We start from the raw sequence: 56,419 nt of genomic DNA, 5'->3' as shown, positions 1-56,419 counted from the left end.
CACAACTCCGCATGTTGGAACCCGGCGGTTTTCAGGCGCGCTTTGTGCGCTTCAACGCTATCGGTCAGCATCACGTTCTCCAGCATGCTGCGTTTCTGGCTGATCTCCAGCTCGCTGTAACCGTTAGCGCGTTTGAAATCGTGATGCATGTTAAACAGCAACTCGCCGACATCAGCATCTTCAAAACTGAACTTCTCCGACAACACCAGCGCGCCGCCCGGATTTAATCCGTCAACAATCTTCTTCAGCAGCTCGAGGCGTGCCGGTGGCTCAAGGAATTGCAGGGTAAAGTTCAGCACCACCAATGAGGCGTTCTCAATATGGATGTCCTGAATATCTGCTTCGATCACCTGCACCGGCGTATCCGCGCGGAAGGCGTCGATATGGCGACGGCAGCGCTCCACCATCGCCGGTGAATTATCCACGGCAATAATCTGGCAGCCCGGCACATGAATATTGCGGCGCACCGAAAGCGTGGCGGCACCCAGTGAACAGCCGAGATCGTAAACCTGGCTATTCGGCTGAACGAAGCGTTCCGCCAGCATGCCAATCATCGAAATGATGTTGGAATAACCCGGCACCGAGCGCTGAATCATATCGGGAAAAACTTCAGCTACGCGCTCGTCAAAGGTCCAGTCGCCCAGCTTATCGATGGGCGCGGAAAATAGCGTATCGCGATCAGACATAATGAAAAGGTCCGGAGAGAAAACGGAAAGGGCGCTATTTTGGCAGAAACGCGGGCAGGCTGCACCCTTTGCGTTGCGTCTAGAACAGGCTCGATTGCTGCGGCCAGTCGGGCAGATCGCGTAAGGTTGGTTCCAGCTGCTGTAACTGTGGCCACAACGCCTGAAGCAGCGGAAACACCTCGCCCATATCCGGCGTATGGATAAATAGCAGCGGATCGCTATCCCGCTGCCACGCTTGCAGCTTGCTGTGCCATGGCTGAAACAGCGGCACGCTCTCCGCCACGCTATCACTGCCAATGAAACGCACCATCGGTTGCGCACCGGTACGCACCACATGCAGCGGCACACGCGGCTTTTGCGATCGGGCGTGCACCGCTGCGGCCGACTGTGAGGTGGAGGCATGCACCGGACGACTATCCAGCATCACCCGATTAATTTGACGCTCCAGCAAACCGCGATTCAGCGCGCGTTCAGCATCACCTTTGGCGAAAAATGCCTGATGCCGCACCTCGACGCCATAGTGGAAATTGCGCGGCAAACTATCGAGAAAAGACCACAAATCGCCGAGCTGAGCCGGTGAAAACGCCGCCGGCAGCTGCAGCCAGTATTGACCAATGCGCGTGCTGAGCGGATCGAGCAGGCGGAAAAACTCATTCAGCAACTCATCACAGCCGCGCAGCGCCGCTTTATGGCTGATGCTCTCGGGAAACTTGAAGCAGAAACGGAAATCGTCGTGCGTCATGTCGCGCCAGCGCAGCACCACTTCCGGCTTTGGCAGCGCATACAATGTGGTATTGCCTTCCACACAACCAAACAGCTGCGCGTAGTCGGCTAAGGTCTCAATACCGAACTGTTTCCATTGCGGGTGCTGCCATTGCGGTAATCCAAGACGAAGTGTCAACGCGAACTCCTGAATCCTTTAGGGCGGGAAAGGGCGGCTTAATGTAACCTGTTTTGATGTCGGCAGGAAAAACAGCGCGATAAAGCATAATGTTTTGTCCGCTTTGATCGGGCTCCACTTATCCTGCCTGGGTTTTTCCATTATAATAGCCGCCTTTTTTGCGACAGCATCTCAGAAGGTTACGCGGCCTGATGCTGTCTGGCAGCAGCGGCGAAGTTAAAAGGATACGTTATGCGTACAGAATATTGCGGACAGCTCAATCTGTCTCACGTGGGTCAGCAAGTCACTCTCTGCGGCTGGGTAAATCGCCGTCGCGATCTGGGTAGCCTGATTTTTATCGATATGCGTGACCGTGAAGGTATCGCGCAGGTGTTCTTTGATGCCGATCGTCAGGACGCTTTCCAGCTGGCATCTGAGCTGCGTAACGAATTCTGTATCCAGATCACCGGCACCGTGCGTGCACGTGACGAAAAGAACAAAAACAGCGATATGGCGACCGGCGAAGTGGAAGTGTTTGCCCACGAGCTGAATATCATCAACCGCGCTGAACCGCTGCCGCTGGACTCTAACCAAGTCAACAGCGAAGAAGCGCGCCTGACCTATCGTTACCTGGACCTGCGTCGTCCGGAAATGGCGCAGCGTTTGAAAACCCGCGCTAAAATTACCAGCTTCGTGCGTCGCTTTATGGACGACCAGGGTTTCCTCGATATCGAAACGCCGATGCTGACCAAAGCCACGCCTGAAGGCGCGCGTGACTATCTGGTGCCAAGCCGCGTGCATAAAGGCAAGTTCTACGCGCTGCCGCAGTCGCCTCAGCTGTTCAAACAGCTACTGATGATGTCGGGTTTTGACCGCTACTATCAGATCGTTAAGTGTTTCCGTGACGAAGATCTGCGTGCCGATCGTCAGCCAGAATTCACCCAGATCGACGTGGAGACCTCTTTCATGACCGCAGAGCAGGTGCGTGAAAAGATGGAACGTCTGATTCGTGAATTGTGGATCGATATCAAAGGCGTGGATCTCGGTGACTTCCCGCAGATGACTTTTGCGGAAGCGATGAACCGTTACGGCTCAGATAAGCCAGACCTGCGTAACCCAATGGAGCTGGTCGACGTTGCCGATCTGCTGAAAAACGTAGAATTCCAGGTGTTTGCTGGCCCAGCCAATGATGCCAAAGGCCGCGTGGCTGCCCTGCGCGTACCGGGCGGTGCAGCGCTGACGCGTAAGCAAATCGATGAGTACGGTGAATTTGTCAAAATCTATGGCGCCAAAGGTTTGGCGTGGATGAAAATCAACGAACGTGCGAAAGGCTTCGAAGGTGTACAAAGCCCGGTTGCCAAGTTCCTCAGCGCAGAAATCGTTGAAGACATTCTCAACCGTACTGGCGCCCAAGATGGCGACCTGATCTTCTTCGGTGCGGACCGCGCCAAAGTGGTGGCGGATGCGCTGGGTGCGCTGCGTCTGAAAGTGGGTCGCGATCTGCAGATTACTGATGACAAAGCCTGGGCGCCGCTGTGGGTGATCGACTTCCCAATGTTTGAGGAAGATGAAGAGGGCGGCCTGGCAGCGATGCACCATCCGTTCACGTCGCCGAAAGACTTGAGCGCGGAACAGCTGGCAACCGATCCGGTACTAGCGGTAGCGAGTGCCTACGATATGGTGATTAACGGCTACGAAGTGGGTGGCGGTTCCGTACGTATTCATAATGGTAAAATGCAGCAGACGGTATTCAGCATCCTCGGCATTACCGAAGAAGAGCAGCGTGAGAAGTTTGGCTTTCTGCTCGACGCACTGAAATACGGTACGCCGCCACACGCGGGCCTGGCGTTCGGCCTGGATCGTCTGACCATGCTGTTGACCGGCACCGATAACATCCGTGATGTGATCGCGTTCCCGAAAACGACCGCCGCCGCGTGCATGATGACCGAAGCCCCAAGCGAAGCGAATCCCGCTGCGTTGCTGGACCTCGGCATTCTGGTGGCGCCGAAAAAAGAAAAAACAGAGAACAAATAATGGGCTTTAAACATCCGGTTTCGGTGCTGGTGGTGATTTTTGCCCGCGATACCGGCCGGGTGTTAATGCTGCAGCGACGTGATGACGACAGCTTCTGGCAATCGGTCACTGGCAGCCTGGAAGCGGGCGAAACCCCGCGCCAGGCAGCTCAGCGCGAAGTGTTAGAAGAACTCGCCATCGATATTGCGCACGAAAAGCTAGTGCTGGACGATTGCCACAAGCAAATCGAATTTGAGATCTTCCCGCACTATCGTCATCGTTACGCACCGGGCACCACGCACAATCGCGAACACTGGTTCAGGTTGGCCATACCCGCAGAACGCGACCTGCTGCTCACCGAGCATCTTGCCGCGCGCTGGCTCGAACCCGCCGCTGCCGCAGCCCTCACCAAGTCCTGGAGTAACCGCCAGGCGATTGAAGAATTTATCTGAATGCTCGCCGCCGCGCGTTTTTCCGGTGGCGAATGCATTAAGTTTAATTAATCTGGTGAGTTTTCAATGAACGCACCGAACAATATCGAACAGTCAGGCGTAATCGGCGCCGCGAGGTTGTTCACCGCCAGCGCACAGCAACCGGAGCGTACTTATGTACGTGAGGATTGCGAGCACTGCCGGGGGACAAGATCGCAAGTAAGATAGCCTGCACCCAGTAAAAGATCGGAGAATATGTAAGATGGCTGGACACAGTAAATGGGCGAATACTAAGCATCGTAAAGCTGCTCAGGACGCTAAGCGCGGTAAAATCTTCACCAAAATCATTCGTGAGCTGGTCACCGCCGCGAAACTGGGCGGTGGCGATGCGGGTTCCAACCCACGTCTGCGCGCAGCGATGGACAAAGCGCTGTCTAACAACATGACGCGCGACACCATGAACCGTGCCATCGCACGCGGCGTGGGCGGTGAAGATGATTCCAACATGGAAACCATCATTTATGAAGGTTACGGTCCGGGCGGCTCAGCAGTGATGATTGAGTGCCTGAGCGACAACCGCAACCGTACCGTGGGCGAAGTGCGTCATGCCTTCACCAAAACCGGCGGCAACCTCGGTACCGACGGTTCGGTTTCTTACCTGTTCAGCAAGAAGGGCGTAATCTCCTTCGCGCCAGGTCAGGACGAAGATGCGGTGATGGAAGCGGCGCTGGAAGCAGGTGCAGAAGACGTTGTGGCCTATGACGACGGCGCGATTGATGTCTTTACCGCGTGGGAAGAGATGGGTGCGGTGCGTGATGCGCTGGAAGCGGGCGGTCTGAAAGCCGACTCGGCTGAAGTCTCGATGATCCCTTCCACTAAAGCCGAAATGGATGCCGAAACCGCGCCGAAACTGCTGCGCCTGATCGACATGCTGGAAGACTGTGACGACGTGCAGGAAGTTTACCATAACGGTGAAATCTCTGATGAGATCGCAGAAACGCTGTAATGGCGTTGCTTAAAACCCCACTCACCGGAGACGCGCCGTGGCGATAATTCTCGGGATCGATCCCGGCTCGCGCGTCACCGGTTACGGTGTTATTCGCCAAACCGGCCGCCAGCTTACCTATTTGGGCAGCGGCTGTATCCGCACCAGCGTCACCGATCTGCCGACGCGCCTCAAACTGATCTACGCGGGCGTCAGCGAAATTATCACCCAGTTCTCACCCGACTATTTCGCTATCGAGCAGGTATTTATGGCCAAGAATGCGGACTCAGCGCTGAAGCTGGGCCAGGCGCGCGGTGCGGCGATTGTCGCGGCGGTAAATCATGATTTGCCGGTGTTTGAATACGCGGCGCGCCAGGTGAAGCAAACCGTTACCGGCACCGGCGGCGCTGAGAAAAGTCAGGTGCAGCATATGGTACGAACCTTGCTAAAACTGCCAGCCAATCCGCAGGCGGATGCCGCCGATGCGCTGGCCATCGCCATTACGCATTGCCATATGAGCCAAAACGCGGCGCGTATCAGCGATACGAAACTGGTGATGACGCGCGGGCGTATGCGATCCGGTTAGCGGAAACGAAACGCGGTATGAGGCTGGATATTCATCCAGCCTTTTTTATGGTATATAAACAGGCTTACTTATCAGATTAAGGAATTGCTCAGGTGATTGGTCGTTTACGAGGCAACATTCTGGAAAAACAGCCGCCGCTGGTGTTGATTGAGGCGCACGGTGTCGGTTATGAAGTGCACATGCCAATGACCTGCTTTTACGAGCTGCCGGAGATCAATCAGGAAGCGATTATCTTTACGCAGTTTGTGGTACGCGAAGATGCGCAACTGCTGTTCGGTTTCAATAACAAGCAGGAACGCACGCTGTTCCGCGAGCTGGTGAAGGTGAATGGCGTTGGGCCAAAACTGGCGCTGGCAATTCTGTCTGGCATGTCGGCCCAGCAGTTCGTGACCGCCGTTGAGCGACAAGAGATTGCCTCACTGATCAAACTGCCGGGCGTGGGTAAAAAAACCGCCGAGCGTTTGATTGTGGAGATGAAAGACCGCTTTATCGGCATGCACGGCGATCTGTTTGGTGGTGATTCAACCTTTACGTTGACCACGCCATCTGCTGCACAAGACAATAACGATGCTGAAGCCGAAGCGGTTTCAGCGCTGGTGGCTCTGGGCTATAAACCGCAGGAAGCCAGCCGTATGATCAGTAAAGTCGGGAAACCGGATGCGGATTGCGAAACCCTGATTCGTGAAGCCCTGCGCGCAGCTATTTGAGGTAAAGCATGATTGAAGCCGATCGTCTGGTCTCGGGCAGTTCCTTTAATGAAGAAGAAACGCTCGACCGTGCCATTCGTCCTAAGCTGCTCACGGAATATGTTGGCCAGCCGCAGGTGCGCGAGCAAATGGAGATTTTCATCCAGGCTGCGAAACTGCGTGGCGATGCACTCGATCATCTGCTGATTTTCGGCCCGCCGGGATTGGGTAAAACCACGCTGGCTAACATCGTCGCTAACGAAATGGGCGTCAACCTGCGCACCACGTCCGGCCCGGTGCTGGAAAAAGCCGGCGATCTGGCGGCGATGCTCACTAACCTCGAACCGCATGACGTGCTGTTTATTGATGAGATCCATCGACTGTCGCCGGTGGTGGAAGAAGTGCTGTATCCAGCGATGGAAGATTATCAGCTGGATATCATGATTGGTGAAGGTCCGGCAGCGCGTTCGATTAAGCTCGATCTGCCGCCGTTTACCCTGATTGGTGCCACGACGCGCGCCGGTTCTTTAACTTCGCCGCTGCGCGACCGTTTCGGCATCGTGCAGCGCCTTGAGTTCTATAACGTGCCCGATCTGCAGCATATCGTGGGTCGTAGCGCGGCCTGTCTTGGCCTGGCGCTGAGCGAAGAGGGCGCGCTGGAGATAGCGCGTCGTGCACGCGGAACGCCGCGTATCGCTAACCGCCTGCTGCGCCGCGTGCGTGACTTTGCGGAAGTGCGCGCCAACGGCAATCTGAGCGGCGAAGTATCAGCCAGCGCGCTGGATATGCTTAACGTCGACAGTCAGGGTTTTGATTATATGGACCGCAAACTGCTGCTGGCGATTATCGATAAGTTCTCGGGTGGTCCGGTAGGCTTAGATAACCTGGCAGCGGCGATTGGCGAAGAGCGGGAAACTATTGAGGATGTGATTGAACCCTTCCTGATCCAGCAAGGATTCATTCAGCGCACGCCGCGTGGCCGGATGGCCACGCAGCATGCTTACAAACACTTTGGTATCAGTCGCGAAGAGTAAACCGGCATTATGCCGCCGGTTTTTTTGCCATGCTAATGATGAACAATACTGCCGCGCATAACACCACTGAAGGGCCGGCTGGCGTATCGTAGCTGGCGGAAAAGGTCAGTCCACCGGTCACTGCGATAATACCGGCAATTACCGCAAAACCGGCCATCTGTTCCGGCGAGCGCGAGAAGCGACGTGCCGTCGCTGCCGGGATAATCAGCAACGACGTAATAATCAAAGCACCGACAAACTTCATCGCTACGCCGATGGTTAATGCGGTGACCAGCATCAACATCAAACGCGTGCGCTGAATGTTAACGCCATCCACCTGCGCCAGCTCCGGGCTGATGGTCATCGACAACAGCGAATTCCACTGCCACGCCATCACCGCCAGTACAATCGCCACGCCGCCGCCCATCATCCACAAATCATCGGGCGTCACCGCCAGCAGATCGCCAAACAGGTAAGCCATCAGATCGACACGCACGCCTTGCATCAGACTGACGACCACTAAACCCAGCGACAACGCACTGTGCGCCATAATGCCGAGCAGCGTATCAATAGCCAGATGCGGGCGTCGCTCCAGCCACACCAATCCCAGCGCCAGACACACGGTCACCAAAATCACCGCATAGTAAGGATTCACGTTGAGCAGCAAACCAAACGCCACGCCCAGTAAGGACGCATGCGCAAGCGTATCGCCGAAGTAAGACATGCGGCGCCAAACCACAAACGAGCCAAGTGGACCGGCCGCCAGCGCCAGCAACACGCCGCCCAGCCAGCCAGGTAATAACAGTTCAATCATGACGGGCCATTTCCTTTGCGCAGAACAATGCGTCCCTGTAAATCGTGACGGTGATTATGATGATGACGATAAATCGCCAGCTGCTGCGCGCCGCGTGGGCCAAACATCGCAATAAACTCGGGATGTTGTGACACCGCTTCCGGCGTGCCGGAACAGCAGATGTGATGGTTGAGACACAGCACTTCGTCGGTTTTCGCCATCACCAGATGCAGGTCGTGTGAAACCATCAGCACACCGCAGTTCAGTTCGCGGCGCAGCTGATCGATCAAATCGTACAGCGCGACCTGGCCATTGACATCAACGCCTTGTGTCGGCTCATCCAATACCAAAAGCTGCGGTTCATTGAGTAATGCACGCGCCAGCAAAACACGTTGTGTCTCACCGCCGGAAAGTTTTTGCAGCGTTGCATGCAGCAGATGCCCGGCCTGTACGCGCTTGAGCGCCGGCAAAATGGCATCGCGTTTGGTGCCGCGCGACAGGCGCATAAAGCGTTCCACAGTGATCGGCAACGTTGGGTCGATGTGCAGTTTTTGCGGCACGTAGCCGATACGCAAATCAGCGGCGCGCTTGACGCTGCCGCTGGTGGGTTTCAGTAGCCCCAACACCGCGCGAACCAGCGTGGATTTACCGGCGCCGTTCGGGCCGAGCAGGGTGAGAATTTTCCCCGGCTCAAGTGCGAGGCTTATACCTGCAAGCACCGGACGCTGGGAGAACTTAACAGAAATGTTTTCAAGGGTAACAAGTGGCGACATGTTATTTACGGGTTGCATTGAATTTCGAATGTTATAATATCACATTCCATCAACGGGTCACGATGGAATGACGTATTATGTTACACAATAAAAAGCGCCTGATTTTCACCCTTACTGCTGCGGCAATTGGCGCGGCAAGCGCATTACCCGCGCACTCCGCAGTTGTCGCTTCAATCAAACCTATCGGATTTATCGCAGCGGCTATCGCAGAGGGTATTACGCCGGTTGAAGTATTGCTGCCCGATGGCGCCTCAGAGCATGATTATGCCTTGCGTCCCTCTGATGTAAAACGTATTAAAAACGCAGACTTAGTTGTGTGGACAGGCCCAGAGATGGAAGCCTTTCTTACTAAGTCAGCGGCCGAATTACCCGCCAATAAAAACCTCGAAATTGCCGCATTGCCGGGCATAAAACCGCTATTGATTAGCGGCGATGATGAAGATGAGGAACATGAGCATGGTCACGATCACGATCACGACTCAGAAAATTCCGAAGACCAGGACGGGTCTCATGCGCACCACCACCACGGACAGTTTAATATGCACCTGTGGATGTCCCCTGACATGGCCTTACAATCTGCGGTTGCAATCCATGGAAAATTATTGGAACTTATGCCGCAAAGCAAAGCCAAACTTGACGCTAATCTGCAGGAATTCAAGGCAGAATTAGCCGATGCAGACAAACACATCGGCGCGCAACTCGCGCCTGTGCGGAACAAGGGTTATTTCGTTTTTCACGATGCTTACAGCTACTTTGAAAAACATTACGGTTTGTCACCTTTAGGTCATTTTACCGTCAATCCTGAAATCCAGCCGGGCGCCCAGCGTTTACATCAAATACGAACACAGTTGGTTGAGCAGAAAGCCGTTTGCGTTTTCGCTGAACCACAATTCAGACCGGCCGTCATCGATGCCGTGTCCCGTGGAACTTCCGTACGTAAAGGCACGTTAGATCCGTTGGGTATGGACATCAGCTTATCCAAAGACAGCTACGTGAAATTTCTTTCACAGCTGTCGAGCCAGTATGCGAGCTGCCTGAATGGAGCATGAGGAATAGGTAAAAGTGCAGCAGATAGCCCGCTCTGTCGCCCTCGCATTTAACAATTTGCCGCGCCCCCACCGCGTTATGCTGGGTTCATTAACCGTTGTCACGTTGGCCGTCGCAGTATGGCGGCCTTACGTTTACCATCCGCGTGATGTTGCCCCCATCGTGAAAACCATTACGTTGGATAAAGACGAACTGCGCACGCTGTTGCCCGAAGCCAGCGAGCCGATTGACCAGACAACGGAAGAACCGTCCGACGATATTCCTGCTGACGACATTGATAATGACGTTCCGGACAATCCCAACGTACATGAGTACACCGTCTCTTCAGGTGATACGCTGAGCAGCGCGTTAAATCAGTACGGTATTGAGATGGGCGATATCAACGCATTAGTCAGTAGCGATAAAGATCTGCGCAACATGCGCGTTGGTCAGCAACTGAGCTGGACGCTGGATGCTGATGGACAACTGCAAACCTTCAGCTGGGAAATTGATCGTCGTGAAACCCGTACTTATCAGCGCGCCGACAACGGCAGCTTTAAGATGCAGCAGGAGCTGCAAAAGGGTGAGTGGCAAAACAACGTACTGAAAGGTGAAGTGCGCGGCAGTTTTGCTGCCAGTGCCCAGCGTGCGGGTTTAACCAGCGCAGAAACCAGCAACGTCATCAAAGCGATGCAGTGGCAGATGGATTTCCGCAAACTACGCGCCGGTGATGACTTCAGTGTGCTGATGTCTCGTGAAATGCTCGATGGCAAAAGTGCCCAAAGCCAATTGCTTGGCGTGCGTTTACGCACCGGCGGTAAAGACTATTACGCGTTCCGTGCGGAAGACGGCAAGTTCTACGATCGCAACGCGTCTGGTTTAGCGCGTGGCTTTATGCGTTTCCCTACGGTTAAGCAGTATCGTGTCTCTTCCAACTTCAATCCGCGTCGCCTTAATCCGGTAACCGGCCGCATTGCACCGCATAAAGGTGTCGATTTCGCGCTGCCTATTGGTACGCCTGTGTTAGCCGTGGGCGATGGTGAAGTGGTGATGGCGAAAAACGGCGGTGCTGCCGGGAATTACGTAGCAATTCGTCACGGTCGTCAGTACATGACGCGTTATATGCACCTGAGTAAAGCGTTGGTGAAACCGGGGCAAAAAGTGAAACGCGGCGATCGTATTGCGTTATCGGGTAACACCGGACGTTCGACCGGTCCGCATCTGCATTATGAAGTATGGATCAACAATCAGGCGGTGAATCCATTGACGGCAAAACTGCCGCGCATGGAGGGTCTGACGGGTAAAGATCGCAGCACTTACATGGCGCAAGTCAAAACCTGGTTGCCGCAGTTGACGCTGAAATAGCGCATAATTGCGCTTAACACTTTAAAACCGACGGATTCTTCGTCGGTTTTTTGCTATCTGGCGCATGAAGATTGCAAAATTAACCACCGTCACTATTATTGACCGGTCATTGTCAGAGGCGAGTGCATGGAAACCCGAAAGAAAAATAACAGCGAGTTTATTCCCGTTTTTCAACGTTCTTTTTTAAAGCCGAAATACTGGGGAAGTTGGTTGGCGGTTGGCGCGCTGGCCGGCATGGCATTGCTTCCCGCTAAAGTGCGCGATCCGATTCTGGGCGGATTGGGCAAGTTCGCCGGTAAGCTGGCGAAAAGTGCGCGCCGCCGTGCGCTGATCAATCTCTATTATTGCCTGCCGGAATTGAGTGAAGCGCAGCGCGAAGAGATTGCTGATCGTATGTTTGCCACCGCACCGCAGGCGATGGCGATGATGGCCGAATTAGGCATGCGTAATCCTGAGCATGTGCGCAAGCGTGTTGACTGGCACGGCCGGGAAATCATTGAGCAACTGCAGGCCAATAAAGAAAACGTCATTTTCCTGGTGCCGCATGGCTGGGGCGTGGATATTCCAGCGATGCTGCTGGCGTCTGAAGGCCAGATGATGGCGGCGATGTTCCACAATCAAAGCGATCCGTTAATGGATTATCTGTGGAATACCGTGCGACGCCGTTTTGGTGGCCGTATGCATGCGCGAAATGACGGCATTAAGCCGTTTATCGCGTCGGTGCGTCAGGGTTATTACGGCTATTATCTGCCGGACCAGGATCACGGCCCGGAACACAGCGAATTTGTGGATTTCTTTGCTACTTACAAAGCCACATTGCCCGCAGTGGGCCGCCTGATGAAAGTATGCCGCGCACGCGTTGTGCCGCTGTTCCCGGTGTACAACAGTGAAACCCATCGTCTGGAAATCTATGTGCGTCCGCCAATGGATGACCTGCTGGATGCCGATGACAATACGCTTGCGCGTCGCATGAATGAAGAAGTTGAAGTGTTCGTGCGCCCGCATCCAGAACAGTACACCTGGATTCTGAAGCTGCTGAAAACGCGTAAGGAAGGGGATATCGAACCTTATGCGCGCAAAGATCTTTATCCTCGTAGGAAATAAACATGGGGCCGTCTGGCCCCTTTATCATTCTATTGCCGCCACATGACTGCGACGTTTACGTTCGCGCAGGAACAGTGTCACCAGACCAAACCACAGCACGCCAGCGGCGAAGTTAATTCCGCTAAACCACGGTGTGCCGCCGCTGAAGTAGCCACCTTTCGCCAGCTCAATGCCTACCGCTAAGGTCAGAATACTGATCATACCGAGCATCGCCGCCACGCTGCCTTTTCCTTCGTTGCTGGAGTAAAGCGTCAAACGGTACAGACCGGCATTCACCATGCCTGCGCCGAAAGCGTACAAGCTTAACCCGGCGGTCAGCAGCAGATAGGTGTGACTATCGAGCAAATTAGCCAGCAGCGAAATACTCAAACCAATCAGAATCGGCCAGGCGGCAAATTTCACCGGCTGCTCAATCGGCACGCGTCCAGCCAGTTTGCCGAGCGTGATGTTGCCGGCAATCATCGCCAGAAACACCGGCAACTGCAGCAGCGCATACTGCATGCGTGACAATCCTTCATCGTGCATCAGAATCACTGGCGACAGCGCTACCCACGTCAGGATCGGAATAAACACCAAACCAATGGCAAAAGATCCGTACATCACCTGACGATCGCGCGCCAAACGCGCATAGCCGCGCGCCAGCGTTGGCAGGGCGATAGAGTGACTGCGATCGCCAGCGGTTTCCGGCATGACGCGCCACAGCAGGGCAAACGCAATCACGCTGCAGATGGCAAACAGCCAGAACATGCTGCGCCACTCGCCAACGGTGAGCCACGCGGCTCCGGCCAGCGGACCAGCGAGCGGTGCCAGCAGCGCGACGTTGGCCATCAGCGCCATCATGCGTACTGCCAGCGCTTCGTCAAAGGCTTCCTGCACCGCTGCGTAGCTGACGGCGCCAATAAAGCACAGGCTAATACCTTGCACAAAGCGCAGCGCGACAAACTCCTCAATGCTGCTCACCCACGTGGTCAGAATACAGGCGGCGGCAAAGAACAGGATGCCAAACAGCAGCACCGGCCGGCGGCCATATTTGTCAGAGAGCGGACCGAGCAGCCATTGCAGCACTACGCCGCCCATCAGATACGCGGTCAGCGAGGTCGAAACCCATTCCGGGCCGACGCTGAATTCAGACGTCACCAGCAGCATGCCGGGCTGAATCATGTCATGCGCGATATAGGTGGCGAACTCAAACAGTACCAGCGCGAGCGGGAACAGCAGCACGCGCCCGGTGAGTTGAGTAATAGGTTGATAGCGGGCCATCTGGCCTCCTTGTCAAAAAAATAAAAACGCGACTGCCAGGCAGTCGCGTTTGTCCATGTTGTTACAGCCGCTGTCGGTGGTGCGTATTAATCTACGCGCAGTACACGGCTGGTATTGGTGGTGCCGGTGGTCGACATCACGTCGCCCTGGGTGACAATCACCAGGTCGCCTGAAACCAGGAAACCTTTTTCGCGCAGCAAATTCACTGCATCGTGCGCGGCAGCAACACCATCGTTGTTGCTGTCGAAGAACACTGGCGTAACACCACGGTACAGCGCCGTCAGGTTCAGCGTACGTTCGTGACGTGACATGGCGAAGATCGGCAAACCGGACGTGATACGTGAGGTCATCAGCGCGGTACGGCCCGATTCGGTCATGGTGATGATCGCTGAAACCCCTTGCAGATGGTTGGCAGCATACATCGCCGACATGGCAATCGCTTCTTCGACGTTATCGAACTGTACTTCCAGGCGGTGCTTAGAAACGTTAACGCTCGGGATTTTCTCTGCGCCGAGGCACACTTTCGCCATCGCTGAGACGGTTTCAGCCGGATACTGGCCAGCAGCGGTTTCCGCCGACAGCATCACCGCATCGGTACCATCCAGCACGGCGTTCGCCACGTCCATGACTTCGGCACGCGTTGGCATTGGATTGGTAATCATCGACTCCATCATCTGCGTGGCGGTGATGATGGTACGGTTCAGCTGGCGAGCGCGACGGATCAACGCTTTCTGAATACCCACCAGTTCAGGATCGCCAATCTCCACACCCAAATCGCCACGCGCAACCATCACCACGTCAGAGGCGAGGATAATGTCATCCATCGCTTCCTGTGAGGCAACGGCTTCAGCACGTTCTACTTTCGCCACCAGTTTGGCGTCGCAGCCGGCGTCGCGCGCCAGACGGCGGGCATAATTCATATCTTCGCCGTTACGCGGGAAGGAGACCGCCAGATAATCCACCCCGATTTTCGCGGCGGTAACGATATCAACTTTGTCTTTTTCGGTCAGCGCATCGGCAGAGAGACCGCCGCCGAGTTTGTTGATGCCTTTATTGTTAGAGAGCGGGCCGCCGACGGTGACTTCGGTGAACACTTTTACCCCCTGAACTTCCAACACTTTCAGCTGCACGCGACCGTCGTCCAGCAGCAGGATATCGCCGGGCACTACATCTTCTGGCAGGCCTTTATAGTCGATACCGACTTTTTCTTTATCGCCTTCGCCTTTGGTTAAATCAGCATCCAGCAGGAAACGATCGCCGACGTTGAGGAACACTTTGCCTTCTTTGAAGGTCGATACGCGAATTTTTGGGCCTTGCAGGTCGCCCAGGATCGCTACGTGACGACCCAGTTTCGCCGCGATTTCACGGACTTTATTGGCGCGCTGCTGATGATCTTCCGGTGTGCCGTGGGAGAAGTTGAGTCGTACAACGTTAGCACCCGCCGCGATGATTTTTTCGAGGTTGTTGTCGCGATCGGTGGCTGGACCGAGGGTTGTAACGATCTTGGTTCTTCTGAGACGTCTGGACATGAAGGACTCCGTTAGCAAAGTATCGTGTCGCTCTCAAGTGACACGTAGTGTTCATCTATTCTATATGATCGATGGGCTGTGATTCGACTCACATTGTGAATGTGATGTTAATTATTTTCCTGCGCCTGTTTCTCCAGGCGTGAATCTTTCAGCGCTTCTTTCACCCGTTTCAAATTTTCACGGAAAGCAGCGCCGCGCTCAAGGGTAAACCCTGTCGCCAGAACATCAATCACGGTTAATTGTGCAAGGCGGGAAACCATTGGCAGGTAGATATCGGTATCTTCGGGTACGTCGAGCGTCAAAGCCAGCGTGGCTTCCGCCGCCAGCGGGGAACCCGGAGAAGTGATAGCCAGCACAGTGGAAGCGTTTACACGCGCCAGGCGAGCCAGTTCTACCATATTTTTGGTGCGACCAGTATGTGAGATGAGAACAAACACATCGTTTGGACCACTATTTATGCAACTCATGCGCTGGATCACAATATCCTCTGACCAGATGACCGGCAGATTAAATCGCAAAAATTTATTGGTGGCGTCATGTGCCACCACGGCGGAGGCACCAAGGCCAAAAAAGGCAATTTTATGCGCCTTTGACAGCGCCTGAACCGCCTGACGAATCACCTGAGAATCGAGCTGCTGGCGGACGCGGCTGAGGCCGGCTAACGCGGAATCAAAGATTTTGTGGCTGTAGCTTTCCACACTGTCATTTTCTTCCACATCGCGACTCACCCAGTTCGGGCTTTTGACCAGGCTCTGCGCGAGCTGCAATTTGAAGTCAGGGAAGCCGCGCGTGCCCATACGATGGCAGAAGCGATTCACCGTCGGTTCGCTGACGTCAGCGGCGCGTGCCAGCGTGGCGATGCTGGAGTGCATCGCCTGTTGCGGCGCGGCAAGAATCTGCTCTGCGACTTTACGTTCTGATTTGCTTAACGCTTCGAGTTGCGCCTGAATCTGTTCCAGCATGGTTTAACCTAATGAGCGTCAATCACTTTTTCGCGTTCATCAATCAATGAAATCGCTGCCAATTCACAAGAATATACCGTGTAATAGCCTCTCGCACGCAGCGGAGGACAAATGTAAACGCGATTTTTTTGCGATACTTTGATCGCTGACGTGTTTTGCCACGACAAATATCGAAACAGAAAATGTGCTCAAATGGCACGCTACAACACACTTAACACCTTTATTACGTTCACAGTTAACGCCAGCAAAACACTGCGTTCGGGTTGTCCTAAACCCGCTAAAAACGTACATTGTGCTGTAAGAAAATTACAATAAGGACCTGGCGTGATGAGAACGCTCAAGCCGGGTATATCCTGCAACGAGGAGAGGAAAATGGCGGTTACACAAACAGCCCAGGCATGCGATCTGGTGATTTTCGGTGCCAAAGGCGATCTCGCGCGCCGTAAACTGTTGCCATCACTGTATCAGCTGGAAAAAGCCGGTCAGATTCATGAAACCACTCGCATAATTGGCGTGGGTCGCGCGGATTGGGATAAAGCCGCGTATACCAAAGTGGTACGTGAAGCGCTGGAAACCTTCATGAAAGAGAAGATCGATGAAGCGCTGTGGGATACCCTCAGCAGCCGTCTCGACTTCTGTAACCTCGACGTAAATGACACCTCGCATTTCACCAAACTGGGCAAAATGCTTGACCAGAAAAACCGCGTCACCATTAACTACTTCGCCATGCCGCCAAGCACCTTTGGCGCGATTTGCGACGGTCTGGGCGCCGCCAAGCTGAACGCCAAACCGGCACGCGTAGTAATGGAAAAGCCGCTCGGCACCTCATTGGAAACCTCACAAGAGATCAATGACAGCGTCGGCAAATACTTCGAAGAAGGCCAGGTTTTCCGTATTGACCACTATCTCGGTAAAGAGACGGTGCTCAACCTGCTGGCGCTGCGTTTTGCCAACTCCATCTTCGTCAACAACTGGGACAATCGCACCATCGATCACGTGCAGATCACCGTGGCAGAAGAGGTGGGCATCGAAGGCCGTTGGGGTTACTTCGACAAAGCCGGCCAGATGCGTGACATGATTCAGAACCACCTGTTGCAGATCCTCACCATGATTGCCATGTCGCCGCCATCCGATCTGAGCGCGGATGCGATTCGTGATGAAAAAGTGAAAGTGCTGCGCTCACTGCGTCGTATCGATCAAACCAACGTGCGCGAGAAAACCGTACGCGGTCAGTACACCGCCGGCTTTGTGCAGGGCAAGAAAGTGCCTGGTTATCTGGAAGAAGAGGGCGCTAACAAGCAGAGCGCCACGGAAAGCTTTGTTGCTATTCGCGTGGATATCGATAACTGGCGTTGGGCTGGTGTGCCGTTCTATCTGCGTACCGGCAAGCGCTTGCCAACCAAATGCTCTGAAGTGGTGGTGTACTTCAAGAATCCTGAGATGAACCTGTTTAAGGATTCGTACGCTGAACTGCCGCAGAACAAGCTGACCATTCGTCTGCAGCCGGACGAAGGCGTGGATATCGAAATCCTGAACAAAGTGCCCGGACTCGACCACAAGCATAAACTGCAGACCACCAAGCTGGATCTGAGCTATTCCGAAACCTTCAACCAGTCGCATCTGGCCGATGCTTACGAGCGTCTGCTGCTGGAAACCATGCGCGGTATTCAGGCGCTGTTTGTGCGTCGTGATGAAGTTGAAGCAGCGTGGGGCTGGGTGGATTCGATCATTGATGCCTGGAGCGCCGATGCCGAAGCGCCGAAGCCGTATCAGGCGGGAACATGGGGACCGGTTGCCTCTGTCGCGATGATAACTCGCGATGGCCGTTCCTGGAACGAGTTCGAATAGAAACCTCGTGTTGAGCCCGCCAAATGTGCGGGCTTTTTTACGTCCAGAATTCATTTTTCTGAAAAGTGAACCAGAGTTTCAAAAAATTCTGATATCCGATGGACGCCGCTCCAGACGATCTTGTATGGTAGAGCCCAATTATTGACAGCGTGGCTAAACGCCGGGCTGATGCAACTAAGGAAACGTGATGAAGAACTGGAAAACAAGTGCTGAACAGATCCTGAAAACTGGCCCGGTCGTGCCGGTCATTGTGGTGAACAAGCTGGAACACGCGGTGCCGATGGCGAAAGCGCTGGTGGCTGGCGGTGTGCGAGTGCTGGAAGTGACGCTGCGTACCCCGGTGGCGATGGACGCGCTGCGTGCAATGATTAAAGAAGTACCGGAAGCGATTGTCGGTGCGGGCACGGTGATCAACACCCAGCAACTGAAAGAAGTCACTGACGCCGGTGCGCAGTTTGTCATCAGCCCAGGATTGACGGAATCGCTGCTGAAAGCCGCGGTTGAAGGTCCGGTGCCATTGATTCCAGGTATCAGCACGGTTTCAGAACTGATGACCGGCATGGATTACGGCTTGCGGGAGTTCAAATTCTTCCCGGCGGAAGCCAATGGTGGCGTGAAAGCATTATCCGCGATTTGCGGTCCGTTCCCGCAGGTGCGTTTCTGCCCAACCGGCGGCATCTCGCCAGCCAACTATCGGGATTATCTGGCGCTGAAAAGCGTGCTGTGCATTGGCGGTTCGTGGCTGGTACCGAATGATGCGTTGGAAAGCGGTGACTGGGATCGTATTACGCGTCTGGCGCGTGAAGCGGTTGAAGGCGCTCGCGCATAAGTTCATGAATCGGTCGCCATTGATGGCGACCACTTAGTCTTACTTAACCTACCACTTTTACCGCTGCCGCACTCGCCACGGCGCGCGCGATAGCGTCATCGGTGTTTTCACCGGTTGCCAAAGCCACGCCTAATCGGCGCTGACCGGCGATTTCCGGCTTACCAAACAGGCGCAGCTGCAATCCGGCACCCAGCGCGGCTTCGATATTTCCGAACACGACGTTCTGGCTGTTCAGCTCAGGCAAAATCACTGCCGACGCAGCGGGACCGTATTGACGAATGCCGCCAATCGGCAGGCCGAGGAAAGCGCGCACATGCAGCGCAAACTCGGACAGATCCTGCGAAATCAGCGTGACCATGCCGGTATCATGCGGACGCGGTGACACTTCGCTGAACACCACTTCATCACCGCACACGAACAGCTCCACGCCAAACAGGCCGTATCCACCGAGCGCTTTTACCACGTTAGCGGCGATATCCTGCGCGCGTTGCAACGCCAGTTCACTCATCTGCTGCGGCTGCCATGATTCACGATAATCGCCATCTTCCTGACGATGACCAATCGGCGCGCAGAAGTGAATGCCATCTACTGCGCTGATGGTCAGCAGGGTGATTTCGAAATCAAACTTCACCACGCCTTCAACGATCACGCGGCCCGCACCGGCACGTCCGCCTTGCTGCGCATAATCCCAGGCTTTATCCAGCTGGCTGGCTTCGCGAATAAAGCTCTGGCCTTTACCGGATGAGCTCATCACCGGCTTAACGATGCACGGGAATCCAATCGCCTCAGCCGCGGCCACAAAATTCTCTTTGCTGTCAGCAAACTGGTAAGTCGAAGTCGGTAAGGACAACTCTTCCGCCGCCAGACGGCGAATGCCTTCGCGGTTCATGGTCAGACGTGCGGCGCGTGCGGTCGGCACCACTTTCTGACCTTGCGCTTCCAGCTTCAGCAGTTTTTCGGTGGCGATGGCTTCAATTTCTGGTACCACGAAGTGCGGCTTTTCCTCGGCAATCAGCGCGGCCAGCGCGTCGCCGTCCAGCATGTTGATCACATAGCTGCGATGCGCCACGTGCATCGCCGGAGCATCGGCGTAACGATCCACCGCGATCACTTCCACACCCAGACGCTGGCACTCAAGTGCCACTTCTTTGCCTAATTCGCCTGAACCTAACAGCATGACACGCGTAGCGGCAGGGCGCAGCGCGGTTCCGAGAGTCGTCATAATTTCACCTTAGCAGTCAAAATGCGCGCGCAGTATAAACGAAAACGTTTGCGTACTCACGCTTTCGCCGCGATCAGGTTTGCCATACTTTTCCCGCTCTGACGTTAACTGACACAGCCTGCGGCAGCATGGAGAACGGAAAAGTAAACAGGAGTTAAACGATGAGCAATTGGCTGCAGCAAATTCAATCGGTGCTAGCGAAAAAGGGTGGAGACGGAAAATCGGGCGGTTTAAGTGACATGCTGGCCCCCGGCGCATTGGGCGGGCTGGCGGGATTGCTGGTAGGCAGCAAATCCACGCGTAAGCTGCTGACCAAATATGGCGGCAAAGCCTTGCTGTTGGGCGGTGGCGCGGCGGCGGGCGCGCTGTTATGGAACAAATACAAACAGCGCATACGTGAAACCCATCAGGACGATGCGGGCTTCGGCCAGCTGCAAACGCCGATGGATCAACGCGCAGAGCGTCTGGTCACGGCGCTGGTGTTCGCGGCGAAAAGTGATGGTCACATTGACGACCAAGAGCGTGCCGCAATTGAGCAAAATATCCAGCAGGCCGGCTACGGCGCACAAGCCGAAGCGCTGATTCAGCAGGCGATGAATCGCCCGCTCGATCCCAACTGGCTGGCCGCTGACGTAAAAAATGAAGAAGAGGCGCTGGAACTCTATTTCCTCAGCTGTGCAGCCATTGATGTCGACCACTTTATGGAGCGTAGCTATCTCTCCGCGCTCGGCGATGCGCTGAAAATTCCCCAGGATGTGCGCGACGGTATCCAGCGCGATATCGACGCGGAAAAAGCTGCTTAATTCCGTGCGAAGGTTGCATCCGCAGCCTTCGCTTTTCATCTTTGGCTTACCCTGCATAAAGTGATGCTGCGTGTAGCTTGGCATCGTGCGTGATTAGTGCCACGCTTGCTGAATGTTGTCCTTCAGGGAGAAGAGCCTAATGAATCAGCCACACGCGAAAAAAATTCCCCATGTCATGAAGCTGCACGGTGAAACGCGCATCGATAATTATCACTGGTTACGTGATGACGACCGCGAGAATCCAGAGGTGCTGGCCCATCTGCACGCCGAAAATGATTACGGCCGTGCGATGATGGCGTCGCAGAATCCGCTGCAGGAACGGGTGCTGAAAGAGATCGTTGACCGTATTCCACCGCAGGATCACTCGGTGCCCTATGTGAAAAACGGTTATCGCTATCAAAGCCGCTATGAAGTGGGCAACGAGTATCCGGCTTATTTCCGGCAGCCCGTTGACGCGCCAGCTGATGAGCCCTGGCAGCTGTTGCTGGATGGAAACCAGCGGGCTGCGCACAGTGATTTTTACACCATGGGCGCGCTGGCGATCACACCGGACAATCAGGTGATGGCCTTAGCGGAAGACTTCCTGTCGCGCCGCCAATACGGCATTCGCTTCCGTAATTTGCAGGGCGGTAGCTGGTATCCGGAAGTGCTGACCAATGCGTCATCCAGCGTGGCCTGGGCCAACGATTCCCGCACGCTCTATTACGTGCGTAAGCATCCGAAAACGCTGCTGGCGTATCAGGTGTGGCGCCATGAGCTGGGCCATCCGCAATCTGACGATCAGCTGGTGTATGAAGAGAAGGATGACTCTTTCCACCTCAGCGTGCATAAAACCACCTCCGAGCACTTCATTCTGATTGCGTTGTACAGCACCAACACCAGCGAGATTCTGCTGATCGACGCCGAATATCCGGATGCGCAGCCGCAAGCCTTTTGTCCACGTCGGCGCGACCACGAATACAGCATCGATCACTACAATCATCAGTTCTATATCCGCTCAAATCGCGATGGCAAAAATTTCGGGCTTTATCGCAGCGCGTGGCTAGCGGAAGCACGCTGGCAATCGCTGATCCCGGCGCGTGACAACGTGGTGCTGGAAGATTTCCAGCTGTTTCGTCATTGGCTGGTAGTCGAAGAACGCCAGCACGGCGTAAACACCTTGCGGCAGATAAACTGGGAGAGCGGCGAAAGCTTTGGTATCGCCTTCGACGATCCCGCCTATGTCACCTGGCTTGCCTACAATCCTTCGCCAGAAAGCGACACCTTGCGCTACGGCTACTCTTCCATGACCACGCCGACCACCTTGTTTGAACTGAACATGGAAACCGGCGATCGTCGCGTACTGAAGCGCACGCCGGTGCCGGGCTTCAAATCGGAGGATTACAAAAGTGAGCATTTGTGGATCACGGTGCGTGATGGCACAGAGGTTCCGGTTTCGCTGGTCTATCATCGCAAGCATTTCCAGCGCGGCAACAATCCGTTGCTGGTGTACGGTTACGGTGCTTACGGCAGCAGCATGGATGCCAGCTTTGGCACCAGCCGCATCAGCTTGCTGGAGCGCGGCTTCGTCTACGCCATCATTCACGTGCGCGGCGGCGGCGAGCTCGGCCAGCAATGGTACGACGGTGGCCGCCTGAAGAATAAAATCAACAGCTTCACCGACTTTATTGATGTCACCGAAGCGCTGGTAGCGAAGGGTTATGGTCGTCGCCAGCAGCTCTACGCGATGGGCGGCAGCGCCGGCGGATTACTGATGGGCGGCGTGGTGAACATGGCGCCGGAGCTGTTCCACGGCGTGGTGGCGCAGGTGCCATTTGTCGATGTGGTAACGACGATGCTCGATCCGACGATTCCGCTGACCACCGGCGAATACGATGAGTGGGGCAATCCCGAACAGGCGGAGTTCTATCACACCATTCGCCAATACAGTCCGTATGACAACATCGAGGCCAAAGCCTATCCGCATTTGCTGGTCACCACCGGTTTGCACGATTCACAGGTGCAGTATTGGGAACCGGCTAAGTGGGTGGCGAAACTGCGTGAGCTGAAAACCAACGATTCGCTGCTGTTACTTTGCACCGAGATGGATTCTGGCCACGGCGGTAAATCGGGCCGCTTCAAAGCGTATGAAGGGGTGGCGCAGGAGTTCACTTTCCTGATTGGCCTGGCGCAGGGCAGCTTGCCAGACCGCGTCGATTACTGATCGCTCTTCACATACTTGCGCAGCGCCTGCCGTAACGGTGGGCGCAAATCACGCACATTTTCCAGCACCCAACGCAGATAGCCGGGATCTTTACGCGCGATACTGCCAATACTCTGACCGCGATATTTGCCGAACGGGAACACATCGCCGCTTACGGGCGCGGGCTGGCACAAATTCGCCATCTGCTCGGCGTTCCAGCCGGAGGTTTCCATAATGCGGATCAGTAGCGCAGCGGTGACGTAGCAGTCATACAACGCGCGGTGCGCATGCAGTTCGGCCGGTGGCGTGACATCCAGCTTCAGGCTGTGGCGCAGCGCCTGATTGCCATATTTGATGCCTGGCCACAGCTGCCGCGCCAGCGTCATGGTGCAGATCCATTCGCCCGGCATAATGGGCAACATGCGGCGATCAAAACTGGCGTTGTGCGCCACATAATGCGGACTGCCGTGATAGCGACCAATCGCTTCTTCAATCGTGGGTTTGCCCATCACCATCGCTTCCGTAATGCGATGTACCGCCATCGCCTGACGACTGATGGGGCGATCCGGGCAGATTAAGTCGCTCATCGGATTGACGATCTGACCGTCAATGACATCCACCGACGCCACTTCCACCACGCCACCCTGCAGGCCGCAGGTTTCGGTATCAATTACACGTAACATAAATTACTTCTGCTTCGGTTCGTAGGGCAGGCGCGACAGGCTAAGCGAAGCCTGGCGATAGTTCATTAAGCGCTGACGAAACCAGTCACGCAGCGCTTCGGGCTGCTCGCGCTCCACAATTTCGGCAATCACCGGCATATTGTAGCGCTCTTTGAATGCAACGCCCGCGGCGGCCAGATCGACATTGACTTTGTCTTTCTCTTCCTGCGAGAGCAGGGCAAGGTTTTGGCTCATGCTTTTCTCCTGATAAACAGGGGCAAAAGTAATGGTTTCGGACCCTGGGATCAAGCGGATTGGATCGCACCGCAAGTCTCGACACCTGCGGATCGGCGGCGTATCCTGCTGCCACGTTTGCGGTGGTTTGCCGCATTTAATAGGGAAGAAGTCATGAAGAAAACTGCGTTCAACGCTGTCGTCGCGCTACTTCTGGCGTCATCAACGCTGGCCTTCAGCCAGGTTGCTATGGCACACGCTCACCTGAAAACCCCGGTACCAGCCGACAAAGCGGTGGTGGAAACCTCCCCGCAGAATTTAACGTTGACCTTTACCGAGGATGTTGAAGCGGCATTCAGTGGCGTGGATGTGCTCAATGCACAACATCAACCGGTGGCGGTTGGAAAAGCCAAACTCAACGATAAACAACACGAGCAGCTGATTGTACCGATCAGCCAGCCGCTGCCGTCGGGCAACTATCATGTGAACTGGCATGTGCTGTCCGTTGATGGACATAAAACCAAAGGCAGCTACACCTTCAGCGTGAAGTGATTGATGAGTTTGAGTACGCTGTGGATTGGCCTGCGAGCGCTGCATTTTTTGTCGGTGCTGCTGCTCGCCGGTAGCGCCTTTTATACCGCGCTACTGGCGCCGCGCCGCTATCGTCCGCTGCTATCACAGCGTTTAGCTTTACTTCTCCGTACCAGCGCGCTGCTGAGTTTGTTTAGCGCCCTGTTGATGCTGGCAACGCAAACCGGCTTGATGAGCGGCGACTGGCGCAATGTCAGTGACAGCGCAACCTGGCAGGCGGTGCTCAGCACGCGCTTCGGCCGGGTTTGGCGTTGGGAAATCGCTTTTGCACTGCTGAGCACGTTAGCGCTGCTGCGTGGCACACTGCGGCAAAATCTGCTGCTATGCAGCGGCCTGTTACAGTTGGTGGCGTTAGCCGGTGTTGGGCATGCCGCGATGCGCGATGGCTGGCCCGGATTGCTGCAACAAGGCAATCACGCGCTGCATTTAATTGCGGCTGCATTCTGGGCGGGCGGATTACTGCCGCTGTTATTACTGATGCGTGAAGCGCGGCAGATCGCTTATCGCACCGATGCGATTCGCTGCATGATGCGCTTCTCGCGTTACGGTCACCTGGCGGTGGCGCTCGCGCTGCTGACGGGCATCATTAATAGCGTGCTGATTGCCGGTTCGCCGTTGCATTGGCAAGCCACGCTGTGGAGCGAACTGCTGGTGGTGAAAGTGCTGCTGGTCATGCTGATGATCGCTATTGCGCTGACCAATCGCTATTTGCTGGTGCCGCGCTTTCGCCTGGCGGCCAGTAACGCAGCGCATCTGTTTATTCGCCTGACGCAGCTTGAGCTGCTGCTGGCCATTATTGTAATTGGGTTGGTGAGCGTGTTTGCCACGCTGTCACCGGCCTGAATGTGACATTCAAGAAGATGAAATGAGGTCGATATTTTGCTGAAGAAACTGATTCCAGCTTGCGTATTGATGGCGCTGTGCAGCCAGGCGATGGCGGCACAGATTATTACCGTCAGCCGTTTTGAGATTGGAAAAGACAAATGGCCCTTCACCCGCGAAGAGGTGATGTTGACCTGCGAGAAAGACGGCGCGCTGTTCGCGATTAATCCAGGCACTTTGTTGCAGTATCCGCTCAACGATAAAGCCTTTGCGCGCAAAACGGCCGGGCAGGGCACACTGCAATCGATCGACACCATTGTCGCCGTTGATAAAGCCCATCCAGGCCAGAAAATGAGTCTGCAACCGATCATTGACCGCGCGCAGCAACTGTGCGGTAAGTAATCCCTATATTCTCAGGCGTAGCGCACAATTCTGCCGCTACGCTTGCTTCCTCGTTCTGTCACCACGATCACAGAGTTGTCACCTTTCGCGACCAAACCGCAAGATTGGCTGGAAAACCAGCAATCCTGGTCTACCTTTAAATGGCAAGGCGTCCTCGCCTGCAAAAATGCCAACTTTTAGCGCACGGCTCCCAAAGAGCCATTTCCCTGGACCCGATACAGGAATCGTATTGGGTCTTTTTTTATCTGCATAATAATGAATTGTCTGCACGCGTTAGGCTTACCTTTATGCTGGCATCTACACTTAATTCTCTAAGCAACTCAGGAGGATTTATGTCTGATAGACCGATCGAAGCGGATGAGCTTGAAGAAGAGACTAAGGTGAAGCCGGATGAGCATGAAAAAGATGATGAGAGTCTGGCACCGGAGTCGGGCGACAAGCAGCCAGATTGATGATTAAACCCACTTCGGTGGGTTTTTTTATTTTCTGCTTTTCTTTTTTATATGAAATAAAAAAGTTTTACCTTGCTACCTGGTAAGATAAATGCGTTAATGCGTCGTCGGTCTGAATAGCAGACAGTTAGAAGGTTAGTTCCCATTGTATTTCTCATCCCGGTTAGTGCCGCTTCAAGCCCTTTCTCTTTGAGTCTTATCCTAAGTTCTGATTCGTATCTGCAACTCGGCCCTTACGCCAATAGGCTCATTTAAAAGGTAAAAATTATGTCTAATAAAATTCTTGGAACGGTAAAATGGTTCAACTCAGAAAAAGGCTTCGGCTTTATTTCTCCTGAAAATGGCAGCAAGGACGTTTTCGTCCACTTCTCAGCCATTCAGGGCACTGATTATCGCTCACTTGATGAAGGTCAGCGTGTTGAGTTTTCAGTTGAAGATGGTCCAAAAGGTCCGTCTGCAACAAATGTATTAGGTCTGTAATTATTCGCATTTATAATCGTTTAAGATGTCCGCATTGCCAGAGTTCACAATATCGTACCTCCGCGTTCGATATTACGAAAATGAACCCACATGGCGCTAAATGTATTTTCTGCAAATCATCAATGATTGTGTTGAAAACTGCTTAATAGCGGATATTCTGCCCAGATAATTATCAGGGCTTATCAGGCAATTGCCTGATATCAGAATCATTAGCACTGCTCAGGCAGTGCTTTTTTATTTTAAATACCCCCGCATATCTTCACTTATTCCCACGTTGAACATCTTACCCACATGCTACTTTTTCTCTCATTCCGAAATAAATTACCGTCATAGAGAGAATCTTGCGAGATGCACAAGCCCGTTATCCTGATCGCCTTGCTGCTGAGTGGTTGCGCATTGAAACAGTATCCGCAGTCCGCCAAAGTGAGCGATGCCGAAGCGCAAACCTATGACTGTGCAGCACTGAATCAGGAGATCGCTAAAAGCCAAAGCGTTAAGCAGCAGATTGATAAAACCGGCGAGTTTGATGCGCTAACGGTATTTGGATTCGTCGGGGATTTTGGTATCGGTAACGGCCTTGCAAAGGCCAGCGCTAACAGCAAAGTGAAGGCGCGCCTGGAGCAGTTGCAGAAACTGCAATCAGTGCGTTGCGCGCACGGTGCAACTTAATAATTAGCCTTCTGAGCATCTACCCCGACAATTGTGCGGTCAAATAGCTGCAGCCAGCATGCATGAAAAATGGTATAAAGTTGGCGCATCTGTTTTATTGCCGGTTAATAAGGATCCTTCATGGCAAACACACAATATCTTCTTTGGGTAATGATTGGCACGTTAACTCTGCTTTGTATCTTTATTGGTGTGGTCGTTGGGCGGGCAAAAACGCCGCGTATTGGAACAATGACTTTCGCGGGTTTATTAGCCTTCTTCTTAGTGGCGATATTTTTAATTACTCGCTAAAGCATTGAACGCTGTAACGAGCAATATTTGCTGGGATCATTTCTGTACAGTGTCCCAGCGACTACCATTACGGATGTGCGCCCAGCGTGGGATAATCTCCTGTTCTAACTGATAAATCAGAGCAAGGATGAGATTAAGATTATATCGCGTGACTTCATTATGATGAGTGATGCAAGGCGATGCTGATTCAATCAAATTGAAGTTTTGATATTTTTCAAGCAACTCCAGGTGAGGCAGAATCTCCTGTTCACGCTGATAATCAGCGAGAGCAGTAAATAGGTAAATATTCTTGTCCGTTTGGCGATCGCGTCGAATAGCGTTCGGCAAAAGCTTATTTAATAGCGAGATGGCTGCGGGCGTTGTCGATCCCATCATTGCGTCACCCACATTCGGCCACATTGTGGCTGCATAATCCCCGAGATAAAACTGTGGTACGGCAGTAATGATATTTTTAATATTATGCCTAACACCGAAATAGAGCGCCGCGCTGCCACCTTTTGAGGCGCCAACTATGGAAACGTTTGAGGGTGTTGTCAGCTCAATTACCGAGCGAATAAGCTGGCTTACCCCATGCTCAATTTCAAAATTCATATTGTTGCACAGATAGTAAGCGGGCAAGCCGTTGAAATCATCCTTGATCCACAACACCGCCGATTGAGTATGCTCCAAAAGGGTGAAATCGTAGATGGTGGGATCGGGAAGGTTAAACCCTGACATCACAATCAATAAATGCTGATTGTCTACTGAAGCCGGTTTATAGCGATAGTGTATATCGAGATGAGGGCGAAAATTAAAAATGCAATCAGTCACGGTCAGCGGCTCAGAGAAGGAATTCGCCCAAGACAGGCGACCAATTTGTCTGATAATTAAGAATGGCGATAGATGGAATAACGGCGTGGCAGCATCCTGCCGCCACGAGAATATTCAGAGCGGTTTACGCGCGGCCAGCAAGAACATCATCGGGCGATCGCGTTCTTCCGCCAGCGCGGGATTGAGTGCAACCATCTCTTCGCTCGGGCCCCATTCATCAAGATGCACGATCTCAAATCCTGCGCCAATTAACGCATTGATCCAGGTTGCCAGCTTGCGATGTTGCTTCTTCACGCCATCGGCAAACCAGTTGCTGATGCGTTCCCCTTCCTGCTGGTAATGATTAACTGGCCAGCTGCGCTGCTGCTGTTCATCCACAATCCACTGCTGTTGAGTAGGTGCAGTGTAAATCGGATGCTCACAGGAAAACACCAGCGCGCCGCCCGGCGTTAGCGCCTCAAACACGGTTGCGAAGAGTGCGTCAATATTGCTGAGGTAGTGCAGCGCCAGCGAACTGTAGGCGAGATCATAGGATTCGTTCAGTTGCAGCGATTCTAAATCGGCGCGCTGATAGCGAATCCCGGTTCCCTGCGTCATGGTCGCGGCTTGCGCTAACATCTTCTCGGAAACGTCCAGACCCAGCACCTCACGCGCGCCTTGCTGCTGCGCGTAGCGGCAAAACCAGCCGTAACCGCAGCCGAGATCGAGAATACGTTTATCATGCAGTTCGGGTAGTAGCGCACGCAGTGCGGGCCATTCTGGCGCGCCGTCTAATCCCTTAACGGAACGTGGCAAGGTGGCGTAACCGGCAAAAAAAGTGGGGTTGTCGTAAATATTCTGGCTCATACAGGCTCCTTTATATGATGCGCAAAGGAGTTTAGGCGTTTAGCGCGGAATGTAAAGTCGCGTAATTATCCCACAAATAACAGATGTACCAGACGAGCGAGTGATTCCAGCAGCAGCAAGCTACCGATGAAAATAACGATTAATACACCAATGAATTGCTTCCGTCCGCTCATGCTGTTCCCTCCGCTGGCTAACGTTGCCGGACTATACTTTAAGCCGGGCTCACTAAACTTCCAGTCAACCGGGGAAGATTACATGCTTTACCAAAAGGTGAACGCGCAAATGTGGCGAAATATTTGGGTGGTTGGCGATCTGCACGGTTGCCGCGCCCAACTCGATGCGCAACTGCTCAAGCGGGATTTTGATAAGCAGCAGGATCTACTGCTGTCGGTGGGCGATTTAATCGATCGTGGCCCGGACAGCCCCGGCTGTTTAGCGCTGATGCAGGAGCCTTGGTTTCGCTGCGTGCGCGGCAATCATGAGCAGATGGCGCTCGCTGCGCTGGATGGGCGCGACCAAACCTTGTGGATGATGAACGGCGGCGAGTGGTTCTGGCAACTCAAAGGCGCAGCGTTGATCGCTGCGCGCCATGCGTTAAAGCGCTGTGCTGAGTTACCGTTGATTCTGCATCTGGATTTCGGCGATCGCGTGGTGGTGATTGCCCACGCCGATTATCCCGCCAGTCATTATGCGTTAGGGCAAGAGGTTGACTGGCTGCAAGTGGTGTGGAGTCGCGATCGACTGGGACGCCATCAACGCGGCAGTTCAGCCCGCATCGATGGCGCCAGTGATTTCTACTTCGGCCACACGCCGTTAGAACAACCGCTCAATGTGGCGAATCAGCATTATATCGATACCGGCGCGGTCTTCGGCAATCGCCTCACCCTGGTGCAGTTGCAGTAACGCTTAGCGGAACAGACGTCCGTCGCGCACCAGTTCACGCGGATAACTGTTTTTAATCCGATTACCCACTTTCTTCGCCAATCCCAGCGGCTGCTGCTGGTAGGTGACGATCACCTCATCCCGGCTGGGCAACGTGTCCGGATGAATATCCTGACCGCGATACCAGGTTTCCGCTTCTGCATCGGTGAGTTCGAAATCCAGCGCGCTGCCTGGCTGCGTCAACGCCACGACCGCTTCATGCTGCCAGCGATAGCCTTTCGGGAAGGTTTCGGCCAACTTGAGGCCGATGCGCGAGAAGCGCACTTTACCCAGCCAACTCTCTAGCGCCGCGGGGAACAGCCACAGCTCTTTATCGCGCTGCCACAGCGTGTGATTTTCATCCCACCGCAAGCCGACTTTGGCCGCAGCCTGTTGCACTTCGGCGCTCAGCTTGCGGCTGGCTGGTGAGAAGGGCAGTTTGCCGACTTTGTAGGTTGGCGTTGGCAGCGCGGGAATGCTGGCGGTTTTACGCAGACGCGCAACGAAGAAACCTTCACTATCGAAAATCTGCGGGAATACGTGCAGGAAACCTTCGGCGGTTAACGCCTGATCGGCTCCGTCGAATAAACCGTTCAGCGGCACGATTTCAACCGCGTCGGGATAACGCTGCTGCAACCAATGAATCACTTGCTGATTCTCGATTTGATTCAATGTGCAGGTAGAATAAATCAGCGTGCCGCCTGGCTGTAAGGCATGGAAAGCGCTGTCGAGCAGATCGCGTTGGGTTTCCGCAATCGCTTCAGTGCTGGCCAGCGTCCAGTTACGCAACGCATCAGCATCTTTGCGCACCACGCCTTCGCCAGAGCAGGGCGCATCGAGCAGAATGGCATCGAAACGCTCCGGCAGCGCGGCGCCAAATACACGGCCATCAAAATGGGTCAGCGCAACATTGCTGACGCCACAGCGGCTGATGTTAGCGTGCAGCACTTTAACGCGGCTGGCCGAGTATTCGTTCGCCAGAATGGCGCCTTCATTGCGCATCAGCGCGGCCATCTGGGTGGTTTTAGAACCGGGCGCAGCAGCCACATCCATCACCTGACGCGCATCGGGTGCGGCGTCAAACAGCGCGGTAACCGGCAGCATCGAGCTGGCTTCCTGAATGTAGAACAGTCCGCTCAGATGCTCCGCCACGCTACCCAGCGGCAGCGATTCGTCGTCACGCTCGATCCAAAACCCTTCGGCGCACCACGGAATGGGCGATAAGCGCCAGCCATAGTCGGCGGTGCGGGCGAGGAAATCATCCACGCTAATTTTTAAGGTGTTGACGCGTAAGCTGCGACGCAGCGGTTGCTGGCTAATGGCGAGAAAGCGCTGCAGTTCGGCGTCGTCAGCAAGGCTGGCGCGCATCAGCGCGAGGAAATCTTCGGGAAAGCGATCGGACACGGGCATCTACCGGGAAACGAAATGAGCGCGAAGTGTAACACGCGAAAAAGAATCGGGCAGCCAGGCTGCCCGATTTGCTTAAGGTTAATGAGGGTCCGGAATCGCCGTGCCCCAGTCGCGCCACGCTTTCGGCGCTTCATCCTGTAGCAGGAAGTGTTTGTTGGCGCCGGCCTGCGGTGCTAATGGCACCGTCGGCGGCGTGGCAAACTGTACGCCGCCGCGAATGAACTGCTGGAAGGTGCCGGTTTTCAACACGCCGCCGATCAGACCGAAATCGAAGTTATAGCCGGAAGCCAGCCAGAACACCGAGTTGTTGCGCACCAGATGCTGGTACTTTTTGCTGATACGCAGCGCGATCTGCACGCGATCCGCCATATTGCCCAGCGACGTTCCGGTGACGGTGCCCACTTCAACGCCCCGGAACAGCACTGGCGTGCCCACCGACAGCGATCCCGCGTCAGCGGCATCGACATATATCGTCAAGCCGTTCAGGTAGCGTGAATCGGTGATGGTGCTTTCCTGCAGTTCAAAGGTGCGCGCCGGCGAACCTTTGCCCGGATCGACGTTGAGATAAGGCTGCAGCAGCGTTTCGATATGGTTAACGCCCGCCGCAGAAATCTCCGGCGACACCACCGAGAAGCGGCTGCCGATGCGCGCGAAATCCTGCACGTATTCCGGATAAAGCACCGCTTTGGCGACAACCTGATTGTTATCAGAACTCAGCGCCAGTGATTCAACCTGACCAATATTGATGCCGAGATAGCGAATCGGCATGCCCGCCGCCAGTTTGCTGGCATCGAAGGTGTGCAGCGTAATCTGGCTGCCAACTGCACGCGCCGCGGTTTCTGACGAGTAGAGCACGCGTTTCACGCCTTTCGCCGCCTGCGCGCCGGTGAGATTATCGAAACTGATCGCGCCTTTGAGCGCGCGGTTGAGCGGGGACGCTTGCACGGTCAAACCGCTGCCGTTAAGTTGCACTTTGGCACCGCCTTCGGCCCAGAACACACTCTCGCTGGTCAGCAACTTACGATACTGCGGCTGGATATGAATCGAGATTTCAAACGCATCCGCGCGCGGCACTACATCCACCACTTCACCGACCTGGAATTTGCGGTACAGCAGCACTGAACCGGCCTGTACATCCGGCAAGCTTTTGGCGGTAAGTTTCAGCGTGGTTGGCGGCTGTTCACCCACGATGCCTTCTTCGGCACGTTCCGCATCCGCATATAAAGGATAACGACTGGAAGGATTGCCTTTCGCGCCAGGAATCAGGCGAATGCCGCCATCTACCCACTCGCGCGCGCTGGCGCCCAGCACTTTCATCCCGTCAAGTCCAAACTTCACATCAAGGCGGCTATTCACCACAAACTTGCTGTCAGCGTGCACCAGATTACGGTGCTCCGGATTGATGGCCGCCACAAAGCTGATGCCATTTTCATCCAGCGTGCGTGAAATCACCTGACCGATTTTCATGCCATACAACATCACCGGCTGGCCGGCATCGATACCGTAGGTTTCCGGCGCGCTGAGTTTTACTGTCAGCACGTCAGGTTTCTGCAGCAATGTTTCGCTGGCTGGCAACACGGTAAAGTGATCCTGCGGTTCGCCTTCTCCTGGCACCAGTTCAAAAGTATTACCGGTTAACAGGCTGCTGAGATTGGTGTCGGTCAGACTGATCTTCGGCGTGCGCATTTCAATGCGCGTCCCGCTGCGCATCAAACCGGTTACTGAAGGATCAACCGTCAGCTCGCCGGTGACTTTGCCGCCATCCAGCAGGTTGAGTTTGGTTAAGGTGCCGACTTCCAGTCCCTGATACATCAGTGGCGTGCTATCGGCTTTCAGGTTATCGCCGCTCGGCAGGTTCAGTTTCACTTGCACGCCGCGCTGACTGCGCGCCAAATCCGGATAGAGCTGGTAGTTGGCATCCACCTGAGCTTGCTCGCCGTCATTAGGTGAATCGAAGGCAATCGCGCCATTCACTAACGCGGCCAGGCTTTCCAGCTTCACTTTGGCACCGCTCAGGCTGACATCTGCATCAACGCCTGAAACATTCCAGAAGCGGCTCTGCTTTTTCACCAGATTGATAAAGCGGCGCTCAATCAGCACATCAATGGTGACGCCGTCGGTGCTGTTGTTGAGGCTGTAATCGTAAACGCGACCCACCGGAATTTTGCGGTAATAAACCAGCGAACCGGTGTTGAGCGAGCCGAGGTCGGGCGCGCGCAGGTGGATAAGCAGTTCGCCGGTATTAACGCGATACTTAGGTTGGGTATCGAGTGCGGTGAAGTGATCGCTCTCTTTACCTTTACCCGGCATCATGCCGATGTAGTTACCGCCGACCAGCGCATCAAGCCCGGAGACGCCCGCCAATGAGGCTTTCGGCGTCACCAGCCAGAACTGAGTGTCTTCACGCAGTGCATCGCGCATGTCGCTTTTGATGCTGGCTTTAATCTGGATGCTGCGATAGTCATCACTCAGCACAATGCCTTGCACCGTACCCACTTCCACGCCCTGATAACGAATCGGCGTACGGCCTGGCACAATCCCGTCGGCAGTCTGGAAGTTAATGGTGATCGTCGTACCGCGCTCCTGATAGTTGGTCCATAGCAGCCAGCCAGCAATCAGCAGGGCGATGATGGGCAATAACCAGAATGGCGAAATCTTGCGCTTATTGCGCAGATTGGCGCTAGTCGGTGTAGTCGGCGTTTCCTGTTGCATGTGCATCCCAGATCAGGCGGCTATCAAGCCACTCTACAGCCATAATGGTCAGGACAACGGCGGCACCAAAATAGAAGGCGGCCGGTCCCATGGTGAAAGCCAGCAGCTGATCACGATTGACCAGCGACATGGTTACAGCAATGACGAACAGATCCAGCATCGACCAGCGGCCCACCCAGGTGACGGCGCGCAGCAGGCGAATGCGGGTTTTTAAGCCCTGTTCGCATTTAAAGTGAATGCTGAGTAACAGAGTCAACATCACTAACACTTTGGTAAAGGGCACCAGAATGCTGGCGATAAATACCACCGCGGCCACCGGTATATTGCCCGATGCCAATCCCAGAATGCCGGAGAAGATGGTGTCTTCACGGCGTGCGCCATTAACATAGACCACCGAAATCGGCAGCAAATTGGCGGGGATCAGCAGCACAATCGAGGCGATGAGCGCCGCCCAGGATTTCTGCAAACTGTGGCGTCGGCGGTAGTCAAGCGGCGTGTGGCAACGCGTGCAGCGCCCACGCTCATCGGCTACACCGGTTTGATGGCAATTCAGGCACACTTGCCACTCTTCAGGCGGGGAGGTGGGCATCGCTTGCGGATAATAGTGTTCCCACAGTTGCTCGACGTTCAGGTGGATCAGCGTCAGCAGGCTCAGCACCGTCAGTGCAATATAGGCCACTAAACCGTAGCCCACTTCCAGTGAGGCGTAATCCTGCACTTTGATCGATGCCACCGCCACGCCGACCAGATAGATATCCAGCATCACCCACTCTTTGAGCTTGTCCATCATCAGCAGGACCGGGCGCAGGTTCATTCCGAGCGCGTTGCCCACCCACAGATAGAGAATGCCGATGACCAGCGTAACCGGCGCGCCAATGGTGCAAAACGCCACCATTGAAGCGGTGAGGATGTTGCCTTGCTGCGTCATTTGGATCACGCCCTCCAGCAGGCTGGCGTTAATGCGCATGCCAAGCAGACGAATATCAACCAACGGCAAGCTAAAGGCGAACGGCATCAACACGATCATGACCACCGCCATGGCGGTGAGTCGCGTCATCGACCAGTCACGACCGCTCTGAATTTGTGCATGGCAACGCGGGCAATAGGCTGTCTGATGCGATTTCACATCCGGTAAGGAAAAAAGGGTATCGCATTGCGGACAACGCTGATAACGTGCGTGGGGCAACGTCTGGCTGATAGCGTGAATTTTCATAGGTGACGCAAGTGCCCATCGTTCGTTACGGTTACCGGCATGCTGAGTAGCGCAAAGTTGCCTGCAATATTCGGTGGTACCAGAATACGCTTATCCACCGACTGCTAAGGGTATAGTAACTAACAGAATGATTCACCTTCTGCGCCTGGATTATTAGTGCTTATTTTAACAACTGAGTGACAACAAGGTCACCCCAGTGACGAGTTATGGTTGAACAATGAACAAAAAAGCTTTTTACGAGGATTTGAATCGCGATGTCCGCGCCCTGTTGGCGGGTGAAACCTCGTTCCTGGCCGCGCTCGGCAATTGCAGTGCACTGCTTTTCGAACGCCTGGAAGGCGTGAACTGGGCTGGATTCTATTTACTGACGGAACCGAACACGCTGGTGCTGGGCCCGTTCCAGGGCAAAATCGCCTGCGTACGTATTCCGGTTGGCAAAGGCGTGTGTGGAACCGCGGTAGCCGAGGACAAAGTGCAATTGGTGGAAGACGTGCACGCGTTCCCTGGCCATATCGCGTGTGACGCCGCCAGTAATGCTGAAATCGTGATTCCTCTGAAAGTAAATGGCACCCTCGTGGGTGTTTTAGACATTGATAGTACGGTTTATTCTCGCTTCGATAGCGAGGACGAAGCGGGGCTGATGGCCCTTACCGACGGGCTTTGTGAAGTGCTGGCGGGCAGCGACATCGTAAAATTTATTCAGCTGACGCACAGCTAATCGACTGGATCACATAGCATTTGGCGATGTTGTCATTATAATGTCGCCTGTTCATGCCTGCTCTGGTCGGCAAATCCGTTGTAATCAGGAAATTTCATGGAAAATCAACCTAAGTTGAATAGCAGTAAAGAAGTCATCGCCTTTTTGGCGGAACGTTTTCCGCAATGCTTTAGCGCCGAAGGCGAGGCGCGTCCGCTCAAAATCGGCATTTTTCAAGATCTGGTCGAGCGTGTTCAAGGCGAACTGAGCCTGAGCAAGACGCAACTGCGTTCTGCCTTACGTCTTTATACCTCTAGCTGGCGTTATCTTTATGGCATCAAAGCGGGTGCCATTCGTGTCGATCTCGATGGCAACGCCTGTGGCGTGCTGGATGAGCAACACGTAGAACATGCGCGCAAGCAACTGGAAGAAGCGAAAGCCCGCGTTCAGGCGCAGCGCGATCAGCAGAAAGCGAAGAAGCGTGAAGCCGGTGAAGAGACCGCTGAACGTCGTCCGCGCAAGTCTGCTCCGCGTAAAGCTGCCGAAGGTGATGCCGCGCGTAAGCCACGTCCTCAGGCGCCGCGTGCGGCCGCGACTGAGCGTGCAGCCGCACCGCAGCCACCGCGGGCCAAACCTGTCACTGATACCTCAACGTTGCAGCCCGGCCAGAGCATCAAAGTGACTGCAGGCAAAGGTGCAATGGACGCTACCATTCTTGAAATTACTAAAGATGGCGTTCGGGTTCAGCTCGCTTCCGGCATGGCTATGATTGTGCGCGCAGAACATTTGCAGTTCTGAAACGGAGGCTGACCCTGGCATGAACAACATTTTAAAGATCGGTATGATCGCGGGCCTGCTTTTAGCAGGCCCCACCTTTGGTGCAGATAATATTACCCGCGCCGACCAGATTCCCCAGCTACACGAAGAGCCACAGCATCCCACCGTCAGCGAACGCGTTACCTCGCGTTTCACCCGCTCTCACTATCGTCAGTTCGATTTGAATCAGGACTTCTCCGCAAAAATTTTTGATCGCTACCTGAATCTGCTCGACTACAGCCACAACGTGCTGCTGGCATCGGATATCGCGCAGTTCGCCGATAAGAAAACCACCGTGGGTGATGAGTTCCGCAGCGGTAAGCTGGATGTGTTTTACGATCTCTACAATCTGGCGCAGAAACGCCGCTTTGAGCGCTATCAATATGCGCTGAGCGTGCTGAATCGCCCAATGAATTTCACCGGCAATGACACCATTGACATTGACCGGGCAAAATCGCCATGGCCAAAGAGCGTCGATGAGCTCAACGCGCTGTGGGATGCCAAAGTTAAATATGACGAACTGAGCCTGAAACTGGCCGGTAAAGATGAGAAAGAGATTCGCGAAACGCTGACCAAGCGTTACAACTTTGCCATCCGTCGTCTGGCGCAAAGCAACAGTGAAGATGTGTTCCAGCTGGCGATGACTGCGTTCGCGCATGAAATCGACCCGCACACTAACTATCTTTCGCCGCGCAACACCGAGCAATTCAACACTGAAATGAGCCTGTCGCTGGAAGGTATCGGCGCAGTGCTGCAGATGGATGACGATTACACGGTGATCAACTCGATGGTCGCAGGCGGTCCGGCGGCGAAGAGTAAAGCGATCAGCGTGGGCGACCGCATTGTCGGTGTCGCTCAGCCGGGCAAACCGATGGAAGATGTGATTGGCTGGCGTCTGGATGATGTGGTTTCTAAAATCAAAGGACCGAAAGGCAGCAAAGTACGCCTCGAAATCCTGCCAGCGGGCAAGGGCACTAAAACCCGCACCGTCACGCTGACGCGTGAAAAAATCCGTCTGGAAGATCGCGCTGTGAAAGGCACCGTGCATAACGTCGGCAAACAGAAAGTTGGCGTGCTCGACATTCCTGGCTTCTACGTTGGTTTGACTGACGATGTGAAGGTGCAGCTGCAGAAGCTGCAGAAGCAAAACGTCGACAGCGTGGTGATCGATCTGCGTACCAACGGCGGTGGCGCTTTGACCGAAGCCGTTTCACTTTCGGGCCTGTTTATTCCAAGCGGTCCGGTGGTGCAGGTGCGTGATAACAATGGCCGCGTGCGTGAAGACAGCGATAACGACGGCATCGTCTATTACAAAGGTCCGCTGGTGGTGCTGGTTGATCGCTTCAGTGCTTCGGCTTCTGAGATCTTCGCTGCGGCGATGCAGGATTACGGCCGTGCGCTGATTGTCGGTGAGCCGACCTTTGGTAAAGGCACCGTGCAGCAGTATCGTTCGCTGAACCGTATCTACGATCAGATGCTGCGTCCAGAGTGGCCAGCGCTGGGTTCTGTACAGTACACCATTCAGAAGTTCTACCGCATTAACGGTGGCAGCACGCAGCGTAAAGGCGTAACGCCAGATCTGCTGATGCCAACCGGCGTTGAAGCGGCAGAAACTGGCGAGAAGTTCGAGGACAACGCGCTGCCTTGGGACAGTGTGAATGCGGCAAGCTACACCAAAACCGGCGATATCGCGCCGCTGGTACCGCAGCTGACCAAAGAGCACGCCGATCGCATCGCTAAAGATCGCGAGTTCCAGTACATCATGAAAGATATTGCGCGTTTCGATGCGATGAAAGACAAGCGTAATATCGTGTCGCTCAATCTTGCCCAACGTGAGAAAGAGAACCGTGAAGATGATGCACTGCGTCTGGAGCGCATTAACGCGCGCTATCAGGCGGAAGGTAAAGCGCCGCTGAAGAGCATCGAAGATCTGCCGAAAGACTATAAAGAGCCGGATCCGTATCTGGATGAAACAGTGAAAATCGCTAACGATATGGCGCAGCTGGAGAAATCTCAGCCTGCTGCCGCAACCGCGAAGTAACCGTCTGGTTTGTGAAATAGCACCGCTTCGGCGGTGCTTTTTTTTACGCTAAAATCGTCGTTAAGCCTTACTAACGCAGCGAACTTCGCACTTCACTGCCTAATGTAAAGTTATGTCTTTTTAGGCACTTAAAGATTAAGGTTGCTTGAAATGCGCGGCGATGACCATAGGATAGATATCCGCGCATATGCGCGTGCACAACTGAGGAAGATTAACGTTTATGATGCGTATTGCTCTTTTCCTGCTCACCAACCTGGCGGTGATGTTGGTATTCGGACTGATTTTGAGTCTGACAGGAATCCAGTCAAGCAGTGTTATGGGTCTGATGATTATGGCAGGTCTGTTTGGCTTCGGCGGTGCGTTTGTTTCACTGCTGATGTCTAAATGGATGGCGCTACGTTCCGTTGGCGGTGAAGTCATTGAACAACCGCGTAATGAGACGGAACGCTGGCTGATGGATACCGTCGGCCGCCAGGCACAACAGGCTGGCATTGCGATGCCGCAGGTGGCGATTTATCACGCGCCCGACATTAACGCCTTTGCGACAGGCGCACGCCGTGACGCGTCGCTGGTCGCTGTTTCCACCGGCCTGTTGCAAAACATGAGCCGTGATGAAGCTGAAGCGGTGCTGGCGCACGAAATCGCCCATATCGCCAATGGTGACATGATCACCATGACGCTGATTCAGGGTGTGGTGAACACCTTTGTCATCTTCATCTCGCGCATTTTGGCACAGATCGCTTCCGGCTTCCTGTCGGGTAACCGCGACGGTGAAGAGAGCAGCAACGGAAATCCGATGGTGTATTTCGCGGTCTCGATGGTGTTAGAACTGCTGTTCGGCTTCCTCGCCAGCATCATCACCATGTGGTTCTCACGTCACCGTGAATTCCACGCCGATGCGGGTTCTGCCAAACTGGTTGGTCGCGAGAAGATGATTGCCGCACTGCAGCGTCTGAAAACCAGCTACGAGCCGCAGGAGCCAAGCAGCATGATGGCGTTTTGCATCAATGGTAAAAACAAATCGTTGAGCGAGCTGTTCATGTCGCATCCGCCGCTCGATAAACGTATCGAAGCGCTGCGTAGCGGTGAATACCTGAAGTAGTCGGTAATAGACAGAAAAAAGGGCGCCAGATGGCGCCCTTGCTGTTACTAGGATTCGGCAGCCTGCCGTGACTGCGTCATGCGCGCCAGGCTCACTACGGCAGCGACGCTGGCAAAGCTACCCGCTAGCAGCAGTGAGGCGTGTGTACCGCTGTCGTTGAACAGATTAAACATTAGCGCCACTAGCGCCGCGCCGCTGCTTTGTCCCACCAGACGCGCGGTACCCAGCATTCCGCTGGCACCACCGCTGCGGTTACGCGGTGCTGCGGTGATGATGGTGTGATTGTTAGGCGACTGGAACAGGCCGAAACCGGCACCGCACAGCATCATGCGCCAGATGATATCCACGTCAGTTGGCTGCGTCGGTAAAAGCGCCAGCAGGAATAGCCCGGCAGCGAACATCGCTAATCCCAATCCGCCTAATAATCCGGCATGGAACTTCTCGATCAGGCGACCTGCAATGGGTGCCATCACCATGGTTGCCAGCGGCCACGGCGTGAGCAGCAAGCCGGTTGCCACTTCATCCCGGCCCAGCACGTTTTGCAGGAAGAACGGCAACGCCACCATCGCCAGCATCTGCGCGCAGAACGAGCAAATTGAGGTGCCTATCGACAGCGAAAAGATCGGAATGCGCAGCAAGTCCACCGGCAGCAATGGCACCGGCATCGCTAACTGGCGACGAACGAAAACAATGCCCACCAACACCAATGCCACCAATTCGGCCACAATCAGCCAGCCGTTTTGTCCCTGCGAGAAACCGCTCAGTGCAGATATGAGCAGGCCAAAGAACAGCGCATTCATCACCGCGCTTGGCACGTCGAATTTCTGTTGTTTGGCTTTCTGGGTGTTATCCGGCAGGAAACGCAACGCCAGCCACAGCGCAACAATGCCGAGCGGAATGTTGATCAGGAACAGCCATTTCCAGCTGGCAACAGACAGGATCGCCGCCGCTACGGTTGGACCGGCCGCGCTGGAGACCGCAACAATCAGCGAATTGATCGCCATACCGCGCCCGAGGAAGCGCTGCGGATAGATGATGCGGATCAGCGCCGTGTTAACGCTCATCAACGCGGCACCACCAAAGCCTTGCAGCACACGCGCCACGGTCAGCGTATTCAACGATGAGGAGAGGGCGCAAAACAGGGAGGTAGCGATAAACAGCGCGAGTCCAACCTGATAGACGCGGCGGTAGCCGAACATATCGCCGAGAAACGACAGCGACAGCAGCGAAATAACGATGGCGATTTGGTAGGCGTTAACAATCCAGATCGATTCGGCTGGGCTGGCATTCAATTCACGCGCAATGGTTGGCAAGGCCACGTTGGCGATAGCTCCATCCAGCACCGCCATCATAATACCGAGTGCAATGGTGATGATCGCGCCATAGCGCTGTGGAAGCGGTAATCCATCCTGGGCAACAGTAGAAGGCATAAGTAAAGTAAGTAAAGAGAGTGAATATCATCATGCTAATCAATTCGCTGCCGAAAAGCACCGCATTCATTGACATAAAATTACGTGTGGATGTGTCACTTAGCGTCAGTCGTTGCCGCCATCAGGCTGAAACGCATATACTGGCGCTTCTGTTCCGTTTTTTTTGAAACACTGTCAAAAAGGATACGCGCCATGGCGAGCAGTGATAATGATAAACAGCCAGACTCGGTTTCATCAGTGATGAAAGTGTTTGGCATTCTGCAGGCGCTGGGCGAAGAGCGCGATCACGGCATCACCGAATTGTCCCAACGCGTGATGATGTCAAAAAGTACCGTTTATCGCTTTTTACAGACCATGAAATCGCTTGGCTATGTGGCGCAGGAAGGAGAAAGTGAGAAATACTCGCTGACGCTCAAGCTGTTCGAACTCGGCGCCAAAGCGTTGCAGAACGTCGATCTGATTCGTAGCGCCGATATTGAGATGCGTGAGCTGTCGCGTCTGACTAAAGAAACCATTCACCTCGGCGCGCTGGAAGAAGACAGCATCGTCTACATCCATAAAATCGATTCTCTTTATAACCTGCGTATGTATTCGCGCATCGGCCGCCGCAATCCATTGCACACCACCGCGATTGGTAAAGTGCTGCTGGCATGGCGCGATCGCGCTGAAGTGCAGGAGATCCTCAGCGAAGTGGAATTCCGCCGCAGTACCGCGAAAACCATTGTCACTGCAGAAACGTTGCTAGCGGTGTTGGATCAGGTAAAAGTACAGGGATTTGGCGAAGATAATGAAGAGCAGGAAGAGGGCTTACGTTGCATCGCGGTGCCGGTATTTGACCGTTTTGGCGTGGTGATTGCGGGGCTAAGCATCTCGTTCCCCACCATTCGTTTTTCCGAAGAAGCCAAAAATGAATATGTGGCGATGCTGCATCGTGCGGCGCGCAATCTGTCTGAACAAATGGGCTACCACAACTATCCTTTCTGAAATGAAAAACGGGCTGTTGCCAGCCCGTTTCAACGCTTAATTGTCGACCACTTCGCCACTTTTCTTCAGCAGTGGACAATCCGTTACGCCAACGATACCGCTGTCTGTGTGCAGATACTGTGCCGTAATCATACCGCGTGCGGTCAGATAGCTGCATTGCAGCCCAAGTCCCGCCGCATTCTTATTGCTGCCGGTGAGTACGCCATAGCCGGTCAGCAGCATCGCTAACCAAATTAATGCCACCAGCATAATCGTCCGAATAAGTAGTTTCATCTTATCTCCTTGTGATACACAACGCAGCGCATCCAACGTTGCTGCGAATCTACTGTAGCAGCATGCCGCGCTTTAGCCATCTAATCGATCAGAGATAACTGAAAGAGAGGGCAGGCGGGATAATCTGCTTTCCGTCGCTACCCATTATCTTTTGCGTCGGCAGCGAGTAGAATCAGCGGCGGAGTAGATGTTTGATTTTTGACTATAGAGGCAGTTATGAACGAATTAGCCGCAAACACCAGCCCGCTGTTTAACTATGGCGTTCTGGCCATCATCATTCTTGTGGCCTTTATTGTCTGGTTCTTTGTCAACCGGGCTAGCGTGCGCGCCAGTGAGCACATCCGTTTGCTGGAAGCCGTTATCGAAGAGCAAAAGAAACAGAATGCGCTCCTGCGCCGTCTGGTTGACGCACAGCCATCCACAGCAAAACCACCAGCGGATGGAGACGCGGATGAAAAACGCGATTTTATTCGGATGATCCCGGAACGCTAAGCCGTTAAAAGGGGGAAAATAATCGCCATTATGGCAACCGCTGCGCACTGAAATGGTGCGTAGCGGGATAATGGCTCTTAGTAATTTCCCTTTTAAGCCAGGTGTGAATAGCAACCATACCTCCCAGAAAGAATTTCAACTAAGATTTATCCTAAGGAGTTTTTGTTAAATCAAGCTCTTCAATGTTCTTTTTAACATTTAATTGTTGGGTAGATAGTTAAAATTGAGATAAATGCCACCTAATGTTAATGCGTTTATATGGGGCGCATATTATTGGTTTCTCCTGATTTTGGTGCAAAGCAATTAATAACTTATACCTGGGATAACTATTTGTACAAGATTTGAACGGCGCGTAGTTGTTGTGTAGCGAGCGAAGTTTTCAGTGGAATATTTTATTGATGCCATATTAGTGCAATATTTTTGTCGTACTGTTAACCCCTAAAATTGTACCAATATAGACATTGCCGCTGCGCTTGACTAAGCGGCAATCAAGCGCTAACTATACTGACTGATAACCTTTTTTTGCGCACCTTCCGCGCTGGGTGTCAATATGTTGATTGATGAAGTGCCGCGCCTATTAACTAATTATGTGCGTCACGTCGATCACCGTTTAAAAATGGCTTGCCATTAATTTACGGATATGTGATAACAAATCGTAGGTCAAACGAGGTACAGTTCTGTTTATGTATGGCATCTTCAGTAAAGAAGTTACGAGTAAAGACGTTGACGTTGAATACCGCTTCCTTGCCGAACCTTAAATTAGTGCCTCATTCAGTAATGTCTCTGGTTTATCTGTAAGTCTGCCTGCGGGCAATATAATCATTGAAAGGAAATTTGCGAAATGGCAAAGATTAAAGGTCAGGTTAAGTGGTTCAACGAGTCTAAAGGTTTTGGTTTTATTACTCCTGCTGATGGTAGCAAAGATGTGTTCGTACACTTCTCTGCAATCCAGGGCAATGGTTTTAAAACTCTGGCTGAAGGCCAAAGCGTTGAGTTCGAAATCCAGGATGGCCAGAAAGGTCCTGCTGCGGTCAACGTTACCCCAATCTGATTTCGCCCTCAGGCTCGGTGCCATGCACCACTGAAACGAATCCTAAAGCCCCGTTCACTGAACGGGGCTTTTTCTTTTATTCTTTCTGTAGCCAGATGATCAGGGTAAACTGCGCCGCGAATTGCTAACCCGGAGTTGTCTATGTCTTTGATTTGCCCACTTTGTCATCAGCCTTTATTGCAGCAGGCGAATAGCTTCCGCTGTGATGCAGGTCATCAGTTTGATCAGGCGAAAGAAGGGTACGTCAATTTACTGCCGGTGCAGCACAAAGGTTCGCGCGAACCGGGCGATAGCGCCGAGATGCTGCAGGCACGACGCGCCTTCCTCGATGCCGGGCACTATCAGCCGTTGCGCGCGGGTGTCGCCGGGATCCTCGCGCAGCATCTGGGTGAGCAAGGTGCGCAGCTTTTAGACCTCGGATGCGGAGAAGGTTATTACACTGCGGCGATGGCCGATGCGTTACCGCAGGCGCAACTCTTTGGTCTGGATGTGGCGAAAGCAGCGATTCGCATGGCCGCTAAACGCTATCGTGCGGTGAAATTCTGCGTGGCGTCCAGCCAGCGTTTGCCTTTTGCCGATGCTTCTCTGGATGGCGTGGTGCGCATCTATGCGCCCTGTAATGAAGATGAGCTGAGCCGCGCGATCAAAGCGGGGGGTTACCTGCTAACGGTGACGCCGGGACCGCATCACTTGCAGCAGTTCAAGGCACTGATTTATCGCGAAGTGCAGCTGCACGCGGCGGAAGAGAAAGTGTATGCTGGCTTCAGGCAGGTCGATCAACAAAATCTGCATTACAGCATGACGTTGAGCGGAAGTGAGGCGGTGAGCTTATTGCAGATGACGCCATTTGCCTGGCGTGCACGCGAAGAAGTGTGGCAGAACCTGGCGGCATCCAGCGAGTTTAACTGTGACGCCGACTTTATGCTGACGTTATGGCAGCGCGATTAACGCGCTTCCACCAGCGTATTGTAGATCCGTTCCAGGTCATCAAGCTGTTTGACAGCAATCAGCAGGCGGCGCTGCTCCAGTTGCATCACCAGAATGCCATCCTCTGACAGATTCATACTCTGAATGCGACCGTAGTCGATCCACACGCTGCCAAAAAACAGTCCATTTTCTTTCATCAACAGCTTCGGGCTGCGAACCCAGAATAACCAAATCGCCATAAAGCACAGCACCATCAGCAAATTGGTGGTGAGTTGTGTGCCATGTTTATCAATGTTGTTCCACAGCAGAATCAGCAGCAGCACCACGAAAATGGCGCTATCGATTTTATGGCGACGGCGCAGTGCGACGCGCAGTTTTGTCGGGCCATTGCGGCGCGGCAGGATCGCTTCATCATAGATGGCGAACAGAATGAAGCCTGCAATCAGCAGCGCGATCAGGGCGTCAGTCAGTGACATTAGGTGTTCTTCCTCAAGCGAAATTATCTCAACGTGGGCGCTCAGATAATGCCGCTCAATATTAGCCGGGAGCAGGGCTCCCGGCGGGATGATTACAGACCGAGCAGGCCGATCCAGTAACCGAAGATACCGAGGGCGAAAAAGCCGACGATAATCCACAACGCATTCACCTTACGACGCAGCAGCCACATACAGCCAAAGGTTAGCAGCAGTGGAATCAGGCCTGGCATCAGCTGATCAAGGATAGATTGCACCGTGGTAACCGTGGTTTTACCGGTCTGGTCGGTGATGCGTGACACCACCAGCGGCACATTCACATGCGTCCACTTGTTAACCAAGGCCCCCATGACAAAGAGGCCGAGAATCGACGCGCCCTCCGTCAGTTTCTGCAGGAAACCGCCGCCCATATCGCTGACGATATCCACGCCTTTACGGTAGCCGTACGCCACACCGTAATAACGCGTCAACAGACGCACGGCGTTAAACAGGATGAAGAACAGCAATGGACCCAGCAGGCTACCGCTCATCGCGATACCGGCACCCAGCGCAGCAAACACCGGACGCACGGTACCCCAGAAGATCGGGTCGCCCACACCAGCCAGGGGCCCCATCAGACCCACTTTGATGCCGTTAATCGCTGCATCATCAATGGGCGCACCGTTGGCACGCTGCTCTTCCATCGCCATGGTAACGCCCAGCACCGGCGCAGCTACATAAGGATGGGTGTTGAAGAACTCGAGGTGACGTTTAATCGCCTGTTTACGTTCGTCGTTGTTTTCTGGATAGAGGCGACGAATCACCGGCACCATTGAGTAGCAAAAACCCAGCGCCTGCATACGTTCAAAGTTCCACGAACCCTGAAACAGGTTAGAGCGCAGGAACACACCGCGGACATCGCCGGGGGTGAGTTTCTTTGGAGTGTTAGTTGTATCAACCATGATTTCACCTGTTCCTAGTCGAGTTCGTTATCGAGGTCATTGTTTGCAGGACCGCTGGTTGCAGCACCTGCAACGCGGTTATATTTCGGTGCCAGCTGGATATACAGCACCGCCATCACCACGCCAATCACGCCAAGCGCAACCAGGTTAAAGTTGGTGAAGGCTGCAGTAACGAAGCCAAGGTAGAAGAACGGCATCAGGTAGCCCGCGCGCATCATGTTGATGACCATCGCGTAACCCACCACCACGATCATGCCGCCGGCGATGTTCAGGCCGTTGGTGACCACGTCTGGAATTGAGTTCAGCAGTTCCTGAACCACGTGAGTACCGACAGAAATCGCCACGATCAGTGCTGGGATGGCAATACGCATCGCCTGCAGTACCAGCGCGGATACGTGGATCCAGCTGATCGCCGTCAGGTTACCCTTCTCGGCTGCCTTATCGGCGGCGTGCTGGAAGGCCACGGTGATGGTACGCACGATGATGGTCAGAACCTGACCGGCCGCAGCCAGCGGAATCGCCAGCGCGATACCGGCGCCCACGCTTTGACCACCGGCAATAACCAGAATGGTTGAGATAATCGAAGCCAGCGCCGCATCCGGTGCAACGGCCGCGCCGATGTTCATCCAGCCCAGTGCAATCATCTCCAGCGTACCGCCGATGATGACACCGGTTTTCATATCACCGAGGACCGCACCAATTAAGGTACAAGCCACCAGCGGACGGTGGAACTGGAACTCATCAAGAATCGATCCCATCCCGGCAATACAGGCCACAATAAATATCAAAATGATTTGTAGCGTGGTTATCTCCATTGCATTTCTCCTCTGCAAGGTCTCTAAAATTCGCCCACGTATGCAGGCAAAGGGCGAACTACGGATTGACCTTGGCGATCAGGTCCATCATTTTCAGTCGCTGATCGCTGGACACTTTACGTACTTCCAGTTCGATACCGCGCTCATTAAGTTTGCGGAACGCCGTGATATCTTTTTCATCCACCGATACCGCGTTGTTCACCTGCGTTTTGCCCTGACGGAACGCCATGCCGCCAATATTGACCGACTTAATGTCCACGCCTTGCTCGACAATCCTCACCACATCGGTGGGATTGGTGAACAGCAGCATCACCTTGTCATTGCCATATTTCGGGTTGTTCCACACGCGAACCATCTTATCGATATCCACCACGTGCGCGGTAACGCCTGGCGGGGCCACCTGCGTCAGCAGCGTTTTGCGCACATGGTCGTTCGCCACTTCATCAGATACCACGATGATGCGGGTAACGTTGGTCTCTTTGGTCCAGCGCGTGGCCACTTGCCCGTGAATCAAGCGGTCATCAATACGCGCCAGGCCGATTTTCATGTGATCGCCTGCAGCCATTGGTTTTTGCGGCTGAGCGGGCGCTTTCGCTGCAACCGGAGCAGGCGCAGCTGCGGCTTGCGCTGGCGTTTCAGTTTTGAGGGCTTTAACGCCTTCACGACCGGCCTCTACCGCGATGTGAATCAGTTCTTCCAGCGATGGGTTGTCATCACGTCCCATCAAGGTTTCAACCAGCATCGGAATGTTGACGCCAGCGATGACATCATAGTCATCCTTATCCACCACAATGCGGCTGGCCGCATTAAATGGACTGCCACCCCAGGTATCGACCAGGAACAACACGCCCTTTGACGTGTCGAGATCGGCCAGCCGTGCCTGATACTTTTCGATTAGCGTTTCTGCATTTTCGCCGGGAACGAAATCAATCCATCCGACATTTTCCTGCTCACCCAACAGCATCTCTGCTGTTTTAAGCAACTGTTCTGCCGCCCAGCCATGTGTACCAATTACAATAGCAATGGTCACTTGCTACCTCCGTTCGCGTGAGAGATTCTCTGGCATTGCCGGGAATCATTGAATATTACCGTTAGTGTTTCAGGTGGATCGTTGATGATGTGATAGAGAAAAAGCATCAATAAATAAAACGCAACAATCCGCTGCACAGCGATAAGGTCGCGATTTATTTTAGTGATCGAAAAAATAAATTATGTGATGTTTGTCAGCTATTTCGCGCGTAACGGCGCTAATGTGCACTTTTGTTCGATATTCCTGCGTTAACGTAGATATTTGTAAATGTAATAAATTTTTTTGACGTCGTTGATGTAACTGATACATTAGCGTTCTGTTTTTTATTCAGGAGTACCGGGCTTCAGCTCACCTTTATGGACCGTCACCGACGTCGCTCAACATGTTCTCAGCGCTTTATCGCGCCCGCTTCCACGCTCTTCAGCGTTATCACCGCCTGTAACGATCTCTCGTCTCGCCCTCTGGTGCAGACTCAATTTCGTGCGCCTTCACGTCCGGTAAGGAGTCATTGATGGAATTTCTCTTCGACCCCTCAATTTGGGCGGGTTTGCTCACGCTGATCGTGCTGGAAATTGTTCTCGGCATTGATAACCTGGTGTTTATCGCCATCCTCGCGGACAAATTGCCGCCGAAGCAGCGCGATAAAGCCCGTCTAATTGGTTTGTCGCTCGCCCTGGTGATGCGTCTTGGCTTGCTGTCGCTGATCTCCTGGATCGTGACGCTGACGCGGCCCCTATTCAGCGTAGGCGATTTCAGCTTTTCCGGACGAGATTTAATTCTGTTGTTTGGTGGTTTGTTCCTGTTATTCAAGGGAACCATGGAACTGCATGAGCGGCTCGAGAACCGCGGGCTCGAACATCAGGGCAATAAGAGCTACGCCAGTTTCTGGGCGGTGGTGATTCAGATTGTGGTGCTGGATGCGGTGTTCTCACTCGACGCGGTGATTACCGCGGTCGGTATGGTGAACCATCTGCCGGTGATGATGACCGCCGTGGTGATCGCCATGGGCGTCATGCTGCTGGCCTCGAAACCGCTGACGCGTTTTGTGAATGAACACCCAACGGTGGTGGTGCTGTGTCTGAGCTTCCTGCTGATGATTGGTTTGTCGCTGGTGGCCGAAGGTTTTGGTTTCCACATTCCCAAAGGTTACCTGTACGCCGCGATCGGCTTCTCGATCATCATCGAGCTGTTTAACCAGATTGCGCGCCGTAACTTTATTAAGCATCAGGAACATCGCCCGATGCGTGAACGCACCGCCGAAGCGATTCTGCGTTTGATGGGTGGACGCCAGCGTAAGCAAGCGACGACAACTGAAGAAACCTCATTGACCGAAGCGATGCCGCAGGAAGCGTTTAAGGACGAAGAGCGCTACATGATCAACGGCGTATTGACGTTATCGCAGCGTTCAATCCGTAGCATCATGACGCCGCGCGGTAACATTTCGTGGGTGGATGTTTCGCGTCCGCTGGATGAAATTCGTATTCAGCTGCTGGATACGCCACACAGCTTGTTCCCGGTATGTCGCGGTGAGCTGGATGAAATCATCGGCGTGGTGCGTGCCAAAGAGCTGCTGGTGGCGCTGGAACACGGCATGGATGTGGCGACCTTTGCGGCTAACACGCCGGCGATAGTGGTTCCGGAAACCCTGGACCCAATCAATCTGCTGGGCGTGCTGCGCCGGGCTAAAGGTAGCTTTGTAATTGTCACCAACGAATTTGGTGTGGTGCAGGGCTTAATCACGCCGCTGGACGTGCTGGAAGCGATTGCCGGTGAGTTCCCGGATGAAGACGAAACGCCAGACATCATTGCCGATGGTGACGGTTGGTTAGTGAAGGGCGGGACCGATTTACACTCGCTGCAACAGCTGCTGGATCATCACGAGTTGGTGAAAGCCGATGAAGATCACGCCTCGCTAGCCGGTTTGTTGATTGCACAGAAAGGCCAGTTGCCGCTGCCCGGCGAAGTGATTGATTTACCGCCGCTGCACTTCCAGGTGATTGAGGCGACCGATTACCGTATCGACCTGGTGCGCATCACCAAAGATAAGCCATTCGATCACGAAGAACACGCCGGGTAAGTCATCGGAATGAAGTAAACAATAACGGCCACGCCAAAAGGAGTGGCCGTTTTTTTATGCGCTTAGCTGCGCCTGATGCTGCTCCAGCCATTGCGGGAAATCCTCAATCGGCATCGGGCGCGCGTAGAAATAGCCTTGCAGATGGTCGACGCCGCGCTCACGTAGATAGTGTGCCTGCTCGGCAGTTTCCACACCTTCCGCCACCAGTGAAATATTCAGGCGCTGCGCCAGCGAGATCACCATATCGGTAACGGTCGCGTTAATCGCATCGGTGCCAATGGCGGCGGTGAAAATCTTGTCGATTTTAAGCACATCCGGTTGGAGGTCTTTCAGATAAGCCAGCGAACTGTGGCCGGTACCGAAATCATCAATCGCCAGACGCACACCAATTTCATGCAGTTGCGACACCACCGATTGATCGATGATTGGCAGGGCATCACGCTCCGTCAGCTCAACCACCAGTTTTGGCATGGGATTGGCCGGCCACCAGATATTTTGCAGATCTTCCACAATGGCGCGATCGCGAAAATGGCTGGCGGCAACGTTAATCGCAATGTGGAACGACGGACATTGCGGCAGATTGGGCAGCTCAGCCACGACTTTCGCCAGCACGAAGCGGGTCAACGGCGCGATCAGGTTTTGCCGCTCGGCCAACGGAATAAACACGTCCGGCGCAATCCAGCCCTGACGCTGGTTATGCCAGCGCAGCAGCAGCTCCATGCCGTCACACTCGCCGCTTTTGGCGTTAATCAGCGGCTGGCAATAAACCATAAATTCGTTAGCGGTGATGCCATAACTGATCTGCCAACTGAGGCTCATGCGATTGGCGGTCGCCAGCCAGACGATGTACCCCATCAGCAGGCTGAGCATCAGCGCCAGCGGCAGCTGTGAAGGTAGCGTGTTAAGCGCCAGCCGGGCGGGAGAAGGGCCGTACAAGGTGATGCTAAACGGATAGCGCAGTGATGCCTGATCGTACGCCACTTCATCTTCAGACGGTTCAGTTTGTTCAATCAGCGGATTACCGTATTCAAGGCTCTGACCACCCACGTTGAAAATGGCGCGCTCAACCCACGGCAACTGCGGCTCCAGCAGATAATTGGTCATCAATTCAATATTAATGACTTGCAGCAGACCTTCGCGATTATCCAGCGATTTTGGCGTCCACAGCAGCAGCACCGGCGATCCTTTCAACAGATCACTGTCCGTGGCCAACATCATGCGCTGATTATTGATAGCTAATTCAGGATAGGTTTGGCTGAAGGAGAGGTTTTGCGGGCCAAAAATGCTGGAGCAGTAGAGCGCGTCGTCCTTAACCAGCAGCACGGTGCGCACGGTTTGCAGCGCGGCAATTTTCTCAATCAGCGGATAACGCACTTGCGCACAAGGTACACCAACCAAACCGAGCGTGTTGTTGGCGGAAACATCCAGCGGCGAGAACATACGATCAAAGCGTTCAATCGCGCGGGTGGCGAAATTCAGCGACTGCTGCTCAATGCGCGATTTCTCTTCGATATAACGAAAAGTTAGCGTCAGGACCAGAACCAGCGAGGCGATCACTAACGCAATAAGCAGTCGCTTACGGCGAAATTGACCCACAAATTGCTGGGGAATGAGCATCAGTAACCACCTTGCAAAACAAAGATTGAAGCCAAATTAACGTGTAGGTTATCGGCATTGAGGCGGCCAGGTTTAGCGCGGCTGAATAAAAAATACGGCACTAAAAAAAGCGCGGCCACAAAGGGCCGCGCTCGAAATCAATGTATCTGTTTTACTCAGTTGGAGGTAGCTACAGATGAATAAAAATAGCCAACTGTTGTTTAAATCACCAGCGAAGCGTTAATCGCACTGGACCTTAATCGCTAATCCGCCGCGAGAGGTTTCACGGTATTTAGCGTTCATGTCCTTACCGGTTTCGTACATGGTCTCAATCACTTTATCCAGCGACACACGTGGTTCGCTGGTACGGCGCAGCGCCATGCGCGCGGAGTTAATGGCCTTTACGGAAGCGATGGCGTTACGCTCAATGCACGGCACCTGAACCTGGCCGGCGACTGGATCGCAGGTTAATCCCAGATTGTGTTCCATGCCGATTTCCGCCGCCACGCACACCTGTTCCGGGCTGCCGCCCAGCAGTTCCGCCAGACCGGCGGCTGCCATGGAACACGCCACGCCTACCTCGCCCTGACAGCCCACTTCGGCACCCGAGATTGAGGCGTTCATTTTATACAGCACGCCAATCGCACCAGATGAGAGGAAGTAGCGGATGAAGATATCGGGCGTAACGGGTTCGATAAAGTGATCGTAATAGGCCAGCACCGCTGGCACGATGCCGCAGGCACCGTTAGTAGGTGCCGTCACCACACGACCGCCGGCCGCGTTCTCTTCATTCACTGCCAGCGCAAACATATTCACCCAGTCGATCACATCCATCGGATCTTTCGAGTGCTTTGAGGATGACACCAGCAGACGGCGCAGTGAAGCCGCACGACGAGGTACGCGCAACGGACCCGGCAGCACGCCTTCGGTATTCAGACCACGATCGATACAGGCCTGCATGGTTTGCCACACGTTGCCAAAATAGGCATAAATCTCGTCGCGAGTATGCAGCGCCAGTTCGTTTTTCATCACCAAACCGGACAGCGACAGCCCACTTTCGCGACAGTGGCTGAGCAGCTCTTTAGCAGAGTGGAAAGGCCACGGCACGGAAACTTCGTTCAACACCGGTTGGCCGAAATGCTCTTCATCGACGATGAAACCGCCGCCGATGGAGTAGTAGGTTTTGCTTAGAATGAGCAGATCACCCGCGAAGGCAAACACCGTCATGCCGTTTTCATGCAGCGACAGGTTTTCACTGCGGAACACCATGCCACCTTCACGCGGGAAATCCACTTCGCGCGCGCCGTTGGCTAACAGCAGACGCTCGCGCTGCTCCACGTCTTTAATGAACGCAGGAATGCCATCAATATCGACGGTGGCCGGTTCGAAGCCCGCCAGGCCCATGATAATCGCGATATCAGTGTGGTGACCTTTGCCCGTGAGCGACAGCGAACCATAGACGTCAACCGCCACGCGCGTCACGTCCTGCAATTTGCCTTGTTCGGCCAGCAGATCAACAAACTGCTTGCCCGCTTTCATCGGGCCGACGGTATGTGAACTGGATGGGCCGATGCCCACTTTAAACATGTCAAAAACACTAATCACCGGTGACACTCCTCACAAATCTTATTCTGCACGGCATAAGCCGTTTATGCGGCTAATAGTAATCGCCCATGCCGTATAACGAGCAGCTTTTCGCATGAAATAAACTAATTATAAACCCCAGAAATAGTTATCCGTTTGTACTGTTGTGAAGCGGATCGGTTTTCCCGGCGAAAGGCTAACGTTCATCGCTGCGGATTGCCTGCCCAAAAGTGGCCACGGCCTGCTCCGAAGCTTCAGTGTGTGCTGCTGAAAAGGGCACCTTTGCCAGAGCCCGCACCAGATCTAAAGCAAAAAGATATTTTAACTGGCAAGCATTAGGTGATTTACGGTAGGGCGATTTGTTGACCGAGCGCACGAATAATCCCTGCGGTCATGCCCCAGATAAAATAATCCTCGTACCAGGATAACCAAACCTGATGTTGGCGATGACCACGGCGCAAGGTGAGATCGCTGTAGCGGCTCAAACGCAATGCTTCCGACAGCGGCATGGCAAAGGCGCTTTCCACTTCGTCCGGATTGAGCTGCAAAGCAAAATCAGCCGGAATAATGCCCACGACCGGCGTCACAGCGAAACCGGTGCTGCTGGTCACCGGCGGCAGAACGCCGATGATCTGCACCTGTTCCGGCTGGATTCCCACTTCTTCCTGCGCTTCACGCAGTGCGGTGTGGATCAGCGAAGTGTCAGTGGCATCCTGCATGCCGCCGGGAAAGGCGACTTGCCCGGCGTGTTTACGCAGGTGTGATGAGCGACGCGTGAGCAGCAAGCCAGGTTCTGCGCCGTCGATCACCGGCACCAGTACCGCCGCACGGCGTCCACTGATGGCACTTTTCGGCGCATGCAGCGGCGGTTGCAGGACAAAGCGGCTGAGGAACTGCTCAAGGGTTAAATTCATTTTAGGTCCCATCACGCAGGCTGGGCAAAATACGGTTCACCTTATGGAAGGTTTCCTGATATTCGGCATCAAGGTCGCTATCCGCCACCAATCCACCACCGGCGGCGCAGTAAAGCTGGTGGTTTTCCGCTATCAGCGTGCGAATGGTGATGCTGGTATCCATACGGCCACACAGGCTGATGTAGCCGATGCTGCCACACCACGCATTGCGGCGATGCGGCTCTAACTCTTCGATGATCTCCATCGCGCGGATCTTCGGTGCGCCGGTGATGGAACCACCGGGGAAGCAAGCACGCAGCAAATCGGTTGCGCTCAGCGTCTCAGGCAAACGTGCACGCACGGTGCTGACCAGATGATGTACCGCCGGGAAAGGTTCAACCACGAACAGTTCCGGTACGCTGACGCTGCCGGGCACGGCCACGCGGCCAATATCATTGCGCAGCAGATCGACAATCATCAGGTTCTCCGCGCGATCTTTCTGCGAGTTGGCGAGCTTCTCTGCCTGCAAACGGTCGGCCTCGGCATCAGCAAGACGCGGCAAAGTGCCTTTAATCGGACGCGTTTCAATCTCCTGCTGCTGTAAAGCGAGGAAGCGCTCTGGCGATAAACTCAGCAGCACGCTGTCCGGCAAACGCAGGAAGGCGCTGAACGGCGCGCGATTCGCCTGCGTCAGACGCAAAAATGCCTGCCACTCATCACCGCGATAGCCCGCCTGAAAACGCTGTGCCAGATTCACCTGATAGCAATCACCGGCTTGAATATAGGCCTGCACCGCGTGGAACCGCTGCGCATACTGGTCATAACTGAGGTTGGATTGCCACTCGCTGGTCATGGCGAAAGGCTCGGCGGGCGACGCGGTTTGTGCTTGCAGCCAGTGCCAGCGCTGCCCGGCATCGGTGAGCGAAACCAGCGTCAGTTTTTGCTGATGGTGATCGGCGATCAGCGCCCAGTCATAAATGCCCACCGCCATATCCGGCGTGGTGAGATCCTGCAGCGCGCGCTGCGGCAGGTTTTCAAAGCGTCGTCCTAAATCGTAACCGAACAGGCCGAGGGCGCCGCCCTGAAACGGTAATCCGGCATCAAAAGCCGGCGTGACACCTAGCGCGGCACATTGCTGTTGCACCAGCAGCAGCGGATCGGCGGCGGAGTGAATGACGTCATCACCGCAGATAATTTCAGTGCTGGCACCGCGTGTAGTCAGCGTCGCGCGCGGATCGGCGGTGAGGATATCAAAGCGATTATCCGCATGATCGGCCTGGCCGGAGGTCAGCAACATCGCCCAGCGTTGGTGGGCTAGCGGAGCAAAAAGGTCTAACAGCGTTTCGGGCGTATACTTCAGAACGAGGCTTTTTACCATCATGGGACAAATCACTTCAGCAAGCAGGTCGCTAGCCTGACATATTTTTTTGTTGCTGGCACCCGTTTGTTCCACGTGGTAATAATGCGTCCCCCATGCACCAGGAGTGAATTATGTTTACAGGTCTTCCAGCGTTATCCCATGAGCAACAGCAGCAAGCGGTTGAACGCATCCAGGAATTAATGGCGGGCGGTATGTCGAGCGGACAGGCGATTGCGCAAGTGGCGCAGGAGATTCGTCAAACCTATAAAGGTGAAGCCATTCGGGCGATGTTCGAAGACGACGAGGATGAAGAAGACGACAACGAATAACGCCCGAACGGATTTTACAG

Annotated in this window: 58 protein-coding genes (2 of these 58 only partly in view); 32 read left to right on the top strand and 26 right to left on the bottom strand. The window is 54.2% G+C overall.

Going from position 1 to position 56,419, the window contains the following annotated elements; translation table 11 throughout:
• Both cmoA and IB226_RS06195 read right to left on the bottom strand, forming a co-directional pair.
• Positions 1-686, bottom strand: the 5' portion of a protein-coding gene (gene cmoA, locus IB226_RS06200; RefSeq protein ID WP_192234114.1) for a carboxy-S-adenosyl-L-methionine synthase CmoA. 43 nt of this gene lie to the left of the window's left edge; 686 of the gene's 729 nt are visible here — the first part of the coding sequence; it begins with the start codon at positions 684-686; its stop codon lies beyond the left edge, outside the window.
• Between the two features lie 79 nt (positions 687-765).
• Entirely contained in the window at positions 766-1,587 is an 822-nt protein-coding gene (locus tag IB226_RS06195) for a DUF72 domain-containing protein (protein ID WP_192234112.1), read from the bottom strand.
• Positions 1,588-1,818: 231 nt separating this feature from the next.
• On the opposite strand from IB226_RS06195, the gene aspS reads away from it, so the two are divergent.
• The 6 genes from aspS (at position 1,819) to ruvB (ending at position 7,301) form a co-directional block, all read left to right on the top strand.
• A complete protein-coding gene (aspS, locus tag IB226_RS06190; protein ID WP_192234110.1) occupies positions 1,819-3,600 on the top strand; it encodes an aspartate--tRNA ligase in 1,782 nt (593 codons plus the stop codon).
• Complete coding sequence (gene nudB, locus IB226_RS06185) at positions 3,600-4,031, top strand: dihydroneopterin triphosphate diphosphatase (protein WP_008110490.1); 432 nt, start codon at positions 3,600-3,602, stop codon at positions 4,029-4,031. Before aspS ends, nudB begins: the two co-directional genes overlap by 1 nt.
• A gap of 241 nt (positions 4,032-4,272) precedes the next feature.
• On the top strand, positions 4,273-5,016 hold the full coding sequence (locus tag IB226_RS06180; protein ID WP_007889557.1) for a YebC/PmpR family DNA-binding transcriptional regulator: 744 nt from the start codon (positions 4,273-4,275) through the stop codon (positions 5,014-5,016).
• Between the two features lie 37 nt (positions 5,017-5,053).
• A complete protein-coding gene (gene ruvC, locus IB226_RS06175) occupies positions 5,054-5,581 on the top strand; it encodes a crossover junction endodeoxyribonuclease RuvC (RefSeq protein WP_008110486.1) in 528 nt (175 codons plus the stop codon).
• A gap of 92 nt (positions 5,582-5,673) precedes the next feature.
• Positions 5,674-6,288 carry a Holliday junction branch migration protein RuvA gene (ruvA, locus tag IB226_RS06170; protein ID WP_007889559.1) on the top strand — a complete coding sequence of 205 codons (615 nt, stop codon included), beginning with the start codon at positions 5,674-5,676 and terminating at the stop codon, positions 6,286-6,288.
• A gap of 8 nt (positions 6,289-6,296) precedes the next feature.
• On the top strand, positions 6,297-7,301 hold the full coding sequence (ruvB, locus tag IB226_RS06165) for a Holliday junction branch migration DNA helicase RuvB (RefSeq protein WP_007889560.1): 1,005 nt from the start codon (positions 6,297-6,299) through the stop codon (positions 7,299-7,301).
• Between the two features lie 7 nt (positions 7,302-7,308).
• Here ruvB and znuB read toward each other — a convergent pair whose 3' ends face one another.
• Positions 7,309-8,094: a zinc ABC transporter permease subunit ZnuB gene (gene znuB, locus IB226_RS06160; RefSeq protein ID WP_101764158.1), complete on the bottom strand. Its 786-nt coding sequence runs from the start codon at positions 8,092-8,094 to the stop codon at positions 7,309-7,311.
• Positions 8,091-8,846, bottom strand: a complete 756-nt coding sequence (gene znuC / locus IB226_RS06155; RefSeq protein WP_101764609.1) for a zinc ABC transporter ATP-binding protein ZnuC — start codon at positions 8,844-8,846, stop codon at positions 8,091-8,093. The genes znuB and znuC overlap by 4 nt, the downstream gene beginning before the upstream one ends.
• Positions 8,847-8,923: 77 nt before the next feature.
• Here znuC and znuA point away from each other — a divergent pair, with 77 nt between their 5' ends.
• From znuA to lpxM, 3 genes are all read left to right on the top strand, one after another.
• A complete protein-coding gene (gene znuA, locus IB226_RS06150) occupies positions 8,924-9,895 on the top strand; it encodes a zinc ABC transporter substrate-binding protein ZnuA (RefSeq protein WP_101764159.1) in 972 nt (323 codons plus the stop codon).
• Positions 9,896-9,908: 13 nt separating this feature from the next.
• Positions 9,909-11,237 carry a murein DD-endopeptidase MepM gene (gene mepM / locus IB226_RS06145; protein ID WP_110866308.1) on the top strand — a complete coding sequence of 443 codons (1,329 nt, stop codon included), beginning with the start codon at positions 9,909-9,911 and terminating at the stop codon, positions 11,235-11,237.
• 126 nt (positions 11,238-11,363) lie between these two features.
• A complete protein-coding gene (gene lpxM, locus IB226_RS06140; RefSeq protein WP_101764161.1) occupies positions 11,364-12,341 on the top strand; it encodes a lauroyl-Kdo(2)-lipid IV(A) myristoyltransferase in 978 nt (325 codons plus the stop codon).
• A 24-nt stretch (positions 12,342-12,365) separates the two neighbouring features.
• Here lpxM and IB226_RS06135 read toward each other — a convergent pair whose 3' ends face one another.
• The 3 genes from IB226_RS06135 to IB226_RS06125 all read right to left on the bottom strand — a co-directional run bounded on the left by IB226_RS06135 (position 12,366) and on the right by IB226_RS06125 (position 16,092).
• Positions 12,366-13,601: an MFS transporter gene (locus IB226_RS06135; RefSeq protein WP_192234108.1), complete on the bottom strand. Its 1,236-nt coding sequence runs from the start codon at positions 13,599-13,601 to the stop codon at positions 12,366-12,368.
• Positions 13,602-13,687: 86 nt separating this feature from the next.
• Positions 13,688-15,130 (bottom strand): pyruvate kinase, encoded by a 1,443-nt coding sequence (gene pyk / locus IB226_RS06130; protein WP_101764163.1) that lies wholly within the window; start codon positions 15,128-15,130, stop codon positions 13,688-13,690.
• A gap of 107 nt (positions 15,131-15,237) precedes the next feature.
• Positions 15,238-16,092, bottom strand: a complete 855-nt coding sequence (locus IB226_RS06125) for a MurR/RpiR family transcriptional regulator (RefSeq protein WP_192234106.1) — start codon at positions 16,090-16,092, stop codon at positions 15,238-15,240.
• 372 nt (positions 16,093-16,464) lie between these two features.
• On the opposite strand from IB226_RS06125, the gene zwf reads away from it, so the two are divergent.
• Positions 16,465-17,940 carry a glucose-6-phosphate dehydrogenase gene (gene zwf, locus IB226_RS06120; RefSeq protein ID WP_064738913.1) on the top strand — a complete coding sequence of 492 codons (1,476 nt, stop codon included), beginning with the start codon at positions 16,465-16,467 and terminating at the stop codon, positions 17,938-17,940.
• A 187-nt stretch (positions 17,941-18,127) separates the two neighbouring features.
• The gene (locus IB226_RS06115) at positions 18,128-18,769 is read left to right on the top strand and encodes a bifunctional 4-hydroxy-2-oxoglutarate aldolase/2-dehydro-3-deoxy-phosphogluconate aldolase (RefSeq protein WP_192234104.1); all 642 of its coding nucleotides are present in this window, start codon (positions 18,128-18,130) and stop codon (positions 18,767-18,769) included.
• 43 nt (positions 18,770-18,812) lie between these two features.
• On the opposite strand, the gene purT is transcribed toward IB226_RS06115, so the two are convergent.
• Positions 18,813-19,991 (bottom strand): formate-dependent phosphoribosylglycinamide formyltransferase, encoded by a 1,179-nt coding sequence (purT, locus tag IB226_RS06110; RefSeq protein ID WP_192234102.1) that lies wholly within the window; start codon positions 19,989-19,991, stop codon positions 18,813-18,815.
• 161 nt (positions 19,992-20,152) lie between these two features.
• Here purT and IB226_RS06105 point away from each other — a divergent pair, with 161 nt between their 5' ends.
• On the top strand, positions 20,153-20,794 hold the full coding sequence (locus IB226_RS06105; RefSeq protein ID WP_137385935.1) for a tellurite resistance TerB family protein: 642 nt from the start codon (positions 20,153-20,155) through the stop codon (positions 20,792-20,794).
• Between the two features lie 139 nt (positions 20,795-20,933).
• Positions 20,934-22,997 (top strand): prolyl oligopeptidase family serine peptidase, encoded by a 2,064-nt coding sequence (locus IB226_RS06100; RefSeq protein ID WP_192234100.1) that lies wholly within the window; start codon positions 20,934-20,936, stop codon positions 22,995-22,997.
• On the opposite strand, the gene exoX is transcribed toward IB226_RS06100, so the two are convergent.
• Positions 22,991-23,659 carry an exodeoxyribonuclease X gene (gene exoX, locus IB226_RS06095; RefSeq protein WP_110866303.1) on the bottom strand — a complete coding sequence of 223 codons (669 nt, stop codon included), beginning with the start codon at positions 23,657-23,659 and terminating at the stop codon, positions 22,991-22,993. The genes IB226_RS06100 and exoX overlap by 7 nt on opposite strands.
• A 3-nt stretch (positions 23,660-23,662) precedes the next feature.
• Complete coding sequence (locus tag IB226_RS06090; protein ID WP_192234098.1) at positions 23,663-23,893, bottom strand: DNA polymerase III subunit theta; 231 nt, start codon at positions 23,891-23,893, stop codon at positions 23,663-23,665.
• Between the two features lie 153 nt (positions 23,894-24,046).
• Here IB226_RS06090 and copC point away from each other — a divergent pair, with 153 nt between their 5' ends.
• From copC to IB226_RS06060, 7 genes are all read left to right on the top strand, one after another.
• Positions 24,047-24,424 carry a copper homeostasis periplasmic binding protein CopC gene (gene copC, locus IB226_RS06085; protein ID WP_192234096.1) on the top strand — a complete coding sequence of 126 codons (378 nt, stop codon included), beginning with the start codon at positions 24,047-24,049 and terminating at the stop codon, positions 24,422-24,424.
• A gap of 3 nt (positions 24,425-24,427) precedes the next feature.
• Positions 24,428-25,306, top strand: coding sequence for a copper homeostasis membrane protein CopD (gene copD, locus IB226_RS06080; RefSeq protein ID WP_192234094.1), 879 nt, complete (start codon positions 24,428-24,430; stop codon positions 25,304-25,306).
• 33 nt (positions 25,307-25,339) lie between these two features.
• On the top strand, positions 25,340-25,687 hold the full coding sequence (locus tag IB226_RS06075; protein ID WP_061718597.1) for a YebY family protein: 348 nt from the start codon (positions 25,340-25,342) through the stop codon (positions 25,685-25,687).
• A 719-nt stretch (positions 25,688-26,406) separates the two neighbouring features.
• The gene (locus IB226_RS06070) at positions 26,407-26,619 is read left to right on the top strand and encodes a cold-shock protein (RefSeq protein ID WP_007889586.1); all 213 of its coding nucleotides are present in this window, start codon (positions 26,407-26,409) and stop codon (positions 26,617-26,619) included.
• A gap of 2 nt (positions 26,620-26,621) precedes the next feature.
• A complete protein-coding gene (locus IB226_RS23210) occupies positions 26,622-26,765 on the top strand; it encodes a cold-shock protein (protein ID WP_101764610.1) in 144 nt (47 codons plus the stop codon).
• Positions 26,766-26,967: 202 nt separating this feature from the next.
• Positions 26,968-27,288 carry a hypothetical protein gene (locus tag IB226_RS06065; protein WP_192234091.1) on the top strand — a complete coding sequence of 107 codons (321 nt, stop codon included), beginning with the start codon at positions 26,968-26,970 and terminating at the stop codon, positions 27,286-27,288.
• 120 nt (positions 27,289-27,408) lie between these two features.
• Positions 27,409-27,576 (top strand): hypothetical protein, encoded by a 168-nt coding sequence (locus IB226_RS06060; protein WP_167391209.1) that lies wholly within the window; start codon positions 27,409-27,411, stop codon positions 27,574-27,576.
• Between the two features lie 36 nt (positions 27,577-27,612).
• Here the strand turns inward: IB226_RS06060 and IB226_RS06055 are convergent, their stop codons facing one another.
• The gene (locus IB226_RS06055) at positions 27,613-28,386 is read right to left on the bottom strand and encodes a hypothetical protein (RefSeq protein ID WP_192234089.1); all 774 of its coding nucleotides are present in this window, start codon (positions 28,384-28,386) and stop codon (positions 27,613-27,615) included.
• A 114-nt stretch (positions 28,387-28,500) separates the two neighbouring features.
• On the bottom strand, positions 28,501-29,232 hold the full coding sequence (locus IB226_RS06050) for a trans-aconitate 2-methyltransferase (protein ID WP_192234087.1): 732 nt from the start codon (positions 29,230-29,232) through the stop codon (positions 28,501-28,503).
• 255 nt (positions 29,233-29,487) lie between these two features.
• Between IB226_RS06050 and IB226_RS06045 the strand changes: the two genes are divergently transcribed.
• Positions 29,488-30,135: a metallophosphoesterase gene (locus tag IB226_RS06045; protein ID WP_192234085.1), complete on the top strand. Its 648-nt coding sequence runs from the start codon at positions 29,488-29,490 to the stop codon at positions 30,133-30,135.
• Positions 30,136-30,138: 3 nt separating this feature from the next.
• Here IB226_RS06045 and rsmF read toward each other — a convergent pair whose 3' ends face one another.
• The 3 genes from rsmF to yebS all read right to left on the bottom strand — a co-directional run bounded on the left by rsmF (position 30,139) and on the right by yebS (position 35,488).
• The gene (gene rsmF, locus IB226_RS06040; protein WP_192234082.1) at positions 30,139-31,563 is read right to left on the bottom strand and encodes a 16S rRNA (cytosine(1407)-C(5))-methyltransferase RsmF; all 1,425 of its coding nucleotides are present in this window, start codon (positions 31,561-31,563) and stop codon (positions 30,139-30,141) included.
• A 78-nt stretch (positions 31,564-31,641) separates the two neighbouring features.
• The gene (locus IB226_RS06035) at positions 31,642-34,275 is read right to left on the bottom strand and encodes a PqiB family protein (protein ID WP_192234080.1); all 2,634 of its coding nucleotides are present in this window, start codon (positions 34,273-34,275) and stop codon (positions 31,642-31,644) included.
• Complete coding sequence (gene yebS, locus IB226_RS06030; RefSeq protein ID WP_137385925.1) at positions 34,244-35,488, bottom strand: membrane integrity lipid transport subunit YebS; 1,245 nt, start codon at positions 35,486-35,488, stop codon at positions 34,244-34,246. The genes IB226_RS06035 and yebS overlap by 32 nt, the downstream gene beginning before the upstream one ends.
• A gap of 217 nt (positions 35,489-35,705) precedes the next feature.
• Here yebS and IB226_RS06025 point away from each other — a divergent pair, with 217 nt between their 5' ends.
• From IB226_RS06025 to htpX, 4 genes are all read left to right on the top strand, one after another.
• Positions 35,706-36,206 (top strand): GAF domain-containing protein, encoded by a 501-nt coding sequence (locus IB226_RS06025; RefSeq protein WP_101764180.1) that lies wholly within the window; start codon positions 35,706-35,708, stop codon positions 36,204-36,206.
• A gap of 96 nt (positions 36,207-36,302) precedes the next feature.
• Positions 36,303-36,983, top strand: a complete 681-nt coding sequence (gene proQ / locus IB226_RS06020) for an RNA chaperone ProQ (RefSeq protein WP_192234078.1) — start codon at positions 36,303-36,305, stop codon at positions 36,981-36,983.
• Positions 36,984-37,002: 19 nt separating this feature from the next.
• Complete coding sequence (gene prc / locus IB226_RS06015; RefSeq protein WP_101764182.1) at positions 37,003-39,042, top strand: carboxy terminal-processing peptidase; 2,040 nt, start codon at positions 37,003-37,005, stop codon at positions 39,040-39,042.
• 220 nt (positions 39,043-39,262) lie between these two features.
• Positions 39,263-40,144 (top strand): protease HtpX, encoded by an 882-nt coding sequence (gene htpX, locus IB226_RS06010; protein WP_101764183.1) that lies wholly within the window; start codon positions 39,263-39,265, stop codon positions 40,142-40,144.
• A 47-nt stretch (positions 40,145-40,191) separates the two neighbouring features.
• Here htpX and IB226_RS06005 read toward each other — a convergent pair whose 3' ends face one another.
• Positions 40,192-41,574 (bottom strand): MFS transporter, encoded by a 1,383-nt coding sequence (locus IB226_RS06005; protein WP_192234076.1) that lies wholly within the window; start codon positions 41,572-41,574, stop codon positions 40,192-40,194.
• Between the two features lie 192 nt (positions 41,575-41,766).
• On the opposite strand from IB226_RS06005, the gene kdgR reads away from it, so the two are divergent.
• Positions 41,767-42,558, top strand: a complete 792-nt coding sequence (gene kdgR, locus IB226_RS06000; RefSeq protein WP_192234074.1) for a DNA-binding transcriptional regulator KdgR — start codon at positions 41,767-41,769, stop codon at positions 42,556-42,558.
• A gap of 36 nt (positions 42,559-42,594) precedes the next feature.
• On the opposite strand, the gene IB226_RS05995 is transcribed toward kdgR, so the two are convergent.
• A complete protein-coding gene (locus tag IB226_RS05995; protein WP_008110416.1) occupies positions 42,595-42,831 on the bottom strand; it encodes a YobH family protein in 237 nt (78 codons plus the stop codon).
• Positions 42,832-43,047: 216 nt separating this feature from the next.
• Between IB226_RS05995 and IB226_RS05990 the strand changes: the two genes are divergently transcribed.
• The 4 genes from IB226_RS05990 (at position 43,048) to rlmA (ending at position 45,322) form a co-directional block, all read left to right on the top strand.
• Positions 43,048-43,323, top strand: coding sequence for a YebO family protein (locus IB226_RS05990; protein WP_192234072.1), 276 nt, complete (start codon positions 43,048-43,050; stop codon positions 43,321-43,323).
• Positions 43,324-44,006: 683 nt separating this feature from the next.
• Positions 44,007-44,081: a DUF2627 domain-containing protein gene (locus IB226_RS05985; RefSeq protein ID WP_110866451.1), complete on the top strand. Its 75-nt coding sequence runs from the start codon at positions 44,007-44,009 to the stop codon at positions 44,079-44,081.
• A gap of 83 nt (positions 44,082-44,164) precedes the next feature.
• On the top strand, positions 44,165-44,374 hold the full coding sequence (cspE, locus tag IB226_RS05980) for a transcription antiterminator/RNA stability regulator CspE (RefSeq protein ID WP_008110414.1): 210 nt from the start codon (positions 44,165-44,167) through the stop codon (positions 44,372-44,374).
• 141 nt (positions 44,375-44,515) lie between these two features.
• Positions 44,516-45,322, top strand: coding sequence for a 23S rRNA (guanine(745)-N(1))-methyltransferase (gene rlmA / locus IB226_RS05975; RefSeq protein ID WP_192234070.1), 807 nt, complete (start codon positions 44,516-44,518; stop codon positions 45,320-45,322).
• Here rlmA and IB226_RS05970 read toward each other — a convergent pair.
• The 4 genes from IB226_RS05970 to manX form a co-directional block, all read right to left on the bottom strand.
• Positions 45,319-45,777, bottom strand: coding sequence for a DUF986 family protein (locus IB226_RS05970; RefSeq protein ID WP_110866290.1), 459 nt, complete (start codon positions 45,775-45,777; stop codon positions 45,319-45,321). The genes rlmA and IB226_RS05970 overlap by 4 nt on opposite strands.
• A 92-nt stretch (positions 45,778-45,869) precedes the next feature.
• The gene (locus tag IB226_RS05965) at positions 45,870-46,715 is read right to left on the bottom strand and encodes a PTS mannose transporter subunit IID (RefSeq protein WP_008110411.1); all 846 of its coding nucleotides are present in this window, start codon (positions 46,713-46,715) and stop codon (positions 45,870-45,872) included.
• A gap of 14 nt (positions 46,716-46,729) precedes the next feature.
• On the bottom strand, positions 46,730-47,530 hold the full coding sequence (locus IB226_RS05960; RefSeq protein ID WP_192234068.1) for a PTS mannose/fructose/sorbose transporter subunit IIC: 801 nt from the start codon (positions 47,528-47,530) through the stop codon (positions 46,730-46,732).
• A gap of 58 nt (positions 47,531-47,588) precedes the next feature.
• Positions 47,589-48,560, bottom strand: coding sequence for a PTS mannose transporter subunit IIAB (gene manX, locus IB226_RS05955; RefSeq protein ID WP_192234065.1), 972 nt, complete (start codon positions 48,558-48,560; stop codon positions 47,589-47,591).
• Positions 48,561-49,071: 511 nt separating this feature from the next.
• On the opposite strand from manX, the gene IB226_RS05950 reads away from it, so the two are divergent.
• Positions 49,072-50,637, top strand: a complete 1,566-nt coding sequence (locus IB226_RS05950) for a TerC family protein (protein WP_192234063.1) — start codon at positions 49,072-49,074, stop codon at positions 50,635-50,637.
• Positions 50,638-50,691: 54 nt separating this feature from the next.
• On the opposite strand, the gene IB226_RS05945 is transcribed toward IB226_RS05950, so the two are convergent.
• From IB226_RS05945 to pabB, 4 genes are all read right to left on the bottom strand, one after another.
• On the bottom strand, positions 50,692-52,254 hold the full coding sequence (locus tag IB226_RS05945; RefSeq protein WP_192234061.1) for an EAL domain-containing protein: 1,563 nt from the start codon (positions 52,252-52,254) through the stop codon (positions 50,692-50,694).
• Between the two features lie 219 nt (positions 52,255-52,473).
• Positions 52,474-53,838: an L-serine ammonia-lyase gene (locus IB226_RS05940; protein ID WP_101764191.1), complete on the bottom strand. Its 1,365-nt coding sequence runs from the start codon at positions 53,836-53,838 to the stop codon at positions 52,474-52,476.
• 323 nt (positions 53,839-54,161) lie between these two features.
• The gene (locus IB226_RS05935; RefSeq protein ID WP_101764192.1) at positions 54,162-54,731 is read right to left on the bottom strand and encodes a CoA pyrophosphatase; all 570 of its coding nucleotides are present in this window, start codon (positions 54,729-54,731) and stop codon (positions 54,162-54,164) included.
• Position 54,732: 1 nt separating this feature from the next.
• A complete protein-coding gene (pabB, locus tag IB226_RS05930) occupies positions 54,733-56,091 on the bottom strand; it encodes an aminodeoxychorismate synthase component 1 (RefSeq protein WP_192234059.1) in 1,359 nt (452 codons plus the stop codon).
• 110 nt (positions 56,092-56,201) lie between these two features.
• Here pabB and IB226_RS05925 point away from each other — a divergent pair, with 110 nt between their 5' ends.
• A complete protein-coding gene (locus IB226_RS05925) occupies positions 56,202-56,399 on the top strand; it encodes a YoaH family protein (protein ID WP_008110398.1) in 198 nt (65 codons plus the stop codon).
• Between the two features lie 14 nt (positions 56,400-56,413).
• On the opposite strand, the gene IB226_RS05920 is transcribed toward IB226_RS05925, so the two are convergent.
• On the bottom strand, positions 56,414-56,419 hold the 3' end of the coding sequence (locus IB226_RS05920; protein WP_061718729.1) for a RidA family protein. 339 nt of this gene lie beyond the right edge of the window; the window shows 6 of its 345 coding nt (coding positions 340-345); its start codon lies off the right edge, out of view; its stop codon occupies positions 56,414-56,416.

This window comes from Pantoea sp. PNT03 (genome assembly GCF_014852515.1).
GTDB lineage: Bacteria > Pseudomonadota > Gammaproteobacteria > Enterobacterales > Enterobacteriaceae > Pantoea > Pantoea leporis.
This window is presented reverse-complemented; position numbering and strand designations above follow the sequence as displayed.

What these genes read in the sequence shown, in the direction of transcription:
- aspS (WP_192234110.1), top strand. Translation starts at nt 1,819, where the DNA reads ATGCGTACAGAATATTGCGGACAGCTCAATCTGTCTCACGTGGGTCAG.
- nudB (WP_008110490.1), top strand. Translation starts at nt 3,600, where the DNA reads ATGGGCTTTAAACATCCGGTTTCGGTGCTGGTGGTGATTTTTGCCCGC.
- IB226_RS06180 (WP_007889557.1), top strand. Translation starts at nt 4,273, where the DNA reads ATGGCTGGACACAGTAAATGGGCGAATACTAAGCATCGTAAAGCTGCT.
- ruvB (WP_007889560.1), top strand. Translation starts at nt 6,297, where the DNA reads ATGATTGAAGCCGATCGTCTGGTCTCGGGCAGTTCCTTTAATGAAGAA.
- znuB (WP_101764158.1), bottom strand. Translation starts at nt 8,094, where the DNA reads ATGATTGAACTGTTATTACCTGGCTGGCTGGGCGGCGTGTTGCTGGCG.
- znuC (WP_101764609.1), bottom strand. Translation starts at nt 8,846, where the DNA reads ATGTCGCCACTTGTTACCCTTGAAAACATTTCTGTTAAGTTCTCCCAG.
- znuA (WP_101764159.1), top strand. Translation starts at nt 8,924, where the DNA reads ATGTTACACAATAAAAAGCGCCTGATTTTCACCCTTACTGCTGCGGCA.
- lpxM (WP_101764161.1), top strand. Translation starts at nt 11,364, where the DNA reads ATGGAAACCCGAAAGAAAAATAACAGCGAGTTTATTCCCGTTTTTCAA.
- IB226_RS06135 (WP_192234108.1), bottom strand. Translation starts at nt 13,601, where the DNA reads ATGGCCCGCTATCAACCTATTACTCAACTCACCGGGCGCGTGCTGCTG.
- pyk (WP_101764163.1), bottom strand. Translation starts at nt 15,130, where the DNA reads ATGTCCAGACGTCTCAGAAGAACCAAGATCGTTACAACCCTCGGTCCA.
- IB226_RS06125 (WP_192234106.1), bottom strand. Translation starts at nt 16,092, where the DNA reads ATGCTGGAACAGATTCAGGCGCAACTCGAAGCGTTAAGCAAATCAGAA.
- zwf (WP_064738913.1), top strand. Translation starts at nt 16,465, where the DNA reads ATGGCGGTTACACAAACAGCCCAGGCATGCGATCTGGTGATTTTCGGT.
- IB226_RS06115 (WP_192234104.1), top strand. Translation starts at nt 18,128, where the DNA reads ATGAAGAACTGGAAAACAAGTGCTGAACAGATCCTGAAAACTGGCCCG.
- purT (WP_192234102.1), bottom strand. Translation starts at nt 19,991, where the DNA reads ATGACGACTCTCGGAACCGCGCTGCGCCCTGCCGCTACGCGTGTCATG.
- IB226_RS06105 (WP_137385935.1), top strand. Translation starts at nt 20,153, where the DNA reads ATGAGCAATTGGCTGCAGCAAATTCAATCGGTGCTAGCGAAAAAGGGT.
- IB226_RS06100 (WP_192234100.1), top strand. Translation starts at nt 20,934, where the DNA reads ATGAATCAGCCACACGCGAAAAAAATTCCCCATGTCATGAAGCTGCAC.
- exoX (WP_110866303.1), bottom strand. Translation starts at nt 23,659, where the DNA reads ATGTTACGTGTAATTGATACCGAAACCTGCGGCCTGCAGGGTGGCGTG.
- IB226_RS06090 (WP_192234098.1), bottom strand. Translation starts at nt 23,893, where the DNA reads ATGAGCCAAAACCTTGCCCTGCTCTCGCAGGAAGAGAAAGACAAAGTC.
- copC (WP_192234096.1), top strand. Translation starts at nt 24,047, where the DNA reads ATGAAGAAAACTGCGTTCAACGCTGTCGTCGCGCTACTTCTGGCGTCA.
- copD (WP_192234094.1), top strand. Translation starts at nt 24,428, where the DNA reads ATGAGTTTGAGTACGCTGTGGATTGGCCTGCGAGCGCTGCATTTTTTG.
- IB226_RS06070 (WP_007889586.1), top strand. Translation starts at nt 26,407, where the DNA reads ATGTCTAATAAAATTCTTGGAACGGTAAAATGGTTCAACTCAGAAAAA.
- IB226_RS06065 (WP_192234091.1), top strand. Translation starts at nt 26,968, where the DNA reads ATGCACAAGCCCGTTATCCTGATCGCCTTGCTGCTGAGTGGTTGCGCA.
- IB226_RS06060 (WP_167391209.1), top strand. Translation starts at nt 27,409, where the DNA reads ATGGCAAACACACAATATCTTCTTTGGGTAATGATTGGCACGTTAACT.
- IB226_RS06050 (WP_192234087.1), bottom strand. Translation starts at nt 29,232, where the DNA reads ATGAGCCAGAATATTTACGACAACCCCACTTTTTTTGCCGGTTACGCC.
- IB226_RS06045 (WP_192234085.1), top strand. Translation starts at nt 29,488, where the DNA reads ATGCTTTACCAAAAGGTGAACGCGCAAATGTGGCGAAATATTTGGGTG.
- rsmF (WP_192234082.1), bottom strand. Translation starts at nt 31,563, where the DNA reads ATGCCCGTGTCCGATCGCTTTCCCGAAGATTTCCTCGCGCTGATGCGC.
- IB226_RS06035 (WP_192234080.1), bottom strand. Translation starts at nt 34,275, where the DNA reads ATGCAACAGGAAACGCCGACTACACCGACTAGCGCCAATCTGCGCAAT.
- yebS (WP_137385925.1), bottom strand. Translation starts at nt 35,488, where the DNA reads ATGAAAATTCACGCTATCAGCCAGACGTTGCCCCACGCACGTTATCAG.
- IB226_RS06025 (WP_101764180.1), top strand. Translation starts at nt 35,706, where the DNA reads ATGAACAAAAAAGCTTTTTACGAGGATTTGAATCGCGATGTCCGCGCC.
- proQ (WP_192234078.1), top strand. Translation starts at nt 36,303, where the DNA reads ATGGAAAATCAACCTAAGTTGAATAGCAGTAAAGAAGTCATCGCCTTT.
- prc (WP_101764182.1), top strand. Translation starts at nt 37,003, where the DNA reads ATGAACAACATTTTAAAGATCGGTATGATCGCGGGCCTGCTTTTAGCA.
- htpX (WP_101764183.1), top strand. Translation starts at nt 39,263, where the DNA reads ATGATGCGTATTGCTCTTTTCCTGCTCACCAACCTGGCGGTGATGTTG.
- IB226_RS06005 (WP_192234076.1), bottom strand. Translation starts at nt 41,574, where the DNA reads ATGCCTTCTACTGTTGCCCAGGATGGATTACCGCTTCCACAGCGCTAT.
- kdgR (WP_192234074.1), top strand. Translation starts at nt 41,767, where the DNA reads ATGGCGAGCAGTGATAATGATAAACAGCCAGACTCGGTTTCATCAGTG.
- IB226_RS05995 (WP_008110416.1), bottom strand. Translation starts at nt 42,831, where the DNA reads ATGAAACTACTTATTCGGACGATTATGCTGGTGGCATTAATTTGGTTA.
- IB226_RS05990 (WP_192234072.1), top strand. Translation starts at nt 43,048, where the DNA reads ATGAACGAATTAGCCGCAAACACCAGCCCGCTGTTTAACTATGGCGTT.
- cspE (WP_008110414.1), top strand. Translation starts at nt 44,165, where the DNA reads ATGGCAAAGATTAAAGGTCAGGTTAAGTGGTTCAACGAGTCTAAAGGT.
- rlmA (WP_192234070.1), top strand. Translation starts at nt 44,516, where the DNA reads ATGTCTTTGATTTGCCCACTTTGTCATCAGCCTTTATTGCAGCAGGCG.
- IB226_RS05970 (WP_110866290.1), bottom strand. Translation starts at nt 45,777, where the DNA reads ATGTCACTGACTGACGCCCTGATCGCGCTGCTGATTGCAGGCTTCATT.
- IB226_RS05965 (WP_008110411.1), bottom strand. Translation starts at nt 46,715, where the DNA reads ATGGTTGATACAACTAACACTCCAAAGAAACTCACCCCCGGCGATGTC.
- IB226_RS05960 (WP_192234068.1), bottom strand. Translation starts at nt 47,530, where the DNA reads ATGGAGATAACCACGCTACAAATCATTTTGATATTTATTGTGGCCTGT.
- IB226_RS05950 (WP_192234063.1), top strand. Translation starts at nt 49,072, where the DNA reads ATGGAATTTCTCTTCGACCCCTCAATTTGGGCGGGTTTGCTCACGCTG.
- IB226_RS05945 (WP_192234061.1), bottom strand. Translation starts at nt 52,254, where the DNA reads ATGCTCATTCCCCAGCAATTTGTGGGTCAATTTCGCCGTAAGCGACTG.
- IB226_RS05935 (WP_101764192.1), bottom strand. Translation starts at nt 54,731, where the DNA reads ATGAATTTAACCCTTGAGCAGTTCCTCAGCCGCTTTGTCCTGCAACCG.
- pabB (WP_192234059.1), bottom strand. Translation starts at nt 56,091, where the DNA reads ATGATGGTAAAAAGCCTCGTTCTGAAGTATACGCCCGAAACGCTGTTA.
- IB226_RS05925 (WP_008110398.1), top strand. Translation starts at nt 56,202, where the DNA reads ATGTTTACAGGTCTTCCAGCGTTATCCCATGAGCAACAGCAGCAAGCG.